Annotated in this window: 47 protein-coding genes and 1 tRNA gene (1 of these 48 only partly in view); 26 read left to right on the top strand and 22 right to left on the bottom strand. The window is 73.2% G+C overall.

Annotated features, from left to right (window positions below; genetic code table 11):
• The 3 genes in view from B1H55_RS05325 to B1H55_RS05315 are tightly spaced (each overlapping or abutting the next) and all read right to left on the bottom strand, a layout consistent with a single transcriptional unit that may run on beyond the window.
• Window positions 1-440 carry the start of a PP2C family protein-serine/threonine phosphatase gene (locus B1H55_RS05325; protein WP_077240787.1) on the bottom strand. 1,021 nt of this gene lie to the left of the window's left edge, so the window shows 440 of its 1,461 coding nt (coding positions 1-440); the start codon lies at window positions 438-440; its stop codon lies beyond the left edge, outside the window.
• A complete protein-coding gene (locus B1H55_RS05320; RefSeq protein WP_073452763.1) occupies window positions 437-934 on the bottom strand; it encodes an FHA domain-containing protein FhaB/FipA in 498 nt (165 codons plus the stop codon). Before B1H55_RS05320 ends, B1H55_RS05325 begins: the two co-directional genes overlap by 4 nt.
• Window positions 931-1,653 (bottom strand): FhaA domain-containing protein, encoded by a 723-nt coding sequence (locus B1H55_RS05315; RefSeq protein WP_073452765.1) that lies wholly within the window; start codon window positions 1,651-1,653, stop codon window positions 931-933. The genes B1H55_RS05320 and B1H55_RS05315 overlap by 4 nt, the downstream gene beginning before the upstream one ends.
• Before the next feature lie 231 nt (window positions 1,654-1,884).
• Here B1H55_RS05315 and B1H55_RS05310 point away from each other — a divergent pair.
• Window positions 1,885-1,971 (top strand) — tRNA-Leu (locus B1H55_RS05310).
• A gap of 201 nt (window positions 1,972-2,172) precedes the next feature.
• Here the strand turns inward: B1H55_RS05310 and B1H55_RS12800 are convergent.
• The 4 genes from B1H55_RS12800 to B1H55_RS05290 all read right to left on the bottom strand — a co-directional run bounded on the left by B1H55_RS12800 (window position 2,173) and on the right by B1H55_RS05290 (window position 6,485).
• Window positions 2,173-2,730, bottom strand: a complete 558-nt coding sequence (locus B1H55_RS12800) for a VanZ family protein (RefSeq protein ID WP_231952672.1) — start codon at window positions 2,728-2,730, stop codon at window positions 2,173-2,175.
• A 234-nt stretch (window positions 2,731-2,964) separates the two neighbouring features.
• Window positions 2,965-3,180, bottom strand: coding sequence for a YbdD/YjiX family protein (locus B1H55_RS05300; protein WP_073452767.1), 216 nt, complete (start codon window positions 3,178-3,180; stop codon window positions 2,965-2,967).
• Between the two features lie 36 nt (window positions 3,181-3,216).
• Window positions 3,217-5,610: a carbon starvation CstA family protein gene (locus tag B1H55_RS05295; protein WP_073452769.1), complete on the bottom strand. Its 2,394-nt coding sequence runs from the start codon at window positions 5,608-5,610 to the stop codon at window positions 3,217-3,219.
• 266 nt (window positions 5,611-5,876) lie between these two features.
• Window positions 5,877-6,485 (bottom strand): phosphoribosyltransferase, encoded by a 609-nt coding sequence (locus B1H55_RS05290; protein WP_073452771.1) that lies wholly within the window; start codon window positions 6,483-6,485, stop codon window positions 5,877-5,879.
• A gap of 202 nt (window positions 6,486-6,687) precedes the next feature.
• On the opposite strand from B1H55_RS05290, the gene B1H55_RS12250 reads away from it, so the two are divergent.
• On the top strand, window positions 6,688-7,365 hold the full coding sequence (locus B1H55_RS12250; protein ID WP_096519355.1) for a hypothetical protein: 678 nt from the start codon (window positions 6,688-6,690) through the stop codon (window positions 7,363-7,365).
• An 84-nt stretch (window positions 7,366-7,449) separates the two neighbouring features.
• On the opposite strand, the gene B1H55_RS05275 is transcribed toward B1H55_RS12250, so the two are convergent.
• On the bottom strand, window positions 7,450-8,151 hold the full coding sequence (locus B1H55_RS05275) for a response regulator (protein WP_073452775.1): 702 nt from the start codon (window positions 8,149-8,151) through the stop codon (window positions 7,450-7,452).
• Window positions 8,152-8,527: 376 nt separating this feature from the next.
• Here B1H55_RS05275 and B1H55_RS05270 point away from each other — a divergent pair, with 376 nt between their 5' ends.
• The 8 genes from B1H55_RS05270 to B1H55_RS05235 all read left to right on the top strand — a co-directional run bounded on the left by B1H55_RS05270 (window position 8,528) and on the right by B1H55_RS05235 (window position 18,358).
• Entirely contained in the window at window positions 8,528-9,874 is a 1,347-nt protein-coding gene (locus tag B1H55_RS05270) for a YcaO-like family protein (RefSeq protein ID WP_080461623.1), read from the top strand.
• A gap of 33 nt (window positions 9,875-9,907) precedes the next feature.
• A complete protein-coding gene (locus B1H55_RS05265) occupies window positions 9,908-10,540 on the top strand; it encodes a cyclodehydratase (RefSeq protein WP_073452778.1) in 633 nt (210 codons plus the stop codon).
• Window positions 10,541-12,433 carry a bacteriocin biosynthesis protein gene (locus B1H55_RS05260; protein WP_073452780.1) on the top strand — a complete coding sequence of 631 codons (1,893 nt, stop codon included), beginning with the start codon at window positions 10,541-10,543 and terminating at the stop codon, window positions 12,431-12,433. It begins immediately after the preceding gene.
• The gene (locus B1H55_RS05255) at window positions 12,423-13,139 is read left to right on the top strand and encodes a hypothetical protein (protein ID WP_073452781.1); all 717 of its coding nucleotides are present in this window, start codon (window positions 12,423-12,425) and stop codon (window positions 13,137-13,139) included. The genes B1H55_RS05260 and B1H55_RS05255 overlap by 11 nt, the downstream gene beginning before the upstream one ends.
• Window positions 13,140-13,284: 145 nt before the next feature.
• Window positions 13,285-13,482 carry a thiocillin family RiPP gene (locus B1H55_RS05250; protein WP_073452783.1) on the top strand — a complete coding sequence of 66 codons (198 nt, stop codon included), beginning with the start codon at window positions 13,285-13,287 and terminating at the stop codon, window positions 13,480-13,482.
• Window positions 13,483-13,581: 99 nt separating this feature from the next.
• On the top strand, window positions 13,582-14,772 hold the full coding sequence (locus B1H55_RS05245; protein WP_073452785.1) for a PqqD family protein: 1,191 nt from the start codon (window positions 13,582-13,584) through the stop codon (window positions 14,770-14,772).
• Window positions 14,769-17,462 carry a lantibiotic dehydratase gene (locus B1H55_RS05240; RefSeq protein ID WP_077240785.1) on the top strand — a complete coding sequence of 898 codons (2,694 nt, stop codon included), beginning with the start codon at window positions 14,769-14,771 and terminating at the stop codon, window positions 17,460-17,462. The genes B1H55_RS05245 and B1H55_RS05240 overlap by 4 nt, the downstream gene beginning before the upstream one ends.
• Window positions 17,459-18,358, top strand: coding sequence for a thiopeptide-type bacteriocin biosynthesis protein (locus tag B1H55_RS05235; RefSeq protein ID WP_077240973.1), 900 nt, complete (start codon window positions 17,459-17,461; stop codon window positions 18,356-18,358). Before B1H55_RS05240 ends, B1H55_RS05235 begins: the two co-directional genes overlap by 4 nt.
• 148 nt (window positions 18,359-18,506) lie before the next feature.
• On the opposite strand, the gene purB is transcribed toward B1H55_RS05235, so the two are convergent.
• Window positions 18,507-19,961 carry an adenylosuccinate lyase gene (gene purB, locus B1H55_RS05230; protein WP_080461622.1) on the bottom strand — a complete coding sequence of 485 codons (1,455 nt, stop codon included), beginning with the start codon at window positions 19,959-19,961 and terminating at the stop codon, window positions 18,507-18,509.
• 88 nt (window positions 19,962-20,049) lie between these two features.
• Window positions 20,050-20,457, bottom strand: coding sequence for a phage holin family protein (locus B1H55_RS05225; RefSeq protein WP_077240784.1), 408 nt, complete (start codon window positions 20,455-20,457; stop codon window positions 20,050-20,052).
• Between the two features lie 114 nt (window positions 20,458-20,571).
• Here B1H55_RS05225 and B1H55_RS05220 point away from each other — a divergent pair, with 114 nt between their 5' ends.
• From B1H55_RS05220 to hisC, 5 genes are all read left to right on the top strand, one after another.
• Window positions 20,572-21,255 (top strand): SAM-dependent methyltransferase, encoded by a 684-nt coding sequence (locus B1H55_RS05220; protein ID WP_080461621.1) that lies wholly within the window; start codon window positions 20,572-20,574, stop codon window positions 21,253-21,255.
• A complete protein-coding gene (locus B1H55_RS05215) occupies window positions 21,252-21,923 on the top strand; it encodes a hypothetical protein (protein ID WP_077240783.1) in 672 nt (223 codons plus the stop codon). The genes B1H55_RS05220 and B1H55_RS05215 overlap by 4 nt, the downstream gene beginning before the upstream one ends.
• 150 nt (window positions 21,924-22,073) lie before the next feature.
• A complete protein-coding gene (locus B1H55_RS05210; protein ID WP_077240782.1) occupies window positions 22,074-22,286 on the top strand; it encodes a hypothetical protein in 213 nt (70 codons plus the stop codon).
• On the top strand, window positions 22,283-24,271 hold the full coding sequence (locus B1H55_RS12510) for a hypothetical protein (RefSeq protein WP_080461620.1): 1,989 nt from the start codon (window positions 22,283-22,285) through the stop codon (window positions 24,269-24,271). The genes B1H55_RS05210 and B1H55_RS12510 overlap by 4 nt, the downstream gene beginning before the upstream one ends.
• Before the next feature lie 75 nt (window positions 24,272-24,346).
• Window positions 24,347-25,483: a histidinol-phosphate transaminase gene (gene hisC, locus B1H55_RS05200; RefSeq protein ID WP_077240780.1), complete on the top strand. Its 1,137-nt coding sequence runs from the start codon at window positions 24,347-24,349 to the stop codon at window positions 25,481-25,483.
• A gap of 153 nt (window positions 25,484-25,636) precedes the next feature.
• Here hisC and B1H55_RS05195 read toward each other — a convergent pair whose 3' ends face one another.
• Window positions 25,637-26,566, bottom strand: coding sequence for a YwiC-like family protein (locus B1H55_RS05195; protein WP_331713085.1), 930 nt, complete (start codon window positions 26,564-26,566; stop codon window positions 25,637-25,639).
• Window positions 26,567-26,711: 145 nt separating this feature from the next.
• Window positions 26,712-28,391 (bottom strand): phosphoglucomutase (alpha-D-glucose-1,6-bisphosphate-dependent), encoded by a 1,680-nt coding sequence (gene pgm / locus B1H55_RS05190; RefSeq protein ID WP_077240779.1) that lies wholly within the window; start codon window positions 28,389-28,391, stop codon window positions 26,712-26,714.
• A gap of 272 nt (window positions 28,392-28,663) precedes the next feature.
• Here pgm and B1H55_RS05185 point away from each other — a divergent pair, with 272 nt between their 5' ends.
• The 3 genes from B1H55_RS05185 (at window position 28,664) to B1H55_RS05175 (ending at window position 31,215) form a co-directional block, all read left to right on the top strand.
• Window positions 28,664-29,059, top strand: coding sequence for a RidA family protein (locus B1H55_RS05185; protein ID WP_077240778.1), 396 nt, complete (start codon window positions 28,664-28,666; stop codon window positions 29,057-29,059).
• A gap of 70 nt (window positions 29,060-29,129) precedes the next feature.
• Window positions 29,130-30,293, top strand: a complete 1,164-nt coding sequence (locus B1H55_RS05180) for a DUF5129 domain-containing protein (protein WP_077240777.1) — start codon at window positions 29,130-29,132, stop codon at window positions 30,291-30,293.
• 52 nt (window positions 30,294-30,345) lie between these two features.
• A complete protein-coding gene (locus tag B1H55_RS05175) occupies window positions 30,346-31,215 on the top strand; it encodes a DUF5926 family protein (protein WP_077240776.1) in 870 nt (289 codons plus the stop codon).
• Window positions 31,216-31,427: 212 nt separating this feature from the next.
• Here B1H55_RS05175 and B1H55_RS05170 read toward each other — a convergent pair whose 3' ends face one another.
• The 6 genes from B1H55_RS05170 to B1H55_RS05145 form a co-directional block, all read right to left on the bottom strand.
• Complete coding sequence (locus B1H55_RS05170) at window positions 31,428-32,600, bottom strand: ABC transporter ATP-binding protein (protein ID WP_073452807.1); 1,173 nt, start codon at window positions 32,598-32,600, stop codon at window positions 31,428-31,430.
• 65 nt (window positions 32,601-32,665) lie between these two features.
• Window positions 32,666-34,429, bottom strand: a complete 1,764-nt coding sequence (locus tag B1H55_RS05165; RefSeq protein WP_073452809.1) for an ABC transporter permease — start codon at window positions 34,427-34,429, stop codon at window positions 32,666-32,668.
• A 33-nt stretch (window positions 34,430-34,462) separates the two neighbouring features.
• Window positions 34,463-35,515 carry an ABC transporter substrate-binding protein gene (locus B1H55_RS05160; protein WP_077240775.1) on the bottom strand — a complete coding sequence of 351 codons (1,053 nt, stop codon included), beginning with the start codon at window positions 35,513-35,515 and terminating at the stop codon, window positions 34,463-34,465.
• Window positions 35,516-35,669: 154 nt separating this feature from the next.
• Window positions 35,670-36,380: a response regulator transcription factor gene (locus tag B1H55_RS05155; RefSeq protein ID WP_077240774.1), complete on the bottom strand. Its 711-nt coding sequence runs from the start codon at window positions 36,378-36,380 to the stop codon at window positions 35,670-35,672.
• Window positions 36,377-37,219 (bottom strand): sensor histidine kinase, encoded by an 843-nt coding sequence (locus tag B1H55_RS05150; RefSeq protein WP_073452813.1) that lies wholly within the window; start codon window positions 37,217-37,219, stop codon window positions 36,377-36,379. The genes B1H55_RS05155 and B1H55_RS05150 overlap by 4 nt, the downstream gene beginning before the upstream one ends.
• Window positions 37,220-37,370: 151 nt before the next feature.
• Window positions 37,371-38,261 (bottom strand): fructose bisphosphate aldolase, encoded by an 891-nt coding sequence (locus B1H55_RS05145; RefSeq protein ID WP_077240773.1) that lies wholly within the window; start codon window positions 38,259-38,261, stop codon window positions 37,371-37,373.
• A gap of 332 nt (window positions 38,262-38,593) precedes the next feature.
• Between B1H55_RS05145 and B1H55_RS05135 the strand changes: the two genes are divergently transcribed.
• From B1H55_RS05135 to B1H55_RS05120, 4 genes are all read left to right on the top strand, one after another.
• Window positions 38,594-39,229 carry a hypothetical protein gene (locus tag B1H55_RS05135; protein WP_143221400.1) on the top strand — a complete coding sequence of 212 codons (636 nt, stop codon included), beginning with the start codon at window positions 38,594-38,596 and terminating at the stop codon, window positions 39,227-39,229.
• A 343-nt stretch (window positions 39,230-39,572) separates the two neighbouring features.
• Window positions 39,573-42,077 carry a hypothetical protein gene (locus tag B1H55_RS12505; RefSeq protein ID WP_080461618.1) on the top strand — a complete coding sequence of 835 codons (2,505 nt, stop codon included), beginning with the start codon at window positions 39,573-39,575 and terminating at the stop codon, window positions 42,075-42,077.
• A 110-nt stretch (window positions 42,078-42,187) separates the two neighbouring features.
• Window positions 42,188-44,008, top strand: a complete 1,821-nt coding sequence (locus B1H55_RS05125; protein ID WP_080461617.1) for a hypothetical protein — start codon at window positions 42,188-42,190, stop codon at window positions 44,006-44,008.
• Window positions 44,009-44,268: 260 nt separating this feature from the next.
• On the top strand, window positions 44,269-45,177 hold the full coding sequence (locus B1H55_RS05120; RefSeq protein WP_073452823.1) for a glycosyltransferase: 909 nt from the start codon (window positions 44,269-44,271) through the stop codon (window positions 45,175-45,177).
• A 30-nt stretch (window positions 45,178-45,207) separates the two neighbouring features.
• Here B1H55_RS05120 and B1H55_RS05115 read toward each other — a convergent pair whose 3' ends face one another.
• Both B1H55_RS05115 and B1H55_RS05110 read right to left on the bottom strand, forming a co-directional pair.
• On the bottom strand, window positions 45,208-47,478 hold the full coding sequence (locus tag B1H55_RS05115) for a hypothetical protein (protein WP_143222410.1): 2,271 nt from the start codon (window positions 47,476-47,478) through the stop codon (window positions 45,208-45,210).
• Between the two features lie 105 nt (window positions 47,479-47,583).
• Window positions 47,584-50,112, bottom strand: a complete 2,529-nt coding sequence (locus B1H55_RS05110; protein ID WP_143221396.1) for a hypothetical protein — start codon at window positions 50,110-50,112, stop codon at window positions 47,584-47,586.
• Between the two features lie 310 nt (window positions 50,113-50,422).
• Between B1H55_RS05110 and pheA the strand changes: the two genes are divergently transcribed.
• Window positions 50,423-51,358, top strand: a complete 936-nt coding sequence (gene pheA / locus B1H55_RS05105; RefSeq protein WP_080461615.1) for a prephenate dehydratase — start codon at window positions 50,423-50,425, stop codon at window positions 51,356-51,358.
• A gap of 41 nt (window positions 51,359-51,399) precedes the next feature.
• Here the strand turns inward: pheA and B1H55_RS05100 are convergent, their stop codons facing one another.
• Together B1H55_RS05100 and B1H55_RS05095 are read right to left on the bottom strand one after the other, a co-directional pair.
• Window positions 51,400-52,380, bottom strand: coding sequence for a diacylglycerol/lipid kinase family protein (locus tag B1H55_RS05100; protein WP_077240764.1), 981 nt, complete (start codon window positions 52,378-52,380; stop codon window positions 51,400-51,402).
• Window positions 52,381-52,409: 29 nt separating this feature from the next.
• The gene (locus tag B1H55_RS05095) at window positions 52,410-53,357 is read right to left on the bottom strand and encodes a LysR substrate-binding domain-containing protein (protein WP_073452828.1); all 948 of its coding nucleotides are present in this window, start codon (window positions 53,355-53,357) and stop codon (window positions 52,410-52,412) included.
• Between the two features lie 328 nt (window positions 53,358-53,685).
• Here B1H55_RS05095 and serS point away from each other — a divergent pair, with 328 nt between their 5' ends.
• From serS to B1H55_RS05080, 3 genes are all read left to right on the top strand, one after another.
• Window positions 53,686-54,963 (top strand): serine--tRNA ligase, encoded by a 1,278-nt coding sequence (gene serS, locus B1H55_RS05090; protein ID WP_077240763.1) that lies wholly within the window; start codon window positions 53,686-53,688, stop codon window positions 54,961-54,963.
• Entirely contained in the window at window positions 54,960-56,081 is a 1,122-nt protein-coding gene (locus tag B1H55_RS05085) for an HAD family hydrolase (protein WP_077240762.1), read from the top strand. Before serS ends, B1H55_RS05085 begins: the two co-directional genes overlap by 4 nt.
• A gap of 26 nt (window positions 56,082-56,107) precedes the next feature.
• On the top strand, window positions 56,108-56,856 hold a 749-nt coding region (locus tag B1H55_RS05080; protein ID WP_240494180.1), incomplete at its 3' end, for an ABC transporter substrate-binding protein.

The raw sequence follows: 56,856 nt of genomic DNA, 5'->3' as shown, positions 1-56,856 counted from the left end.
GTGAGGCGGCCGGACTCCACGAGGTACTCCACGAAGGTGTGATCGGTGGTGACCTGCGTGAACTCGCCGTCGCGCAGGAGGTAGGCCCGCGAGTCGCCCACGTGGACCATGGCGAGCTTGTTCCCGGAGCGCATGAGGCCCACGCAGGTGGTGCCCAGCCCCGAGAGCTCGGGGTCGGAGGCGGAGCGATCGATGAGCTCGGCATGGGCGTCCTGCACCGCTGAGCGCAGGAGGCTCAGGAGCTCGCCGGCCTGGTGGGAGTCGGCGTCGAGGGGCGCGAGGTGCTCGATGGCGACCGCCGAGGCGATGTCGCCGCCCGCCGGGCCGCCCATGCCGTCGCACAGGACGCACAGATGGGGGCCCGCGTAGGCGGAGTCCTGGTTGGACTGCCTCACGAGCCCGATATCGCTCCGGGCGGCGTAGCGCAGGGAGATCGTCATGGGCGCAGCTCCAAGGTGGTCTGACCGATCTTCACGGGAACGCCGATCGGCAGCTCGACGGCCCCATGCACTGGGCGTCCGCCCAGCATGGTGCCGTTCGTGGAGCCCAGGTCCTCCAGCCACCAGGACCCGTCCTTGGGGAACACGCGGGCGTGGCGGGAGGAGGCGTAGGAGTCATCGAGCACGAGGGTCGATGAGGGCGATCGGCCGATGATGATCGACGAGGGGGACAGGGGGACGGTGGAGCCGGCGAGCGGCCCCTCGGTGATGATGAGGCGGCGGGCGTCGTTGCGCCTGGGCGGCGCGGGCGGGGCCTGCGGGGCGGCCTGGCCCTGCCCCCGCTGCGCGCGGGGAGCGGAGGGGAGCGCGCGCCCGGGGCGCCCGATCGGGATATCGGCCATGTCGCGACGAAGGACGCGGATGACGAGATAGACGAAGACCCACAGCAGGACGATGAACCCCAGCCGCAGAACGGTGAAGGCCAGCTGGCTCAAGTGGCCGCTCCTACGGGTGACGGCGCCTGGTTGGCGCTCTGCGACCCGTCCCAGAACATGATCCGGGTGCGGCCGATCGTCAGCGTGTTGCCGTCCAGGAGGGTGGCGGCGTCGACCCTGTGGCCCTCGACGAATGTGCCGTTGGTCGAGCCGAGATCGGTGGCGATGGCGTGCCCCTGGGTCAGGCGGATCTCCAGATGGCGGCGGGAGACGCCGGAGTCATCGACGATGATGTCCGCCTCGCTGCCGCGGCCGATGACCGTGACCTGGCCGGTGAGCAGGTAGCGCTGGCCGTCGATGTCGAGGATCGGCTGGGTCGGCGATGGGGTGGCGACCGGGGTGGAGGCGCCGCGGCGCGTCGAGGAGTCCACCTCGATGGCCGAGGCCGTGAGGGCGGAGTCGGAGGCGAAGACGACCTCGACGGGGCCGACGAAGGAATAGCCCTGCTCGGCGGCGTGGGAGGTGGCGACGTCGACGAGCTGGCGGGCCATCTCCTCCTCGCCCCAGGCGCGGATGCGCTCGATGGCGGTGGCCGGGAGTCGAACGCGGAAGTGGTTGGGCACCACGGAGCGGTCGCGCGCGAAGGAGGCCGCCCGCTTGTCCATCGTCTCGCGGATCTTGGAGGCGATCTCGATCGGCTCGACGTCGTCCCCCAGCCGTGACATGGCACGGTTGGTGACGCTCCCTACGCCCTTCTCGAGCTTGTCCAGGAAACCCATGGACTCAACCTCCCTGTGTGGGGACCGTGCCCGGCCGCAGGAGACCGGGTCCTCTCCGCGCCCATCGTAACCGCTGATCCGGTGCGAGCCGAGTGGGGCGCGTTGCAAGACGGTCGACATTCGCGGGGAGGCGCTCCCCGAGGAGTGGCCAGGTGATTGGCGTCACGGCCGGGGGGCGGTTCTCGATTGGACTCCGGGGGCGTCCAGCGGCTATCGTCGCTCTCGCTTCTCGCGCGAGTGGCGGAATTGGTAGACGCGCACGGTTCAGGTCCGTGTGATCTCACGATCATGGGGGTTCGAGTCCCCCCTCGCGCACCAGCCTCACGACGAGGGCCCGGTCCGGATGGACCGGGCCCTCGTCGTCTCTCCCCGGTCGACCGCCCTTTGACGGCGGCGCGATCCCCACGGTCCCCGCAGCCCGGCGGAGGGGTGGGGCGGCCGTGGGGGCGGGGGCTGTTGTGGGGGCGGCCGCCGTCGGGCGCCCCGGGGCGGGGATGGGCGTGCGCGGTTCAGGGCCGCTCAGGACCGGGAACGGCGCTCGATGAGACGGGAGACGATGAGGCCGATGGCCGCCCCGCACCAGGAGCCGACGGCGTTCTGCGCGGCATTGGCAGGGCTCGGCCTGCGATCGAGGGCGGGGATGAGCGCCTGGGCGAGCTCCGCGCCCGCGCCGATGAGGCACCCCAGCAGCGCCCACGCCCACCAGGGCACCCGCGGCCAGGCCAGGGTGAGGATCGCCGTCAGGGGCGCCAGCATGACCAGGTTGAGGACGATGTCCTTGCCCGCCTCCCCGAGGAAGAATGGGCCGAGCAGGCCCTTGGTGGTGGCGATATCGCCGCCCGAGGGCCAGAGCACCGCCATGAGCACGATGATCCCGTAGAGCACGGCCAGGGCTCTCGCCGCCCTCCGGCGGGGACCGGGGCGGTGGGCGTGCCCGGGCACGGCGAGTCGATCAGGTCCGAGGAGGGGGAGTCCGTCGCCGAGGGCCGCCTCGGCGACGGGGACCTCGGCGGAGTGCGAGTCGAGGGTGCTGGGCGCTCCGACACGGGAGGAGTGCGAGGTCATGGGTGCGGGCACGGCTCTCAGCGTAGGTGCGGACGAGGACGGGTATCGAGACCGCAGCGGCTCGAAATGGTCACGGGACCGGTCGATCAGCACCACGTAGTACCGCGAGACCGGTCGAAAACGCCACCGAAACCGGTCCACTATCCACAGCCCTCCCCACTCCTTGCGGGGGCGGAGAGGGCCTGTGGAGGGCCAACCGGTCTCGATGGCGTTTTCGACCGGTCTCGGCGCGGTGGGTTCCGGGGGTCAGCAGCAGCTCGTCTCGATGCTCTGCTCGGCGAGCTCGCGGCGGGCGCGCCAGTACTCGCGCTCGGTCATCGGCTCGTGGTCCGGATGCTCGCGCCGGTGGCGGGCGACGTAGCGCTCATACCCGGATTCCCCGGTGAAATCCCGCCACATGGCGCGCGCCTGGCGCAGGCCGTCGCGCAGGCCGTCCGGCAGTCCCGTCAGGGCGCGAGTCATCCGAACCATCTCCTTCTTCTCGTTGTCCGCCCGGCCTCAGTGCGCGCCGTGGGGCGCCTGGCCGGGGATGAGCGCCGGGTCGCCCACGGCCTCGTACTCCTTGACGAGCTTCTTCTGCAGCGGCGAGGCGAACATCGTGCTCGGCGCGTAGAAGTTGGACTCCTGATACGGGTCCTCGGAGTTCGAGGTGTCGCCCGTGCGGATCGACTTGACGACCCGCAGGAGCGCCATGACCATGACGAAGGCCACCATGACCACGAAGACGACGGACAGAGTGCCCTGGATCATCGTGTTGCGCACGACGGCCTGGGTGTCGGCGATCGCCGTGGCATCAGTGAGCGTGGGCAGGAGCTTCTTGGCGTCGCGCCACTGCTGGAAGTAGCCCACGCGCGGATCGGTGGAGAAGATCTTGTGCCACGACGCCGTGAAGGTGACCACCGTGTCGAACACCAGTGGGATCATCGGGATCCACACGTACTTCGTGTAGCCCTTGCGCACCACCATGACCGTGCACACCAGCAGCGCGACGGCCGCGATGAGCTGGTTGGCGATGCCGAAGAGCGGGTAGAGGGTCTGGATCCCTCCTCGTGGATCGGTCACCCCCATGAGCAGCAGCGATCCCCAGGCCGCCACGACGACGGCGGTGGTCGCCCAGGCGCCCACGTGCCAGGAGGGGTCGCGGAACTTGGGCCAGATGTTGCCCAGCGCGTCGGAGAGCTGGAAGCGCGCCACGCGGGTGACGGCGTCGACGGCCGAGAGGATGAACAGGGCCTCGAACATGATGGCGAAGTGGTACCAGAAGCCCATCATGGCCCGACCGCCGCCGATCTGGTGGAGGATGTGCGACATCCCGACACTCAGGGTCGGCGCCCCTCCGGTGCGTGAGACGATGCTGGGCTCTCCGACGTCGGAGGCGACCTGCTTGAGCGCATCGGCGCCCGTGTAGGTCGTGGGATTGCCGGCGGCGTCCCAGGAGTCCCAGGTGGGTTCCATCCGGTTGCCGTGGGCGTCGGTGACGTTCAGGTTCTCGACGGCGACGTCGGCGATCTCGGCGCGTGCGGCGGCCCTGTCGTCCCCGTTGGCGGCGTTGGCCGTGGCGACGACGTCGGGGCCGGCGAGCTTGTCCATCGTGGCCGGGGAGGTGTTCATCGAGAAGTAGATGCCGGGGCTGAGCGAGACGGCCGCCGCCAGGGCCATGATCGCCACGAAGGACTCCATGAGCATGCCGGCGTAGCCGATCATGCGGACCTGCGACTCCTTCTGGATCATCTTGGGGCTGGTGCCCGAGGAGACCATGGCGTGCATGCCGGACAGGGCACCGCAGGCGATGGTGATGAACAGGAATGGGAAGATGCCGCCGGCGAAGACCGGCCCCTCGGTGTTGAGGGCGAACTCGGAGACGGCGGCCATCTCGACGACGGGGCGCACGATGACGATCCCGATGGCCAGGATCGCGATGGTGCCGACCTTCATGAAGGTCGAGAGGTAGTCGCGCGGGGTGAGCAGCACCCACACCGGCAGGACGGCGGCGAGGAAGCCGTAGATGACCATGGCCCACACGAGCGTCGTGGGGGACAGGTGCAGGAACCTGCCGAGGGAGGACTCGGCCACCCATCGCCCGGCGATGATGACGCCGATGAGGATGGCGAAGCCGACGATGGAGACCTGCGTGATCCTGCCGGGCTGGACGTAGCGCAGCCAGAGGCCCATGCCGATGGCGATCGGGATGGTCATGCCGACGCTGAAGACGCCCCAGGGGGACTCGGCCAGGGCGTTGACGCAGACCATCGCGAGGACCGCGAGGACGATCATGAGCATGACGAAGACGACGATCGTGGCGACCGTGCCACCGATCTTGCCGATCTCATCGGTGGCCATCTGGCCCAGCGACCGTCCGCCGCGGCGCATGGAGAAGAACAGGACGAGCATGTCCTGCACGGCTCCGGCCACGACGACGCCCAGGATGATCCACAGTGTTCCGGGCAGGTACCCCATCTGGGCGGCCAGGACCGGTCCGACCAGGGGCCCGGCGCCGGCGATGGCGGCGAAGTGGTGGCCGTAGAGGACCACACGGTGGGTCGGGTCGAAGTCGCGGCCGTTGTTGATGCGCTCGGCCGGGGTCGCGTTGGTGTCATCGGGGCGCATGATCGTGCGCTGGATGAACAGGCCGTAGAAGCGGTAGCCGATGGCGTAGGTGCAGATGGCGGTCACCACGAACCAGATCGTGTTGACCCTCTCCCCGCGCGCCACCGCCAGCATCCACCAGCCCAGCACACCCAGGGCGGTGATGACCACCCAGGTCGCAATGCGCTTGGGGGTCCAGGTGGTGTCCATCCTGGTGCCGACGGGCACGCCGGCCTTGTTCCTGATGATGAGGCGCTCCTCCTGGGGGGTGTAGGAGGGCAGGTCCTTCTGGTCTTGGGAGTTCATAGATTCCCTTCTCGGCGCTGAGAGAGAGCGGTGTGCGTTGGGACATGAGGCGCGCCTGGGATGACGGCCTTGCAGAGCCTACTCATTGTCTCAGGGATTGGCCACGTTGAACACACCGGTGTCAGTAAAAAGTTGCGCGGGGGTGTCAAGTGCGGACAGAAGGCGTCGGGGCGAGCCGGGGACGGGTCCGCCCTGAACCGGTCTCGATCGCCACTTCGACCGGTTTCGGTGGCGTTTTCGACCGGTCTCGGCGAGGGGGGAGGGGGTCAGGCGGGGGAGGCCTGGGGGCCGAGGGACTCCTGGGTGATGACCGGCTGGACCGACCAGGGGAAGTTGATCCACTTGTCGGTCTCCTTCCAGCAGTAGTCCGGGGCGAAGACGCTGCGCGGCTTGCGGTAGATGACGGCGCTGCGCGCGTCGACCGGCACCGTCTCATCGCCCAGCTCCAGGCCCTGGCTGCGCAGGAGGTCCATGACCAGCTTGAGGGTCTTGCCCGAGTCCGCGACGTCGTCGACCACGAGGACCTTCTTGCCCGGCAGCTCGGAGGCGTCCATGAGCGGGGGCAGGATGACCGGCTCCTCCAGCGTCTCGCCGATCCCGGTGTAGAACTCGACGTTCATCGCGCCCATCGCCTTGATCCCGATGGCGTAGCCGATCGCGCCCGCCGGGATGAGGCCGCCGCGGGCGATGGCGATGATGAGGTCGGGCATCCAGCCCGAGGCGACGATCTGGGCGCTCAGCTCGCGCTCGGCGACGCCGAAGAGCTCCCAGGTGAGGTTCTCGCGGTCCGGGTGGGCGGTGGTCGAGGCGCCGTCGTCGAAGGCCGGGCCGGGGGCGTCGGGGGAGGTCGGGCTGGGGCTGTTCGCGTTGCTCACGTCGGCATCCTGGGATCGGGACAAAACGGTTGCGTGTGAATCGTAGTAGGAGGCGCGCGCCGAGGCGAGGCGGCGCCGGGATCGTGCCGGGATCGGCCACCCGCCGTCGCCCCGCCATCGCCCCCGCCTCCCCGGCCGACTCCGGCATCCCCGGCGCTGCCGATGCCGCCGGCGGCGCCTCTCCGCGTGCGATGCTGGTGCCATGAGCGAGTCACGCAGCGCCGCAACCGCACTGGCCAACGACCAGGAATCGGAGGTCGTCGGCACGTGGGCGCCCATGGACTGGGAACCGCTGGACCCCGGCTTCGGCGATGATCCCTTCGGATCGGTCCTGGGCGATCCGCTCATGGGCTCCCCTCTTCTCGACGACGGCGACGCCGCGGCCGCGCCCGGCCAGGGGGACCCGCTCCGCGCGGCCGATGGGGGGCCGGGCGAGTCGAACCCGGTCGCCCGGGCGCTCGCGGCCCAGCAGGCGCAGCAGGTGGAGGAGTTGCGGGCCGCCGCGCGCCGCTACCTGGACCAGGCGGCCTCCCCCCATTCCGTCGGGCGGCCCGCCGCCGCCCCGGCGGAGCGATCGGGCGCCGCTCGGCCCGGACGGGCCGCGGGGCGGCCCGCAGGCCCTCCGGTCCGCGGAGGACTCCCACCCGAGCCCGCCGCCCCCTACGGGATCCATGGCGCTCACGGCGCCGCACCGGCCATGCGCCCGCCCCGGGGAGCCGCGACGCCGGGACTGGCGCCCGGCGGCCGACCTCGGCCGCACCCGGCGCGAGTCGCGGGCCGTCCCGCGCCGAGGGGCGGGGACGCCCAGTCGAAGGGCTCGACGAGCGCCATCGGCTTCATCATCATGCTCGTCCTCATGATCCTGAGCATTCTGCGCTGAGCCGGCCCCCGCGCCGGGCCTGCCCGATGCGCGCCCGCCTCGCCGGGCGGGCAGCGCCGTCCTCCTCGCCGACCGCTCGACCGCTCAACCGGCGGCGGGCGCCTCCTGCGAGGCGTAGCCGTGGTGGAAGGCCCACACCACCATCTCCAGGCGCGAGCTCGTGCCGGTCTTGGTGAAGAGGACTGAGATATGGGACTTGACCGTCGCCTCCGCGATCGACAGCCGCTCGGCGATGGCGCGATTGGAGGCGCCCTCGCACAGCAGATGCAGGACGTCGGCCTCCCGCTCGGACATCTCGATGCTCCCATCGGCCCGGCGCACGGAGGCCAGCGCGTGGTCGATGAGCCTGGCCGTGGGAACCGGCGCCACGACCTTGGCGCCCGAGTGGACGGCCCGCACGGCGGCCAGGATCTCCTGGGGCGGCGCGCTCTTGAGCAGGAAGCCGCTCGCACCGGCGGCCAGGCCGCGCATGAGATCGGAGTCGGTGTCCAGGGATGTCAGGAGAATGACCCGGGTCTGGGACGAGGATCGCAGGACCTCCTCCGTCATGGCCACGCCATCCATCTCCTCGGAGTGAATGTGGATTTCGCTGATGATGACATCGACCTGGTGCGTCTGGAGGAATTGCAGTGCCTCATGCACGGACCCCGTCGAGAGCCGGATCTCGAACTCGGTGGAATCCGAGAAGTAGGACTGGAGGTGCGCCAGCGCCATGGCGTCGTCGTCGACGAGCGCGACGGAGATCGGATCAGACAGATTCTGGGCGGCGGGGCTCCGGCGGGGCATAAGTCGTCTCCATCATGTCAGGGGCAGCAGGATCAGGGATGGGCAGAGGATATCCCATAAAGGCGAGATTAAGGCTGTGAACTGCGGAAATGAGGATATCTGCGTGTCGTGATCATATGCGCGCGCATGGTCATCGGGGAAGATCTTGGCGGCGACGAATGGATGAGCGCGCTCCGCTTGAGGGTGATGACGGTCTAGACGAAGGGCTGATGCCGATCTCGCGCAGGGTCGGGCAGACTCGGGTCCGGTTCAGTGCCGCCGAGCCCTGATGGAGGCGCTGCTCCCGCAACTGCGACCTGAAACGAGGCATAACCAGCCCTGAATGGATGGTCGTGGATTGTGAAGAGTCCCTGAAAGGTGTCCGGAGGAGGATTCCGTGTACCGCTCCGCCCTGCGTGAGGATGTCGCGCCCTCATTGGCGCGCGCGGCAGCCCTGGAGTCGCCCTACGGACTCGTCTCGCGCGCCGCGGAGCTCCCCCCGGCCCCGGGCGAGCCCGCCTACTCGATCTGGACCGGGCTCCTGGGCGACCTCTCCCAGTCCCTGGCCTCCCAGCGCACCTGGGACCACCGGGCGGAGTCGGGCAACATCGACGGCGCCGGCGGCGCGATCGACCCCGAGCTCGCCCGCCATATCGCCTTCGTGGAGTCCCTCGAGCGCTATTCGAGCTGCTCATGGACCGACTCCGAGCTCATCTGGGACACCGCCGCGGGCCTCGGCGACGCCGCGATCGGCCCCGAGCGCTGGCCCGCCTGCTCCGCCGCCGAGCTCGCCGACCCGCGCTGCGGACTCATCCCCTCGGACCCCCGACTGCCCCTGCGCTGGGTGCGCGGCTGGTCCCTCACCCAGGGCAGGGAGGTCTACGTCCCCGCCCTCCTCGTCTACCTCAAATTCCCCATCAAGACCCCCGCCGAGCGCTTCACCAACCCCGTGTCCACCGGGACCGCCGCCCATTCCGACCTGCGCGAAGCCGTCCTCGGGGGCCTTCTGGAGGTCATCGAGCGCGACTCCATCGCCCTGACCTGGCTTCAGCGACTGCGGCTGCCGAGGGTCGTCGTCGACCCCGGCGCGCTGGACGAGGCGACCGCCGAGTACCACCGCGTGGGCACGTCCACCGGGCTGGAGGTGCGGCTGTTCGATGCCACCACCGACTACGGCGTGCCCACCCTCTACGCCGTCCAGCTATCCGAGACCGACCCCGAGCTCGCTCAGGTGGTGGCCGCCACCTGCGACCTCGATCCCCGGCGCGCCCTGGCCAAGATCTACCGCGAGCTCGCCTCCCTGCGCATCGCCCTGCGCTCCCACGCCCGAAGCCCCCGCTTCGAGGAGGTCAAGGGGGCCGACCTCACCGTCGTCGGAGGCGCCCTGGCCGACGCCGACCCCTCCATGCGCCACGTCTTCGACTTCCTCCTGGAGGGCTCGCGCCCCAGCCATGACCTGGAGGAGATCGGCGCCCTGCGGCACGGCTCCGACGACTTGGAGCAGGTGGTCGCCGGCCTGGAGCGCGCCGGGGCCGAGGCGATCGTCGTCGACCTGACCACCGACGAGGCCCGTCAGGTCGGCATGCGCGTCATCAAGGCCCTCATCCCCGAGGCCATGCCCCTGTCCTTCAGCCACCGCGCCCGCTATCTGGCCACCCCGCGCCTCTACGAGGCGCCCATCGCCATGGGCCTGAGCGCCCATGACGAGTCCGGCATCAACCCCGTCCAGCAGCCCTTCGCCTGAGGGTCGCACCCGTATCAAGGAAGGAGGCGGCGCATGAGCGCGCCGACCATCACGGCCCTCCTCGCCCAGGGCGCCTACGGCCACGCCGTCGCCCATCGGCTCGCCGGCCCGCAGGACGTGGTCCTCAACGTGCGCGACGACGTGTTCGGCGCCGCCCTGCCCTACGCCGACCGCCTCGTCCTCATCTGCGACGCCGACCGCGACGACCTGCGCGCCGCCCTCGACGCCGAGTCCTTCACCCGGGGCATCCCCTCGATCGGGCTGGAGCTCGGGCCCACCCAGCTGCGCTGCGGCCCGCTGGTCATCCCCGGCGCCACCCCCTGCCACGACTGCTCCGCCCGGCGCCGCCGCCAGCACGGCCACCGTCCCCTCCCCGAGGGCCTGGCCCCCCTGGAGCAGGGCTACGCCGAGCACCACGTGGTCATCGGCGCGGGCCTGATCACCATGGCCCTCGGCCTGCTCGACGAGGGCGATGAGGGAGCCGGCGGCCGCGTGTGGACGGTCGAGCTCGTCACCGGCGTCACCTCCAGCGCCAGCGTCACCGCCGTCGACCGATGCCCCACCTGCTCCGGGCGCTACGAGGGCTCGCGCGACGGCGTGCCCGAGCTCGCCGCCCTCCTGCCCGGCCGCTCCCGCGGCCCCATCCCCTCCAGGGCGGTGATCTGAATGGCTGCCGCCGCGAGCACTGCCATGCGGGCCTCCGACGTCGGGATGGCCGCCCAGCGCGATCTCCAGTTCAGGATCCCGCGCAAGCCCGTGCTGCGGCGCGGCCTGCGGCTGCGCTGGGAGGACGAGGCCTGGGTCATCGACGGCGCCCGCAAGAGCCAGGTGCTCGGCGGCGCCTTCGCCCGCGAGCACCTGGGAGCCTACATCGAGGCCTGCGACGGCACCCGCGCCCTCGGCGAGATCGGCGAGATCACCGGCATCGGCCCCGAGGCCGCCTTCGCCGCCGCCTCCCTGCTGTGGACAGGCGGGATCATCGAGGAGGGGGACACCGAGCCGCTGACGTCCTGGACCGCCCGGGCGCCGGGCGCGACCGATGAGGGCGGAAGCGGCCCGGCCCCCGCCCTCGTGTGCCTCCTGTCCCGCTTGGGCGACTCCACCGGCGTCAACGACTCCTGGCAGGACGCCGCCCGGCGCCTGGTCGCCGCCCGTGTGAGGATCGTCGGGGCGGGCGGGGGCACGGCCTGCGCCGACGCCCTGGCGGGCGCCCTCGCCCCCACCCTCAGCGCGGCGACGGGCCCGGGGCCCCGGGCGGGGGACACGCTCGTCGTCGCCGTCGAGACCCGGGGGGCGCGCGAGGCCGTGGCGCGCGCCGCGGAGCAGTGCTGGGACGCGGGCATCCCGCTGCTGCGCGTGCGCGCCGAGAACGGCGCTGTGACGGTGGGTCCCTACATCGATCCCGCGTTCTCCCCGTGCCTGGAGTGCGCCACCGCCGGTGAGGAGGGGATCGGGCCGGTGCCGGGGCCGGCCCGAATGGACCTCGCCATCGGCCTGGCCGCAAGGGCCGTCGCCGCCGTCATCGCCCGCGCCACCGTCACCCACCTTCCCGGCGACTCCCAGCGCACCGACCTCGTCACCCTGGCCAGCACCCACATCCCCGTGGTCACCCGTCCCGGCTGCCCGGTGTGCTCGGTGAGCGGGGGCGGCGCGGAGGGGCGGGGCGCCGCGCCCGTGGCGGCGTCGGCGCCCGTCGGAGCCCGGTATGAGCAGTCCGTGGCCATCCCGCCCGCCGCCTTCGTGGACGCCAAGGGACACCAGCAGCACTACAAGCCCTCCAACCTGCGCCTCCAGCGCGCCTTCCGCGACTGGCCGGTCTGCCCGCGCTCGCCGCTGCCCGCCGCTGACCTCTCCGGCCTCCAGCGCCCCTGGCCCAGCGGCGCCGACGGGCGCACCGGGCCGGGACGGGACGGGGAAGAGGGCCCGTCCGCCCGCAGTGCGGGCACAACGCGGCTCGCCACGATCCTCGCCCTGGCCGCAGGGGTCCGCGAGCCCCTCTCCCGCGACGCGGCCGCGGATGGCGGTCGGGCCACCACCGGCGGCGGGGATGGCGGCGCCGACGGTGGCGCGGACCTCGGCGCCAAGCTGCGCCGCTGGACGGCCGCGGGCGGCAACATCGGCTCCGTCACCGCCTACGTGCTCATTCCCGAGGCCGCCGGCGACCGCGCCGGGGAGGTCGACGGGACGGGGCTCGCCCCCGGGACCTACGTGTACGTCGAGAGGGACCACGAGCTCGCGCTCATCGGCCCCGCCGCGCCTGCCGGCGACCCCACCCGGATCGTCCTGACCGGCAACATCGACAAGGTCTCCCAGAAGTACTACGCCTTCGCCCTGCGCCTGGCCGTCCAGGACTGCGGCTGCGCCTTCGAGGTCATCCGCCTGGTGGCCCGAGCCCTCGGGCTGCCGATCCGCGCGCGCTCCCGTTGGGACGAGCGGGCGATCGCGGCCCTCATCGGCACCGACCCCGCCCGGGAGCCGGTGTGCGCCGTCGTCGACCTCCCCGATGGGGTCGGCGGGACCGGGGAGGCGACTGGAACAGGAGGAAGCGATGCGCTCTGACATCGAGACCCTGCGCGAGATCGTGGCGGCCCTGCCCGATCCCGCCACGCCGCCGACCGGTGACGGGCTCGCCGCCCGCCGCCCGCGCCGCCCTCTGGCGGCCATGAGCGGCGCCCCTATCGAGGAGATGGCCCCCTACCCCCGTGACCTGCGCGCCAGCCTCGAGCGGCGATCGTCGGCCACCGACTACGGCCCCGGGCCCATTGACGCGGCCGTCCTGTTCGCCGACGTCGCCGCCGCCCTCGACGAGGACGCGCGCACCTGGGGGGACGAGGCCTCCGTCGGGTCCCTCGAGGCCTTCATCCTCCTGCTGCGCCCCAGCGGCGCCGAGCCCGGCCTCTACCGGATCAGCGCCCCGGGGGCCGCCGGCGCCGGGCGGGTCGTCGAGCGCCTGGGGGACCTGCCCGACGAGGAGGAGATCGAGGGCATGGCCGTGCAGAAGGAGTTCGCCCGCGCCGGGGCGATCATCTCCGCGGCCGCCAACCTCGACGAGGCCGACTCCTGGGGAGGGGCCCATGGGTACCGCTTCGTCATGGGGCGGGCCGCCGCCCTCATCTACTCCCTGCACCTGCGCTCCATCGCCCGAGGGCTGGTCGGGACCGTCTTCGCCGGCTTCTCGACCTCCGCGGTGCGCCACCTGCTCGACTCCGACGGCGTGAGCCGCCACCAGATGTTCGCCGTCACGGTGGCCTCACCGCCCGGATAGAGCGCCGCGGCGCCCGTTGCGCCGCGCCCCGAGCGCCCCATCACGGGGCGAGGGGGCCGGTCATGCCGGACCAGCCCCCTCATCAGGCCCTCGCGGGCCTGCTCCTGCACCAGCCAGTTACTCAAGTGAAGGAGGTGAATAGCATATGACCACGATCGACCTGACGCTCGCTGACAGCGACTTCGGTGTTGAGGAGCTCCCCGAGGGCAACGCCCTGGGTTGCTTCTTCTGCGCCGCCAGCGCCTCATGCCCGGCCTGCGCCGCCTGCGCCTCAACCGCGGGCTGCGCCGCCAGCGCCTCGACGGAGGCCTGCGCCGCCTGCGCCTCGACCACGTCCTGCTGAGGACGCGCGGTGGCGGCCGGAGGATCCCCTTCCCCCGGCCGCCACCGTCCCCCGGATCCCCGAACCCATCGCATCACCTGAGGGAGGCAGGAGCGCACGATGACGGCCACCACCGACATCCCGCGGCTGCGACAGGGCGTGTCCCTGATCGTCGGGATGGACAACCAGCCCATGCTCTTCGACTCCGACTCGGGCAAGTACCACCGGCTCGGCGCCGCCGCCGCCTTCATCGTCGGCCAGTTCGACGGGCGCAGGAGCCTGCCCGCCATCATCGAGCAGCTCCCGCAGAAGATCGACGCCGCCGGCGCCCAGCGCATCAACGGCCTCGTCGACTCCCTGCGCGGCAAGCAACTGCTGAGCATGGCCTCCACGGCCGCCCCCAGCGCCCCCCTCGTCGCTCCGCGCCCCCATCCCGAGCGGCGACCCCGATTCGCGCGCGGCCGGCATGTCGCCCCCGTTCACCAGGGGCGGCACGTCAGGGTCCACCCCTCGCGCTGGAGCGGCGGCTGGCTCCTGCCCCGCTTCATGCTCTGCCGCAGCTACCACCGGGTGGTCGCCCCCATCGTCCGACTGCTGCGCCGCCTGCCGGCGCGGAGCCTCGCCGTCGTCTTCATCCTCGCCGCCGTCGCCGGGTACGCCGCCGGAGTGCTCGCACTGCTCAACCTCGCCGGCGGCGCGCGGCCGACGCTCTCAGTGATCATCATCGCCATCGCCATCCAGCTCATGAGCATCGTCGGGCACGAGTCCTGGCACGCGATCGTCGCCGGCTGGCTCGGCCCGCCCGTGCGGGGCCTCGGCGTGGCGCTCATGTTCTGGGTGATACCCATCGCCTACGTCGACCGCACCGACTCCTACCGGGTGCGCTCGCGGCTGGGGCTGGCCATGCTCGCCCTCGCCGGCATGTGCTCCGACGGCGTCGTCTGCGGCATCGAGGCGGCCGTCGCGGCCTCGAGCGGGGGCGTCGTCCGGCAGGTCGCGCTCACCCTGTGCGCCTTCCAGCTGACCATGCTCGTGACCAACTCCAATCCGCTCACCCAGTCCGACGGCGTGGCCGCCATCGAGGCCCTCACCGGCTCGGTCAACCTCCGGGGCCGCTCCATGCTCGTGCTGCGCTGCGCCCTGAGGCGCGTCCCACTGCCCCCGGCCCTGGCCGTCATGCGCAGATCCGCCCGCTGGGGCTACTTCCTCTACGGCCTGCTCGCCGCGCTGCTCGGCATCACCGTCATGGTGATGAGCCTGACGTCGCTGGGCCTCATCCTGTTCAACCTGGTGAGAGGGCTTCTCGCATGATCGCCGTCCCGGCTCCCCCGTCCCCCGGCCTCCCGCTGCCGACCCTTGTGCGCGTCGGCGGCCTGCCCGAGCGCGCCATCCCCCGTCCCAGCCCCGGCCTGACGACGGCCCTGGAGGAGTACCTGCGCCGCCACGACGCCCTGGAGCCGGTGGGGCAGGCCCTGCTGGATCCGCTCTACGAGCTCATCCCCACCCTGGAGCGCCCCGAGCGGCGCGCCGTCCTGGCCGCCAAGCGCCGCGTCTTCCAGGGTCGGCCGAGCGCGCTGAGCGACCGGGCGCGCGCCGCGATGCCCAGGGCCCTGGCCGACGGCGTCGATCGCTGGGACGCGATGCTCGCCCGACGCGACGCGGCGCGCGCCCACCTGGAGGAGGCGGTGGCCGGTGACCTCGAGGCCAGCAGGGCCGTGCTGGCGGCGGGTCTGGACGAGCCCGGCTACCTCGAGGCCCTCGCCGTGGCCGCCCCCGAGCTCGTGTCCATCCTGGCGCTGCGGGGAGTGCGCCTGGGCGATGCCCGTGTGGCCCGCAGCCTCTACACCCTCGCCACGCGCGCGGCGCTCAAGACCAGCCCCTTCTCCGGGCTGACCACGGTCTCCCCCGGCGCCGGGACGGCGGGGGACGGCGCCGCCGAGGAGGGCGCGAGGGGAGGGCCGGGCGGCGGGAGGAACGGCGGGAGGGGGCGGTCCCACCGGATGGTCGCCGTCCATCTCGCCCACGGGATCCTCATGGCCCTGGCCCGCGAGCTCGACCCGGCCAGCGGCATCCAGCTGGAGGCGCTGCCGGTGCGCGAGGCCGTGCCGCCCATCGGCGCGGGCGGTGAAGGCTCTGAGGAGGCGGCCGCCCAGTCCGCCCCGCCCCTTCCGATCCCCCTGACCGCCCTGCCCGAGTACGACTACGCCAATGGCATGGTGTTCCGCCGAGAGCAGGTCGCCCCCGCCACCTGGGTCGCGGGGGGCCTGGGCGCTCCCGCCGGCCTCAATGCCGGCCCCGCGGGGCGAGCACCCCGTCCCGTCCCACCCGGACCCGTCACCATCCGCGAGGCCGCCGCGCGGCTGGACGCCCATGACCCGGGGCTGCGCCTGACCCGGCTTCTCGAGTCCGGGGCGGTGCGCGTCCACGTCCCCTGGCAGCGCGGGGACAACCCCTTCCCGGCGCTGGCAGCGGCGCTGTCCCCCTCCCAGCGCGAGGCCTGGGGGGAGGACCTGGCGTGGCTGGCCGGATTGGACGGCGCCGTCGGGGCCGCCGCGGGACCCGAGCGCGCCAGGCTCCTGGGCAGGGCCGGGGCCATCGCCCGGCGCGTCTTCGGCGACGGCGAGCTCGGCGAGCGCCCCGGCGGCCTCCTCTACGAGGACTGCGAATCCCCTCTCGCCTGGCCCGATCCGTCACGGTACGAGTCCTTCGGGGCGGACTGCGCCCGCCTGGCCCGGATGGCCGACCCCTGGGTCACGCGCTCCCACCTCTACGACCTCCTCGTGGAGCGATTCGTCTCCGCCTACGGCCGCGGCGGGATCTGCGAGGACCCCCTCGCCTTCCTCCTCACCCTCGCCCACGCCCCCGACGGCGACGCCGAGATGCTGGCCGCCGCCGCCCGGGACTTCACCAGTGGCCCCAGCCCGCAGCGCGCCGCCCTGCCCGGCGGCGCCTCCGCCTCCCCCCGCCACCTCGGGGCCTTCCTCCAGCCCGTTGCCACGGGCGCCGCCCCCTGGGAGAGCGGGGGCGGCCTGACCGTGGTCAACGCCTTCACCAACGGCAACGGCTCGCTCCAGGCCCGCTTCCACCGCCTCCTCGGCGAGGACTACCGCGAGCGCCTCGCCCGGTCCCTGCGCACCGCCTGGGGCACCGATCGGCTCCTGGAGATCCAGGCCGCCACCGAGTGCAACACCGGGCAGGCCGTCTCGTGCGGGACCCTGCCCGCACTGCGCCTGCCGGGCGACCCCGACTCGCCGGGCGCCGTCGACCTGGATGAGCTGCGGCTCGCCCACGACCCCGCCACGGCCACGCTCTTCCTCGCCGATGGCGACGGGCCCGTGGGCATCTCCTACCTGGGCCTGGCCCCGCAGCACCGACTCGGCGGCTACCTCGCCTGGCTGGCGCTCCTGGCCGACCCGTGGTCCCGTCTGCCCCCGATGGCCGATCACTGGATCAGCCGACGCCGGGGAACCTCGGGACCGCCCGCCGACGAGCTCACCCACGAGCCGCGCGCCGTCGAGGGGCGACTCGTGACGCGCCGCGAGTCCTGGACCTTCCCCGCCCACGAGCTCACCGACCTCCTCGAGCGGGATATGACCGCCACCCTGGTGGGCGTGGCCAGGCTGCGCGAGGCATGGGGGCTGCCCGCCGAGGTCTACGCCCACCAGCTCATGCCCAACCAGGGCGCCACCTTCGATGAGCACAAGCCCCGCTACGTGGACCTGCGCTCGCCGGTCTCGCTCATGGCGCTGCGCGGGTGGATCAGCCCCGAGGCCGAGCACCTCTCCCTCGTGGAGGCCCTGCCGGCGCGCGACGAGCTCGCGGGCGCCACGGGCGGCGGGGAGGCGACGACCCTCGAGTACCTGGTCGCCATCCAGTGGCCCAAGGGCGGCGGCATGGCGGCAGGGGCCTCGGCGCCGATCGGGGCCTCGGCGGTCGGCGCGGCCACCGGGCCCGCGGCGGCTCGGGCCGTCCACCCCTCCGGGGGGAGGAGCGCGCGATGAGCGAGGACGATCGGGACTGGCTCTACGCCCGCCTCTACTGCCCCGGCGGCGACGACACCGACGCGCTCCTGCCCGCCGTCGCCGCGTGGCTGGAGGGCGCGCGGGAGCGCTGGAGGATCGACTCGGCGCACTTCCTGCGCTTCGTCGACCTGCGCGGACACCACCTGCGGCTGCGCGTCAAGGCCGCACCCGACGTCCTCGACCGGCTCGCGGCCGGGCTCGAGCCGCTCGACCGCGCCTGCCGCACCTCGACCGGGCGGGTCCTGCCGCGCCTCGTCCCCGACCCGCTCACCAGCGCGCAGACCGGTCGAGCCGGAGTGGCACTGGCCGTCTACGGCCCCGAGTACGGCAAGTACGGGGGGCCGAGCGGCGTGGAGGCCGCCGAGGCGCATTTCGACGCCGCCAGCCGGTGGTGCCTGGAGCAGCGGGTCTGGGAGGCGCCCCGGCCCGAGGCGCGCGCGGCGCTCGCGGCCCACTACCTCGCCCGGGCGGTGACGGCGATCGCTCGCGCCGACCGCGCGGCCGGGCCAGGAGGGGTGGGACTGGGGGCGGGGTCGCCCTGGGGCGGCGCCTCGGCGTCGGGCCTGCTCGCCGCCCACCTGCGCGCCTGGGGCCCCCGGCTGCCCGCCGAGCTGCGCGGGGGAGCCGGATTGGAGCACATGGTGCGCGGCGTCCTCGGTGCCGCCGGCCCGGGCGGGCCACTGCGGCCCGAGGCGGTGGCCTCCCTCGATGCTCTCGCCGATGACGCGGCGCGCGCCGTGGCCCGCATGGGCGGGGGGGAGGAATGGCGCCGTGCGATCGACCTGCTCCACATCGACGCGAACCGCCTCGGCCTCAACCCCGCCGAGGAGGCCGTTGCGGGTCTGGCCTCCCGCTACCTCCTGCCCGGGGGATGAGCCCGGGCGCCGTCGTCCGGGTGCCGTCGTCCGGGTGCCGTCGGCCGGGTGCCGTCGTCGACTTCGTACTTCCGGTGACGAGTTCGGTGGGTGAGGGTACGAACTCGTCCCTGAAAGGACGAACTCGACGCCGCAGGAGGGGCGGGCCTCAGGAGGGCTCGTCGTCGAGGTGCGCGACGAGGGAGGCCGCCAGTCCCGTGTAGGTGCCCGGGGTGAGGGCCATCAGACGCGCCTCCACCTCGGCGGGCATGCCCAGGCCGGCGATGAAGTCCCGCATCCCCTCGGTGCTCACCGCGCGTCCCCGGGTGAGCTCCTTGAGGCGCTCGTAGGGGTCGGCCATGCCCGTGGCCCCGGCCACCGACGCCGCCCGCATCGCCTGCTGCACCGGCTCGCCCAGCACCTCCCACGTGGCGTCCAGGTCCTCGGCGAGCCGCGCCTCATCGACGTCGAGACCGGCCAGGCCCCGGCGGATGTTGTCGATGGCCAGCAGGGAGTGGCCCAGGCCGACGCCGATATTGCGCTGCGTCGTCGAATCGGTGAGATCGCGCTGGAGGCGGGAGGTCACCAGCGTGGCGGCGAGCGTGTCCAGCAGCGCCCCCGAGATTTCCAGGTTCGCCTCGGCGTTCTCGAAGCGGATCGGGTTGACCTTGTGCGGCATCGTCGACGAGCCGGTGGAGCCCTGCGCGCTCAGGCGCTGGCGGAAGTAGCCCAGGGAGATGTAGGTCCAGGCGTCCGTGGCCAGGTTGTGGGCGATCCGCCCGAAGCGCGCCACGTCGGCGTAGAGCTCGGCCTGCCAGTCGTGGGACTCGATCTGCGTGGTCAGCGGATTCCAGATCAGGCCCAGGTGCTCCACGAAGCCGCGCGCCACGGCCTCCCAGTCGGCCCCCGGCACGGCGACGACGTGCGCCCCGTAGGTGCCGGTGGCCCCGTTGATCTTGCCCAGGTACTCGGCCGACTCCACGCGCCGGACCTGGCGGCGCAGGCGGTGGGCGAGCACGGCGAGCTCCTTGCCGAGCGTCGTGGGCGTGGCGGGCTGGCCGTGCGTGCGCGCCAGCATCGCGGCATCAGCGTGCTCGCGCGCCATGACGGCCAGGTCGGTCACGAGCCCGCGGGCCGCCGGGAGCCACACCTCCTGGATAGCCGAGCGGATGGTGAGGGCGTAGGCGAGGTTGTTGATGTCCTCGGAGGTGCAGAAGATGTGGACGATCTCGCCCACGCCCGGCAGGACGGAGGCCCTGCCGTCGGCCCCCGTGACCCCGGGGGTCTCGGCGGCCGCGGCGAGGCGGCGCTTGAGCAGGTACTCCACGGCCTTGACGTCGTGGCGGGTCTCGGCCTCGATGGCGGCGAGCTCGGCGATCTCGTCCGGCCCGAAGGCCTCCACGAGCCCGCGCAGGTAGGCGGTCTCGGTCTCGCTCAGGACGGGCGCCCCGGGGAGCACGCGCTCGGCGGTGAGGTGGATGAGCCACTCGATCTCGACGTGCAGGCGCGCCCGGTTGAGCGCGGCCTCGGAGAGGTGATCGGTCAGCGGGGCGACGACGGCGCGGTAGCGGCCGTCGAGCGGGCCCAGGGCGATGGGGGGAGTCACGGTGGCGAGGTCGACCATGCGCTCATTGTGGCAGGCGCTGGGCGCCCCGGGCGCCCCGGGCGTCGGGCGCCCGACGGGATGGCGGTCAGGACAGCCGGCCGCGCCCTCAGTCCCGCTCCCGGTGGCCGATGGCGACGACGAGCGCCGAGACGACCGAGGTGATGAGCGCGGCCGGGATCGCCCCGGACCAGCCGTCCACCGTCAGCCCCACGGCCAGGCGGTCGGTGGCGCCGCTGAGGAACTCCTCCGTGATCCAGCCGGTCAGTCGCAGCATCGCGCCGTTGACCACGAGGGCGAACAGCCCGAAGGTGAGGAGGTACAGGGGGAAGGCCAGAATCTTCGCGACGGGCTTGACCACCGAGTTCACGGCTGTGAGCACCGCGCCGATGATGAGGAGGTTGACGATCGACAGCAGTGTCGTCGCGTTGGCGGGCAGGGACAGCGAGGCGGGCAGGAGGCGCGAGGCGAGCCACAGCCCGGCGGCGTTCCCGGCGATCCTGATGGCGAGTTCCATGCCCCTATCCTGCCAGCCTCCGCACGGGCCGCGCTGTGACAGGGCTGTGAAGGGGGCGTGGAGGCGCCCAGGAGGAGGGCTGGACTTTGGTCCCACTCTCGTTACGCTCTGTCCATGACGTATGACGACTCGCGCTCCACCGCCTCGCGGCCCGCCGCCCACAGCCCCATCACCGCCCGCCAGGAGGAGTGGGAGGCCCGGTACTCCGGCGTCGACCGGCTCTGGTCCGGGCACGCCAACGACTGGCTCCCCGAGCTCGCCGCCGACTGGCCCGCCGGCACCGCCCTCGACATCGGCTGCGGGGAGGGGGCCGATGTCCTCTGGCTCGCCGAGCACGGCTGGCGGGCCACCGGCCTCGACCTCGCCCCCACCGCCGTCGAGCGCCTCAACGCCGAGGCCGGCCGACGCGGCGTGGCCGAGCGCGTCCGGGCCCGCGTCCACGACGTCACCGCCGATACCCTCCCCGAGGGCCCCTTCGACCTCGTCACCTCCTTCTACATGCACGGCGGGCCCGAGCCCGGCGCCATCAACCTGCCGGCCCTCCTGCGCGACGCCGCCGCGCGAGTCGCCCCCGGCGGGCGCCTCGTGGCCGCCGTCCACTGCGTCAACCCGCCGTGGCACCGCCACCACGCCCACACCTACACCCCCGACGACCTCATCGAGGGCCTCGGCGACGCCGTCGACGGTTGGACGATCGAGGCCTCCGAGGAGCGCTGGCGCGAGGCCGCGGGACCCGACGGCGAGGCCGGTCGCCGCTCCGACGCCCTCATCTGCCTGCGCCGCCCGGAGACGGCATGAGCGGGCCGCCGGGCGGCGAGAGGGCCGAGCCTCCCGAGCCTCCCGCCTGGATCGCCGAGCTCGTGCCCGTGGCCGATCGTGCCCGAGCGCCCCTGACCACCGCTCTTCCCTGGATCGGTGCGGGAGCCCTCCTCTTGGCCGCCGCCGGCGCCTGGGCGGGCCGGCTCGCTCCGCGCGACCTGCCCGTGGCGCCCTGGCCCGCCGCCCTGCTCCTCCTCGCCGCCGGCGCCGTCCTCGCCCTCGATCGCGACCTGCCCGCGGACCGCCGTCTGCCCGCGGGCGTGGTCACCGCCACCCGGGTGTTCCTCGTCGACCTCACCGTGAGCGCCCTGTCCCTCGGGCTGTGGATCGGGCTGCGCCTCTCCGGCGCCCCGCACACCCTCCTGACCGCCGCTGCCTGCGCGGGTGCGGCCATGGTCATCGGCAATCTCGGGGCCTGGTTGCGCGCGGGCCTCGGCGCCGGGGCGCGCCGGGCGGCGACGGCGCTGTCCATGGCGGTCGCCGGCGGCGTCGTCGTGGCGGGATTTGCGGCGGGCATGGCCGAGGGCTCGCGACCGCCGGGCGTCTCCTGGTGGTGGGTGGTCGTGCTGGCCGTCGTCGCCGACGTCGAGGCGATGCTCGCCGTTCGCCGCGAGCGCCGGGCCCGGCGTCGGAGAACCGCCGCCTGAGGCTCCCCCGCCCCTCGCGTGGGACGACCGCGGCGCGCCGGTCCCGTTCCACTCCATTCCCGTGAACCACAGACGCTCTCACGCATGGCCCGGGACGGCCTCTGGGGACGCCCCGCCCGGGGCGTTCCGGGGCCGACCTACCGTCGAGCCATGGCACAGCTCGACATCGCGTCGGCCGATACCGAGGTCGACGCCGCATCCGTCCCCTCCACCGTCCCCGCCAGCTGGACCGGGCTGGCCGCCAACCAGTGCCAGAGCGCCCTGGACTCGGCCGTCCTGCTCATCCCGGCCCTCAACACGCTCCTCGACACCGCGGCCGACGCCGCCAAGGACTTCGACGCGATGCGAGGAGGCGCGTCATGACGCCCGTGGCCGCCAGTCCGCTGAGCGCGGACCCCGTCCTGCCGCCCAGCCCCCCGCCGACGCCGATGGGCTGGGCCCACCACGCCGAGCCCTCGGCGAATCCCCGTCCCTCGCCCTCACCCACCGAGGCGCCGAGCCCCGTGCCGACCGCCCAGCCGGGGCCCGCCCCCACCCCGACGGCGCCGCCCTCAGCGCCGCCAGTCACCTCCGGCCACACCTGGGGCATGACCCGGGGCCGCCCGCTCGTCCTCGTGGCCGGGGGCTCTTCCATCTCGGTGAGCACGGCGGACCTGGATGCCCTCGCGGCCTCCCTCACCACCGCCGCCGGCCACCTCGACACCGCGGCGACGCATGTGCGCAGCGCCAAGACCGACGCCGAGAACGCGACCGTCCCGGCGGACATCATCGCCCAGGACCCCAGCTACAACACGGTCACCGGCGCCCAGACCGGCGGCTCGCTCCTGCCCGACGCCGATTCATCATTCGTCGCGAATCTCGTCGAGCTGCCCGTGGCCGCCTTCGAGCGCAAGCGCAGAGCCCTCATCTCCGCTTGCGACGCCCTGCTCACCGGCACGGGCTCGCTCAGTGCCGCGTCGAGCACCCTCACTTCGCTGGCAGCGGATGTGTCAGCCTGCTCCCTCATGTACACCGACGCCGAGAACGGCGCCACGGTTCGCACCGACGCCGACGTCGGCGCCCGCGGCTACGGCCCGTCCCAGGAGGCGCTCGCGGCCGGCGCGGCCGTCGGGAGCGGGCTGCTGCTCACAGCCGGCGCCTGGCTGCCCGCCGCCGTCCTCGTCGACATCCTCACCACCCACGGCCTCATGCCCGATGACGCCCAGGTGGTCCTGGAGGACCTGCAGCTCCTGCTCAAGAGCGATGTCACCTCGGAGTGGGCCATGAGCAACCTCATCGGGCTGGCCTGCCTCGGCGCCTGGGCGAGGAAGGGGGCCACCGGCAGGGAGGGAGCCACCATCCAGGAGTTCCTGAGGGCATCCGCGGGGCGGCTCGACGCCAGGGCGACGGCGGAACTCCCCCCTGAGGTGCAGGTGGGCAGCCGGAAGGTGCCCACATCCTCCCTCACCCCCATGCAGCGCGTCGCCTACGCCCTGGCGCTCGAATCGGAGAGGGCCGGGGCCACCCGCCACGGCGAGCCGACCGGCCTGCTCATCGCTCCGCACAACAGGAAGGGCGCCGCGGGCACCACGGTCCGCATCCCGCCCGGCCCCCAGGATCCCTTCGGCCTGGGCACCGACATCGCCGCCCAGGACCTGACGGGCAGCCGGATCGACTCGCCCCCATCCACCGCCTCCGAGCTCCTCGACCACGCCCAGACCGTCAAGGGACAGGCCCAGGCCGACGGCGCCGGCGCCATCTCGATCCTGCGCACGGACCACGCCGACGGCACGCGCAGTTGGGTGGTCGTCGTCCCCGGAACCACGGAGTGGACCAGCGGGGACTCCAACCCCCAGGACCTCCAGACCAACCTCCAGGCCGTCTCCGGGCGCCCCACGGACATGGAGGCCGCCGTCGTCACGGCGATGAGGCAGTCAGGGATCCAGCCGGGCGAGGAGGTCGGGATCTACGGGCACTCCCAGGGCGCGATGACGGCGGTCAACATCGCCTCCGACCCCGCCATCACGGAGAACTACACGATCACGAGCATCCTGACCGCGGGCGGCCCCACCTCCGGGGTGGTCCTGCCGGACGGCACCCGCGCCCTCCACCTGGAGTCCACCAGCGACGTCGTGCCCGGGCTCGACGCCTCCACCAACCCGGCCACCCCCAACCGGGCCACCGCCTATGTCGACACCCGAGGGGAAGGCACTCACAGCGAGTCCGTCTACGCCGACGCCGTGCGCGGCGCCGAGAGCAGCGAGCAGGCCTTCGCCGACTACTCGCGCGACCTCTCCGGGCTCACCGGGGCGGGGGAGCAGGGGGCCACCACCACCGAGGTGGTCTTCGACGTCACCCGCGAGTCCTGACGGAGGCCGGGAGAGCCGGGGACTGAGGCGCAGACGGCGAGGCGCCGATCCCTCCACGAGTGGAAGGATACGGGCATGAGCAGCACGAGCACTCCCGCCATGGGCGCCGCAGCGCCTGCGCCCGCCGCCCCGGCCGTCCCGCTGCGCCGCGACATCGCAGCCCTGCCCGCCTACGTGCCCGGCGCCCGCCCCCAGGGCGAGGGCATCGCCAAGCTCTCCTCCAACGAGCTGCCCTACCCGGTCCAGGACTCCGTGCTCGCCGCCCTCACCGACGCCGCCGCGGGCGTCAACCGCTACCCGGAGATGACCGGGCAGTCGCTGGCCGAGGCCCTGGCCGCCCGGCACGCCGAGCACGGGATCGACCCCTCGCAGATCGTGCTCGGCAACGGCTCCGTCGCCCTCATCCAGCACCTGCTCGACACGGTCTGCGAACCGGGTGACGAGGTCGTGGTCCCCTGGCGGTCCTTCGAGGCCTACCCGATCTGCATCGCGGTGGCCGGGGCGCGGGTCGTGCGCGTCCCCGTCACCGCCGAGGGCCGCCACGATGTGCCCGCCATGCTCGCCGCCTGCGGGCCGGCCACCCGGGTCATCATGGCCTGCACCCCGAACAACCCGACCGGCCCCGCTCTGACCGCCGCAGAGCTGGAGGCGCTGGTGGATGGCGCCCCCGACGGCGCGCTCGTGCTCGTCGATGAGGCCTACCTCGACTTCGTCACCGATCCGGCGGTCGGCAACGCCCTCGACCTGCTCGCCGACCACCCCGGCCTCGTGGTCTCCCGGACCTTCTCCAAGGCTCACGCCCTGGCCGGCATGAGGGTGGGCTACCTCGTGGCCGAGCCGGCGCTCGCCTCGGCGATCCGCTCCGTGGCCACGCCCTTCGGGGTGAGCCTGCCCGCGCAGGCCGCCGCCGCTGCCGCCATCGTCCCACCGGCTCTGGCCGAGACGGCCGGGCGGGCGCGCGCCGTCGCCGTCGAGCGGGACCGGGTCCTCGCCGCGCTGCGCGATCAGGGCTGGACGGTTCCGGACGCCCAGGGCAACTTCTATTGGCTCGGGGCGGGGGAGGATACCGCCCGCCTGGCTGCGCACTTCGAGGCGGTCGGCATCCTCGTGCGGCCCTTCGTCGGGGAGGGTGTGCGCATCTCGGTGGGCACTCCCGAGGAGAACGAGCGCGTTCTCGCCGCGGCGGCCTCCTGGCCGGGCAAGCGCGCCTGACCGGCCTGCCCCGTCTGCGCCCTCATCCCGCTCCTGCGCCCTCGCCCTGCAAATACCGTCTCACCCCCGCGTTGCGCCCTCAAACTGCGAGGATGAGGGCGCAACGCCGGGCCGAGACGGTTTCTGAGGGCTGAGGGCTGAGGGCGTTTCCGCTCAGGCGATCGTGACGAGGAACAGGACGCAGAAGACCATCTCCACGATGCCCATCGTCCCCGGCCGCAGGGGCCGGTGCTTGAGGCGCACCTGGCGCCACTGGAGCGTCGGCATGACCCAGGCGCGGATCGCCAGCACGACCCACAGGATCGCGTGCGCCCAGGGGACATAGCCCCCGGCCGCCGCCCAGACCACGATCGCGGCGACGACGGCGTGGGCCGCCGTGCACCCCACGAGCAGACGGGTGTTGAAGCGCTCGCGGATCATCGACTTGATGTACGGGACCGTCCCCGCGAAATAGGCGGTGATGAGCGCGACGGCCGCCCAGGACCACGCCCAGCCCGTGAGCTCGCCATTGGGGCTCGCCCCAACGAGCGCCGTCGCCCCGGCACCGGTGCCGAGGAAGCCACCCCGCCCCTGGACCGCCAGGTGGTAGGTGATGCCGGCCATGAGGCTGGCGGCCGTCGTCGTCGACAGCCCGGAGGCCAGCGAGCGCTCCCGGCCCCGCCACACCTCGTGAGCGGCGATGCCCAGCAGTGGCAGCATCGGGACGGCCCACTGCAGCAGGTAGGGGGCCAGGAGGATCGTCAGCAGCCCGAGCCCCGCGGTGAGCGCCGTGTAGGTGACCAGCGGGGGGATGAGGAGGGCGCGCTTGCGGGCCGAGCGCGTGCGCAGCCACTGCGACCAGGCCCAGTAGGTGAGGTAGCCGTTCCACCAGGCCGGCAGCAGCAGGAGGTTGAGCCAGCTCCAGCCGCCGACCACCCAGCCGACCATCGCCGGGACGATGAGCATCGCCCACGCCCCGTGCTGGTTCGGCACCCAGGCTCGGCGGCCCGGCTGGCGGCGGATCTGCTCCTGCGTCGGGCGGGGCTTCCGACCGGGCCGACGGGGAGTCCGCCTCGACGGCGCGGAGGGACGGGTCTGCGTCATGCGGGCCAGCCTACGGGCGCCGCCCACCAGCGTGTCAGCACTGTCATCTCCCGGGCGCCGCGCCGTCGGGGTTGCGCGATCGGGTGAGGATCGGGGTGGTGGTGCGGCCCCGCGGACCGGCACCACCACCCCTGAGGAGAGTCCGTCAACTCCCGAGGGCGGCGGCGACGACCTTCTTGGCCTCGTCCTGGACGAGGGCCAGGTGCTCGGCGCCCTTGAAGGACTCGGCGTAGATCTTGTAGACGTCCTCCGTGCCGGACGGGCGGGCCGCGAACCAGGCGCTCTCGGTGGTCACCTTGAGGCCGCCGATCGGTTGGCCGTTGCCGGGGGCCTTGACGAGGCGCGCGGTGATGGGCTCACCGGCGAGCTCGGTGGCCGTGACGTCCTCGGGGGCCAGCGCGGCGAGCTTGGCCTTCTCCTCCTTGGTGGCGGCGGCGTCGATGCGCGCGTAGGCGGAGGCGCCGAAGCGCTCGACCTGCTCGTCGTGGAGCTGGGAGGGGGACTTGCCGGTGACGGCGATGATCTCGCTGGCCAGGAGGGCCAGGATGATGCCGTCCTTGTCCGTGGACCACACGGTGCCGTCCTTGCGCAGGAAGGAGGCGCCGGCGCTCTCCTCACCGCCGAAGCCCACCGAGCCGTCGAGCAGGCCGGGCACGAAGTGCTTGAAGCCGACGGGCACCTCGATGAGCTCGCGGCCCATCGCGGACACGACCCGGTCGATGAGGGAGGAGGAGACGAGGGTCTTGCCGACCTTCGCGTCGGCCCGCCAGCCGGGGCGGTGGGTGAAGAGGTACTCGATGGCGACGGCCAGGTAGTGGTTGGGGTTCATGAGCCCGTCGGGGGTCACGATGCCGTGGCGGTCGGAGTCGGCGTCGTTCCCGGTGGCGACGTCGTAGGGGGTGTTGCCCTCGGCGTCGGGGGTCATGGCGGTGCGCAGGGAGGCCATGGCGTTGGGGGAGGAGCAGTCCATGCGGATCTTGCCGTCCCAGTCCAGCGTCATGAAGGACCAGGCGGGGTCCACCTTCGGGTTGACGACCGTCAGATCGAGGCCGTAGCGCTCGCCGATGGCGCCCCAGTAGTCCACGGAGGCCCCGCCCAGCGGGTCGGCGCCGATGCGCACGCCGGCGGCGCGGATGGCCTCCATGTCGATGACGCTCTCGAGATCGGAGACGTAGGTCTCGAGGTAGTCGTGCTTGATGACGTGGGGCCCCTCGAGGGCCTCGGCGATGGGCACGCGCGGAACGTCGCGCCAGCCGGAGGCGAGCAGCTCGTTGGCCCGGGCGGCGATCCAGCTGGTGGCGTCGGAGTCGGCGGGGCCGCCGTGCGGCGGGTTGTACTTGAAGCCGCCGTCGCGCGGGGGGTTGTGGGAGGGGGTGACGACGATGCCGTCGGCCAGGCCGGGGCCGCTGGTGCGCGGGCCCGCCTCGGTGCCCACGCCGTTGGCCAGGAGGATGGAGTGCGAGACGGCGGGCGTGGGCGTATAGGAGCCGCGGGCGTCGACGGCGGTGGTGACGCCGGCGCCGGCGAGCACCTCGATGGCGGTGCGCCAGGCGGGCTCGGACAGGGCGTGCGTGTCGCGGCCGATGTAGAGGACGCCGTCGGTGCCCTGGGAGCGGCGGTACTCGACGATCGCCGCGGTGGTGGCGACGATGTGGGCCTCGTTGAAGGCGGTGTCGAGGGAGGATCCGCGGTGCCCGGAGGTGCCGAAGACGACCTTCTGGGCGGGGTTGGCGGGGTCGGGGACGAGGTCGTAGTAGGCGGACGTGACCTCATCGACGTCGATGAGGTCCTCGGGCTGGGCAACTGTTCCTGCGCGTGGATGCATAAGGGCAGTGTGTCATGCGCCACCGCTGAGGCCGAGCATATCCGCCAAATGGACGGGGATTCCACGCCCAGCGAGACGGAAAAGGGCTGCGGGGGTCGGATCCTCCCATGGCGGGAGCGGTGCGTTCCGCCGGCGTTGCGCATCCGCCAGTGCCCAGGGACAACGTTCGCCCTGACCGCGCTTGGGCCTCGGGCGCTGCGGCGCTCATCGCGGCCGGCTCATCTATGGTGGCTGTTGTCCAGGCGACCCGTACCGAGAATCCGAGGAGACCCATGCCCACCCGCATCGCCACCGCCCAGGCCCCGGCCGCCGTCGGCCCTTACTCCCAGGGAGTGAGCGCCGCCGACGCGCCCGGCTCCCTCGTCTTCGTCTCCGGTCAGGTGCCGCTCGACCCCGCCACCGGCGCGCTCGTCGACGGCGGCATCGCGGCCCAGGCCGAGCAGGCCCTGAAGAACGTGGGCGCGATCCTCGCCGAGGCGGGGCTGGCCTACGAGAACGTCGTCAAGACCACGGTCCTGCTCGCCGACATCGCCGACTTCGCCGCCGTCAACGAGGTCTACGCCCGCTACTTCACCGGCGAGGCCCTGCCCGCCCGGGCGGCGTTCGGCGTCGCCGCTCTGCCCCTGGGCGCCGGCGTGGAGATCGAGGCCATCGCCGTTCGCCCCTGAGCGGGTTGAGTCGTGGCCGCCCCTTGGAGCCCCTGAAACGTTGGGATTCCGGGCTTGGTAGGCTGCGGCCGTGAGTTCCCCGACCTCGCTCCCGCATCCCTCCGCGCGCCGCGCCGTCCGCGCGCTCATCCCCATGGGCGTCATCACGGCGATCTTCTTCGCCATCCCCGCCGTCCTGATCGTCATGCTGGACCTCGACCTGGAGGGCTGGTTCATCGTCGTCGTGCTGGTGGCCTGCGGCGCCCTGATCCTTGAGGACGAGATCCTCTCCCCGCCGCGGCGCGGTCGCCGGATGCTCCACCAGGCCCAGGACTCCTACTCGCGGGCCGAGGCCGGCGCCGATGCCGCGCGCGCTGACGCCGCCCGCATCCCCACCGACGACGCCCATGGAGCCCAGGTCCTCAAGCGCCTGCGCTGGTACGAGGGGAGACAGCACGAGATCGGCGAGGTCCTCGCCGGCGTCGGGCGGATGCGCTGGATCGACTGGCACGACCCCGCCCTGCGCGAGGTCGCCACCGAGCTGAGCGACGACGTCTCCGACCTGAGCGCCATCAACGACGCCGTCCACAACGCCGCCACCCTCCTCACCCTGACCCCGGGCTGGGAGGACGCCTGGGAGAACGAGTGCGGCCCCTTGCGCGAGGACCTGGGAACCCTCCGTGAGCTCTGCCGGGAGACGGGCGGCGACGGCCCAACCACCCCCACCACCGACTCCGAGCTCGGCTGGGCCCGTGTCTGCGGCGCCCGGCTCACCGCCCTGCGCGCCCGGATCGCCTCCGGGGCCCTGACCCCGGGCGCCGCCCTCGACGAGCTCGACGCGATGGCGGCGGAGATCCGCGCCCGCGCAGACGCCCTCGCCCGCCGTGCCCTCGCCGCCGAGGCCCCGCCCGGAGGGGACGCGGGCCTCGCGCACTACCGCGAGTACATCAGCAGCTGGAAGCTGCCCGATGATGATGACCGCTACGCGTACTCCGGCACCTGGCAGGACGAGGGCACCGATGCCGGCGGGGTCGGTCCGGGCGGCGTGGGCGGCTCCAGCGGCGGGCGGGCCGGTGAGCCGGCGGAGGTCGCCTACAACCCCGCCGCCACCATCCGCCTCCACGACTACTCCCCGGGCATTCGGGCGGCGGGCATCCGGTGGCGGGGCCCGGCGACGGCGTCGCAGTACTCCAGCCCGATCGAGCGGATCCTCGATGCCTACGACGGCTCGCGGGACTCGGGGAAGAAGAAGTAGCGGCCACCGGGCCTGCGGGGCAAGGGCACGGGCTCCCGGTAGTCTTGCCCGCATGTCGAAGAAGAAGCGCCAGCGCCGTCAGCCCGACGCCAAGGCCCCCAAGAAGCAGCAGGTCCCCTTCGTCGCCCGCCCCTTCGAGGGCCTGGCGGACGAGGAGGAGCTCGTCGCGATGATGCAGCTCATCCCGGCCGCCACCCTCACCGCCCGCCTCACCGAGGAGCACGGCGGCACCGAGGTCACCTTCGCGAGTCTCCTGCCCGAGCTCGCCCAGGGCCTCAAGCGCGCCGACGGCGCGGTCCTCATCGCCCTGCAGACCTCCCTCCACTCCGGGGATGCCTCCCGCGATGTCGCCGCCGCCCTCCAGACCACCCTCGGCCTCGAGCCGGGCACCGGCCTGACCGCGAACGCCCTGCCCGAGCCCGGCCCGCGCCTGCAGGACATGCTCGACCCGTCCTTCGAATCCGAGTTCACCGTCCACGAGTCCTTCGGCTTCTGGCTCACCGACGAGCAGCGCGAGGACCCGGACACGATGCGCGTCATCGCCGAGGCCAAGGACGACATCGCCCCCACCGAGCCCGTGCCCGGGGTGCCGCACGCCTACTGGTGCCGCATGAACGGCAAGGAGTTCGTGCGCTGGGTGCGCGGCGAGGACGAGGACGTGTTCTTCAACGCCTTCGCCCGCGTTCACGCCGCCCGCCAGTCCGATCTCGCCGAAGGGGTGCGCTTCATCGGCGCCTTCCGCGCCTGCGGCCTGGCGATCCCCGTGTGGGAGCTCCTGCCCGGCACGACGGCGGCCGACCTCACCGAGCCCATGCAGGCCATGGCCAAGCGCCTCGACGCCGCGCTCTCGGACGACTCGCCGCTCGACGCCAGCGCCCGCCGTGCCAAGGCCGGCATCATCTCCCGCCAGGTCAACCTCTGAGCCGCGTTGACCGGTGCCTCCAGCACCGAGGGGCGCCGTCCGCCCCGACCGGTGCGCTCAGCGCCGAGAGGTGCGGGGACAACGCGCCTCTCGGCGCTGACGGCACTCGTCGGGGCGGAATGCACCGGTCGGCGCGCGGCGCGCAGAGCATGAGCCCGGTGTGAACTCGTCGGGCGCCCCGCGATCGCACTGCGAACCGCCCTCCTCGATCCTCATTCACCGCCGTCGGCGGTCTCCTCGGGGAGCACCCAGGCGCGGGAGGCCTCGATACCGACCATGACGTCGTCGCCCTCGGCGTGAACGGATGCGGGTTCAGGATCGGATTCCACGCACAGGATCGTGCCGGCCTCCGTCTCAACCTCGTACTCGACGTGATCGCCGTAGAACACGGAGGACAGCACTCGGCCGTGCGCGCCGACGAGCTCGCTGCCGCCCGCGCCGCCAGCGGCTCCGCCCGGGCTCAGGCGCACCGACTCGGGCCGCACGATCACCGTGGCGCCGCTGCCGGAGGACACGCCCTCATGGCAGGCCGCCTGGATGGTCGTACCGAGCACCCGCACCGAGCAGCGCCCTGCGCCGACATCCCGGGCGGTGGCCGACAGGAAGTTGGCCCGGCCGATGAAGTCGGCGACGAACGCGCTGGCCGGTCTCCGGTAGATCTCCTCGGGCGTGGCCACCTGCTCGATCCGGCCGGCGTTCATCACCACGATCCGATCCGACATCGTCATGGCCTCGGCCTGGTCGTGCGTGACGTAGATCGAGGTGATGCCCATGCGCTGCTGGAGGCGACGGATCTCCAGGCGCATCCGCACGCGCAGCTTCGCGTCCAGGTTGGACAGCGGCTCGTCGAAGAGCAGCACCTTGGGGCGCATGACCATGGCGCGGGCCAGGGCCACGCGCTGCTGCTGCCCGCCGGAGAGCTCATTCGGCGCGCGATCCGCCAGGGAGTTCAGGTTCATGGAGGTCAGCGCCACCTCCACCTGCTCGCGGATCTCCTCGGGCCCGGTACGGCGCAGCTTGAGCCCGTAGGCGATGTTCTCGCGCACGCTCAGGTGGGGGAACAGGGCGTAGGACTGGAAGACCATGGACATGGGCCGCTTGTTGGGCGGCAGGGACACCATGTTCTGGCCATCGAGGACCACCTGGCCGGAGGTGGCGTCCTCGAATCCGGCGATCATGCGCAGCGTCGTCGTCTTGCCGCAGCCCGAGGGCCCCAGCAGGGTGACGAACTCGCCGGGGGCGATGTCGAGGCTGACGCCGTGGACGGCGTAGACATCCTTGCCCCGGTTGGAGAAGACCTTGACGACGTCGCGCAGTTCGAGGCGGCCAGTGGCGCTCGGGCCGCCCTCGGGGCCGGGCGCGGTGGGTGTGGACGGTGTGGGCATGGGGAGCCTCCTTGGCTCTGTGCTCGTAGGGGATGCGGGGGCGGTGCCGGGCGAGTGGGCCGGCTCTAACCGGCGTCGCTGCGGGCGTGGCCGGCGCGGCCCCGCATGAGGAGGTTGAGGCCGCCGATGACGGTCATGACGATGACGATGAGGATCGTGCAGAAGGCGAAGGCGTTGCCGAAGCGCCCGGCGTCGACCTCCGCGAGGATCTGGGAGGTCATGATCTTCGTGTGCGGCGTCGTGATGAAGATGATCGGGGACAGCGTCGTCATCGAGCGCGCGAAGGCGTAGACGAGGCCCGTGAGGAACGCCGGCCGGATGAGCGGCAGGGTGACGCGCCGGAAGGTCTGCGCCCCCGAGGCTCCCAGCGATGTCGAGGCCTCGTCGATCGCCTTGTCGATCTGGTGGAGGGAGGCGATGCCGGAGCGCTGGCCCGCGGGCATGGAGCGCGCCGTGTACACCATGACGATCGCCAGGGCGCCGCCCATGACGGCCCCGCCCCCGGCCAGCGGTGGGATGATGTTGGCGCCGAACATCGCCACCGGCTTGTTGAAGGTGACGAGGTAGCCGATGCCGATGACCGTGCCCGGAACGGCCAGTCCCAGCATCCCGAGGAAGTCGACGATCCCCGCGCCGCGCCGCATGCGCACGACGACCAACCACGCCACCAGCATCCCCAGCAGGCCCGCCACCGGGGTGGCCAGGAGCGCGAGGATCGTGGTGTCGACGATGGCGTCATTGCCGATGCCCGAGAGCACGTAGTCGAAGTGCCGCATGGTGAAGGCGTTGTTGACCCCCAGGATCTCCACGAAGCCGCCGACGACGACCGCGGCGTAGACGGCCACCACGAGCGCCAGGATCACCCCGCTCACCGCCAGCAGCGGTACGCGGGCCGACCCGCGCAGGAGCTTGAAGGAGCCGGCCGGCTTACCGGTCACCGTGACCGTGGAGGCGCGCCCGGACCAGTACCGCTGCACGAGGAAGACGAGCAGCGAGGGCACGAGCAGCACGAGGGAGTAGGCGGCGCCCGCGGCGGTGTTGTACTCGCCGGTGATGGCGATGTAGGCCCGCGAGGCCAGCACCGTGAAATCCCCGCCGATGACCAGGGGATTGGCCAGGTCCGCGATCGCCTCGGTGAACAGCAGGAGGAAGGATGCGCCCAGGCCCGGCACGAGCATCGGCAGGGTGACCGTGCGGAACACCGTCCAGCGCGAGGCGCCGAGGGATGCCGCCGCCTCCTCCATGGCCGGGTCGAGGCTGCGCAGCATCCCCACCAGGTTCATGTAGGCCACCGGGAAGAAGGACAGCACGAGCACGAGCGTCAGGCCGTTCAAGCCGTAGATGTTCCAGTGCTGGCCGAGCACTTGAGTGGAGATGATGCCGTTGCGCCCGAACAGGGTGATGGCCGCTGTCGCCACCGCGAAGGGCGGGGAGACCACGGGCAGCAGGCAGATGAGGTGGAAGAGCCGTTTGCCGCGGAAGCGCACCCGCACCTGCACATAGGCCAGGAGGAAGCCCACGAGCGTCCCGACGGCGCCCACGACGACCCCCAGCACGAGCGTATTGAGCACCGTGGTGCGGTTCGCCGCCGAGCTGACGATGTTGCGCAGAACGGCCATGCCCTTGCCGGACACGGCCTCGCCGAGGACGCGGGTCAGCGGCAGGAGGACCAGGGCGATGAGGGCGACCAGGACGACGACGAGGATCGAGATCGTCACCGGGTCCTGCTTGACGCGGGTGCGGGCCCGCCGCCCCGCCGGCGCCCGGCCGCGGGTGGCAGGGCCGGCGGGAGCGGTGCCCCCGGAGGAGGGCAGGGGGATGGCAGTCATAGTGATGTCCTTACGCAGACGCCGACCGCGCCGTCACTCCTTGGGGGCGGCGGCGATCTCCTCGTCGAAGCGGGCGGTGAGCCCCGACTTCGCCTTGGCGGCCGCCGTGAAGTCGTAGTCGACGAGGGTGAGGGTGGACAGATCCACGCTCTTGTCGCTCGGGGTGGCCTCCGGGTTGGTCAGCGCCTGGTAGGAGCCCACGGTCTGCCCGACGTTCTGCGCCTTGGCGGAGATGGCCCAGTCGATGTACTTCTGCGCCGAGGTCTTGTGCTTCGAGCCCGCCACGAGGGCGACGCCGCCGACCTCATAGCCCGTGCCCTCCTTGGGGAAGGAGACGACGAGGTCGCTCATGCCCTCCTCCTGGTACTTCACGCAGTCGTGGGAGAAGACCAGTCCGACGGCGACCTCCCCGCGCCCGGCGATCTGCCCGGGGGCGGTGCCCGACTTGGAGTACTGGAGGACGTTGTTGTGCATCTTCTTCATGTAGTCCAGGCCGGCGTCCTCGCCGCCCAGGCGGGTGACCTGCGTCCACAGGGTGGTGAACGCGGTGCCGGAGGTCGAGGGGTGGGCGGTGGAGATCTGGCCCTTGAGGGCGGGGTCGAGGAGGTCGTCCCAGGAGTCGGGGACCTCCGCCCCGAGCTTGTCGAGCTGGGTCTTGTTGGAGCAGAAGCCGAGCGCGCCGATGTACACGCCGGTCCAGTTGCCGTCGGCGTCCTTGTACTGGGCGGGGATCTTCTCGGCCTCGGGCGACTTGTAGGCCTCGATGAGCCCCTGGTTGACGGCCTCCCCGTAGCCGTCGACGGGGCCGCCGTGCCACACGTCGAACTCGGGGCTGTCCTTGGCCGAGGCCAGGCGGGCCACCGTCTCGCCGGAGGACAGGCGCACGTAGGTGGCCTGGATGCCGGTGTCGGCGGTGAAGGCACTGGTCCAGGCCTGGCACAGGTCCTCCATGGCGCCGCAGGCGATGGTGATGGGGCCATCGCCGTCGCCGCCGGAGGATGAGTCGGTGGTGCCCGCGCATCCGGCAAGGCTGAGGCTCGCGGTCAGGAGAGCGGCGGCGGTGGCGCGGCGGAGAGGGGAGCGCATGGGGTTGCCTTTCAGTCGTCAGCGGCGCCTCATTGCGCCGATCGAATCCATCATGATCCGTGAGCGTCGTCACGATCCATGCCTCGACGATCACGGACGGTGACAGTGCTGTCATGAATGCTGTCATGCATTCCGTCCCGCACGCGGTCGGGCTTCACGCTCCGTCGAGCCGGGGCATGAGGTAGCCGCGCCCGCGCGCGGAGACGACGATCTCCGGGCTGATGCCCCGGGCCTGGAGGTGACGGCGCAGGCGGTAGACGGTGGTGCGCACCATCTCCCTGCCCCCGGCGTCGTCGCTCGTGCCCCAGACCTCCCCGAGCAACTCCTGCCAGGTGAGGACCGCGTCGTGGCGGCGGGCCAGCGCCGCCAGCAGCCTGGCCTCGGTATCCGGTAGTGGGATGGAGCGTCCCGCCCAGGAGACGCGGCCGGTGAGCGTGGAGACCCGCAGGGGCCCGTTCTCGATCGCCTCCGGGCCCGCCCCGGCGCGCCGGGTGACCGCGCGGGCCCGGAGGGCGAGCTCCCGGGGCGAGAAGGGCTTGGCCACATAGTCATCGGCCCCGGCCTCGAGCCCGGCGATCCGGTCGGGCTCATCGCCCAGCGCCGTCAGGAGGATGATGGGCGCTCCGATCCCCGCCGCCCGGATGCGACGGCACAGGTCCACGCCGCTGGTGCCGGGGAGCATGACGTCGAGGATGACGAGATCGATGGCATGAGCGGACAGGATCGCCCAGGCCCCTTCGGCGCTGGAGGCGCTCAGGCAGGTGAAGCCCTGGGTTTCGAGCGCGAAGGTGATGATGTAGACCATCTGCGGCTCGTCGTCGACGACGAGCGCGGTGAGCGACGGCGGGGCCGGCGTCCCGGTCATGCTGGTCGGCCCTCCTTCGGCGGTGCGCTGCGGCGCAGGGGGAGCGAGAGGTAGACGGTGGTGCCCCTGGCCATGATCGTGTCGATGAGCACGCCTCCATCATGCGCCTCCATGATGCGCTGCGTGACGAGCATGCCCAGGCCCGCCCCTCGGCTCGCCGGGGCCGCCAGGGGGTTGGTCGTGGCGTAGGGCTCGAAGGCGCGACTGCGCTCGTGGGGGGTCATGCCCGGGCCATCATCCATGACGGTGATGAGCGCGTTCTCGGCCTCGGCGCTCACTCGCACCGTCACGGTGCCGTCCTCGGGGGAGTGGCGCAGCGCGTTGGTGACGGTGTTGGCGATGGCCTGGCGAAGGAGGCGGTGGTCGGCATGCGTGCGGATCGGGCGGCCGCGCTCCTCCAGTCGGATCGGGTTGCTCGCCGTGCGGCGCATCTCCTGGATGAGGTCGCGCACGAGGCCGCGCAGCTCGACGTCCGCCAGGCGCAGGGAGAACAGTTCATGACCCAGGCGGGCCTCGGTGAGGAAATCCTCGGCCATCTGCTGGGCCTGGCGGGCGTTGTCCTGGATCGTGTGGACGAAGCGCCGCTGCACCTCGTTGAGCTCCCCCGGGGTCTCCTCGGCGAGGAGCTCGGCCGAGGCGCCGATGAGGGCCAGCGGCGTGCGGATCTCGTGCGCCAGGACGTCCCGCGGGGTCGCCCGGTCCTGAGCGGCGGCGCGCAGGCGCTCGTTGTCCAGGCGGGTCAGGCGCAGGAGGCGGCGCTGGCGCGCCGCGATGCCGCAGGCCGCGGCGAGCGTGAGGCACAGGGCGACCAGAAGCGCGGGAGTCCAGGCGCTGGGCATGGGGCCATTGTGCCGCCTCGCCCGGGAGCACCCGCGCCGACGGGTGCGCCCCGCACTGAGAGGAGCCGCCCGCACTGAGAGGAGCCGAATGCACCGACAGGAGCGGGTAGGTCGCACCTGTCGGCGCATTCGGCACCTGTGGGGATGGAGTTCAGGCGATGGAGGCCCGGTAGACGCCGTCGATCGTGGCGGCGAGAGTCGCGTCGAACTCGTCCTGGGACTGGCCGTCGCTCAGGCCCTCCAGCAGGGCGCGGGAGAAGGAGGCGATGAGGCCGGGGTTGCGCGAGAGGCGCTCATTGGCCTCCTCGCGCGGGTATCCGCCGGACAGCGCCACGACCCGCGCCACGCGCGGGTGCGACATGAGTGGGCTGTAGAAGCCGTCCTCTGAGGGGATGGTGAGCTTGAGCATGACGACGGCGTCCTCGGGCAGGGCGTCCAGGCCCGCCATCAGGGCATCGCGCAGCAGCGCCTCGGCCTCGGCCTTGTCCGGGGCGTCGATGGAGACCTCGGGCTCGATGATCGGCACGAGCCCCTTGTCCAGGACTCGCCGGGCCACCTCGAACTGCTGATCCACCACGGCCGTGATCCCGGCGGGGTTGGCGCCGTGGATGACCGAGCGCTCCTTGGTGCCGAAGATGCCCGCGGCGAGAGCGCGGTCGAGCAGGGAGTCGAGCTCGGGGATGGGCTTCATCACCTGGGCGTCGTCGGCGCGCTCGGCCAGGCCCTTGTCGATCTTGAGGAAGGGGACGATGCCCTTGACGTCCCACAGGTACTCGGCGGTGGGGCGGCCCTCGATCTGGCCGTCCATGGTGCGCTCGAAGAGGATGGCGCCGATGATCCGCTCGGAGGTGAAGGAGGGGGAGGTGATGACTCGGGTCCGCATGGCGTGGACGAGGTCGAACATCTCCGCGTCGCCGCTGTAGCGGTCGGCGCCGATGCCGTAGGCGGCCAGGGCCTTGGGAGTGGAACCGCCGGACTGGTCGAGGGCGGCGATGAAGCCGGGCGCGGTGCGGATGCGGGCGAGCTGGTCGGGGTTGGTCATGATGCCTCCTCGCAGGGGATCGGATCTGGTACGTGACATCCTAGCCGAGAACGGTTATCATTATGGTGTCGGCTCCAGTGGTGCGGAGCTCAGGGTGGCCGCCGCCGGAGGGTTCTTGCAGCCCTCGGCGGCGGCCACCCCTCCATCTCCCACCCCACCCCCCTCCCCTCCCCAGCGCGCCGAGACCGGTCGAAAACGCCATCGAAACCGGTCGATACGGGCATCGAGACCGGCTCGGAGCCGCTCGTCGCGCTCCGTCGCGCCGCTGGCCTACGCTGATGCCGGCGGCGCCCGGCCGCCCCGAGCGCCCCGGCCCTGAAGGAGCGATGCCCGTGCCCGCCGCCGACCACTCCTTCTTCTCCCCGCAACCGATCTCCCCCGCCGTCGCCCGGATCGTCGCCGACGGGCTCGACGAGGACCGGATACGCTCGGCCCGGGAGCAGTGCGATCAGGCCGCCGAGCTGGTCGACCACGCCGCCCTGGGGCGCGCGGACCTGGCCGCCGTCGTCGACGCCGTCTGGCTGGGGGAGTGGGCGGCCACCATCCCCACCTTCACCGATACCCCCGCCCCCGCCGTCGCCGCCCGCCGTGCTTGGAGGGCGGGTCTCGACGGCGCCGGCGACCTCCTCCTCCACTCCGGCTGGCTCGTCCACCTCGAGACCGACGACGAGCTCGTCGTCCGGCTGCGCGCCCGGCACCCCGCTCCGACCGGGCAGGCCTGGCGGCGGCGCGCTGCGGTGTACACGCTGGTCACCGCCCTGCGCTCCGGGCTGGGGGAGTGGGGGGACGCCGGCATGGCGCTCGACGCCGCCAGGCAGAGCTGGGGCCGCCGGTCGGGCACCGCTCAGGCGATGGCGGCCATGATCGTGGAGGATGTGCCCGCCGCCCAGCAGATCCTCATCGGGGCCGGGCGTCGTGCGGACCGCGCTGCGGAATGGGAGCACGTCATGAACGGCGGCCTCTTCTGACCCCTCCGGCCGTCGCCCACCGCTCGGTGGGCACCGCCGGGACCGCCGTCCCGGCATCCCGCCGTCCCAGCGCCACGAGTCCCGTCCTGGCCCGGGGGTGTCGGGCGGAACTGCCCCCGACGGCGTCGCGCGAGCGTGTGGGATGCGAAATCCAGCACATATCCGGCCAAACGCCGTGATGGTACCGTTACCTTCAGCACCGCTTCACGAGTAGTGCGGCCTCGTCCGAGGATTGAGGACAGCGGCGTCCCCTGCCGTCGCCGTCGCTCTCAGAGACGGCGCGTCGCGCTCCCGGGCGCCGCCCCGTCTCCTCCCTGACGCATCCCCGAAGAAGGACACCGCCATGCAGAAGATGACCCCCGACCTCCTGGGCATGGCCTTCACCCACCCGGTCATCCAGGCGGAGGTCGACTCCGCCGGCGTCATCACCATCAACGGCCAGGAGGTGACGCCCGTCGACGGGCAGGCGCCCGCGGTGACCTGCATCAGCGCGGCCGTGTGGTTGGTGGGCACGCAGTACGGCGACGGGGTTCTCGCCCCCATGCATGTGCGGGTCGGTCAGGACTCCCGGTGGTACGTCCTCAAGGGGGACATCACCGGGGCGATCCTGCGCGGTCCCAACGACACCAACTTCAGCCCCATCGACCCCTTGGACGCGATGGCCTTCGCCTCCGACGACCAGTGGGAGGCCCTTGGCGCGGACGCCCACAGGACGTGGACCAGCGCGGGAGCCCCCGCCCCGGTGGACATCGACCCCGACGAGGCCCTCGCAGTCAGCGGGCCCCCCTCGATCCCCGGCGCCATGGGCCCCGGTGCGGTCGGCGCCACCGAGCCGGCGGGCGGCGGGGCCGCGCCCGCCGCGGATCCCGGGCCGGTCTACTGGCTCCCCCCGGAGCAGCAGGCCCCGCCCTCCCCCCAGGTGGCCTCGGCTCCTCAGGCGACGTCGGCCCCGCAGATCCCGGACACCCGTGGCTACCCGACGGCGTCCTCCGCGTCCTCCGCATACGGGTCCTACGGGGTGATGCCGGCACCCCGACCGGCAGCGCCCCTCGCGCCTCCCGTGCCCCCCGCCTCTCCCGCCATCCCCGCGGCGTCCTCAGCCGCGCCCGCCCCCGCCCTCCGCTCCCCAGGCGCGCCCTCCCCCGTGGATCCCGCGTCGGCCGAGCGGGCGGAGCTGGCCGAGCAGGCGGAGGCGGAGCCGGTGGGACTCGCGCCCGATCCGGTGGGGTCAGTACCCGCTCCGGTGGAGCCGGTGCTCGAGGCCGCCGAGGCGCCCGAGGCGGTCATCGCCCCCGATCCTCTCGACGGCCCGCCATCGGTCCGGCCCATCCCGGACACCCGGCCGATCTCCGTCCCTCGGCGGTGGTCCCCCGAGCCGGCCGCCGAGACGCCCGCGCCGGCCGAGGGGCAGTGGACGGCGTCGCCCGAGCCGACCGCCCAGCGATCGCCCTCCCCCGAGCCGGCTCCCCCGCACGGCTCCGCGCTCCACCAGGACGATTCCGTCAACCCCGCCCGCCCCGACTCGCAGGTCCAGGAACCCGCGCAGGCCGCGCCCGCGGCGGAGCCGTTCGCCCCCGCGCCCGCCGCCTCGCCGCGCGACTGGAACCAGCCGATGAGCGGCGCGGGACCGTCGGCGCCGTCGTACCAGTACACCTCCCAGGCCCTGCCGTCGAGCGGGGACGGAGCCGACGACGAGGCGCCGGGACGAACCGACGGGCACCGGGTCCGCCGGCGCGCCATCCTTCTGGGTGGTGGGGTCATCGGCACGGCGGGCGCCGTCGCCCTCCTCGTCAAGGTGATGGCGCCGTCGGAGTCCACAGCCGGGTCCGCGTCGACGACGCCGCGACCGAGCGGGACGATCGCCCTGCCCTCGCACTCCGCGCCGTCGCCGCTCAGCAGCAAGGCTGTCTGGGAGGCCGAGATCAAGCCGCAGACGAGCCCTCTGGCGCTGAGTGATGGTGTGGCCATCCTCACGCCGGGCTCGACGCTCGACGTCCTCGACGTCAATGGCGCGCCGGTGAGCAGCCAGAGCGCTCCGGCCGACGCCCAGGCGCTCGTGCTGGGCTCCATGGGAGGGAGCGCGGCGATCTGGGCCGTCGCCCCGACCGGGATGTCCTGGTACCCGCTGACCGGCACCTCCCTGGGAGCGCCCACGAGCGTCACCCCGCCGCAGGGGGCCACGGTGAGCTGGGTGGGGGGCAATCCGCTCTTCACCCTGCCGAACTCCTCGGCCGCCGGCGTCGACAGCCAGGGCGTCTACACGGTGACCGTGCCCAGTGGGCATACCGCTACCGCGGCCACGGACAGCCATGTCCTCGTGGTGGACGGCAACGCCCACTACTCGCGGATCTCCCGCGCGGGCGCCGTGGGCGAGGGGACGCTGGTCGGCGACGGCGGGACGGGCGCGGCCCCGGCCTACATCTGCACGGTGACCGCCTCGCTCGTGGCGGTGGGCTGGAATGACGCGACCGGCGGCACCCTGGGCCTGTTCAGCGCCGACGACGGCACCCGCCTCGCCTCGATGTCCGGGCTGGACGTGACGACCCTGCCCGCCAGCGTCATCGGCTTCCCGGAGAGGTCGATCCACGCGGTCGGACAGGTGATCATGACCACTGGCGATCAGCCCTCGATGACTCAGGCCGCTCTCGCCCCGGCGACCTGCGACGGCGCCTACTACTACGGCCAGACCGCATCCGAGCAGTGGCTCTACGCGCAGATGTCCGATCCGACGACGACCCAGCCGATCGACGCCGCCTCCCCGGCCATCCCGTGGGGAGGCGCCGGGGACTACTCGTTCGTCGTCGACTCCGATGCCGCGACGTGGAAGGTGTACGCCCTCCTGCACTGAACCGCGTGAACCGCGTGAACTGCACGAACTGCACAGACCTGCGCTACCGCCGACGCGCGGACCCTGCTAGCCTCGTTATCAGCCCGTGACACTCCACCCTGGGAGATCCTGTGAAGCACCCCATCGCCGGGAACGGCGCCCTCGCCCTTGCCATCGCCGCCTCCATCGCGGTTATCAGCCCGTCGGCAACTGCCGATGAGAGCCCGGAGCCGGGCGTTGACGCCCCCGCCGACCCCGGTGCCCAGAACCACGGCGATCGGGCCGCCGACCGGGCGGGCGCGCAGGACGAGGCCCGGCAGGACGACCGGGGCGAGCGAGGCGCGGACCCCGCCCAGCCCCAGGACGAGGGGCGGGCGGGCAAGCAGCAGGCCGAGCCCCAGGACGACGAGCAGGACCGGGGCGAAGGCGCCGGCGGTCAGAAGGGCGCCCCCCAGGACCGGAACGCCGAGCGTCGGGACGCGGCCGATCCGCGGGAGCGCGAGGATGGCCAGGACGCCGACCCGCAGGCCGATGACGAGGACGCTCCCGAGGGCCGGAACACCCCCCGGCACGATGACAACGCCCTGCGCCCGAGGACGCCCGGGAACCCGGACGTCCCGCAGAACCCCGAGGACCGCGACGACCAGGACGACCCGCAGGGGGACGCGGACCGCGACCAGGACGCTCCCGAGGGCCGGAACACCCCCCGGCACGATGACAACGTCCTGCGCCCGAGGACGCCCGGGAACCCGGACGTCCCGCAGAACCCCGAGGACCGCGACGACCAGGACGACCGGCGGGGCGACGAGCCCCAGGACGGGGAGGCACCGAACCCCGCTCCGCGGGCCAATCCGGGTGAGGACAGGGCCCCTGAGGCCGACCCGAACACCGATACCAAGCAGATCGTCGACGGCCGGGCGGAGTTCACCATTCCGGCGGGAGCGGGAGGTGATCTGGCCCCCCAGCACGAAGAGGGCGTCGGCACCTGGTCCACCGATGAGAACGGGAAGGTCGTCTTCACCCCGGGCCCCGACTTCGAGGGCGAGGCCTCCGCGACCTACATCGGCGCCGATGGCATCCTCCGCACTCTCACGGCGACCTCCCACGCGCCGGCCCCGGACGCGCCCGGGGAGCCCGGGGAGCCGGATACGCCCAGGCCTCAGCCCGAGCCGAAGCCCAACCCGGGGCCGGACGCCCCTGATCCCGCCCCCTCCCCGGGCCCCGGCCCGGAGAACCCGGGGCCGCCGCCCCGACCCCGCCCTGAGAACCCCGCCCCCCTGCCGGAGAACCCCGGCGATGATCTGGGCGGCGGCGACGGCGGTGGCCAGGGCCTCCCGGACGACGACGCTCCCGGGATCCCCGCACCGGGGCTTCCGGGGGACCCTGCCCCACAGGCTCCGGCCCCGCAGGCCCCCGCCCCACGGGCTCCGGAGGCACCTTCCGCTCCTGAGATCGCGGGGCCCGCCGCTCCGGCCCCGCAGGCGCCCGCCCCCCAGGCCGACCCCGGTGCCGCAGCGCGGGGCGCTCTCTCCCTGCCCGGCGCCACGAACCCCGGCAGCGTCGTCGCCCCCGCCTCGCCCAACCCGGTCCCGGCCGGTCGTGACGGCTCGGCCAACGCCGTCGGCCAGGTCCAGCGCGACGCGACCAACCCCTCCGCAGGTAGCACACCCAGCCCGCTGGCCTCCAATGCGGCCCCGAACCCCGTCCCGCAGGGCAGCACCGGCCCGAGTCCGACACGGACCCCGCGCTCGACCTCGACGACCAACCCCAGCGGCGCGCCGTCGTCCGAGTCCGGTTCCCAGCAGGCGGCCCCGGCCACCCAGGCGGCGGCTCCGAGCGAGCAGGGCACTGATGGATTGGACATGCTCCCCTGGATCCTCACCCCGGCCGCCCTGGTCGGCGTCGGAGGAGCGGCCTGGTGGTTCATGGCGGGCAGGCGCTCCGCCGCCTGAGCGTCCGCGCCCGGTGAGCGAGAAGCCCGGCGAAGGGCGCGAGGGGCGCTGCGGGGAGTCTGCGGTGGTACGGATGGGGCCCGTCGCCGTTGACGGGTCCCTGGGTCCAGGGTCGCACGCTCCGGAGAGGGTTTCCACCGGCCGCGAAAGCCACCTGGGCAAACGCATGGAATCCGCAAGCTTTCAGCAACGGAGGCGCTGGTCGTTGCCGAGCCGAGACGCGAGGCGGACTCGTCCGATCCCACACAGGGGCCCCGTTCATGATTAGGCTTGCCCCCGTGAGTTCGTCCTCCGCACCACGAGCCGATCAACGCGTCGCCGTGGTCATCCCCGCCAAGGACGAGGCCGACCGCATCGCGGCCACGGTCCGCGCCTGCCGCGCCATCCCGCGAGTCGACCTCGTCGTCGTCGTCGATGACGGATCCACCGACTCCACCCAGAGCGCTGCGCGCTGCGCCGGTGCCGTCACCGTCCGCCACTCGGTGAGCCGGGGCAAGGCCTCCGCGATGGAGACCGGCGCGGGCGTCGTCGCCATGCGCGACTACGAGGACGGCCCCACCCGCCTCCTGCTCTTCATCGACGGCGACCTCGGCGACTCCGCCGCCGCCTGCGCCGACCTGGTCCCGCCGGTGCTCGACGGCGCTGCGGACATGTCCATCGCCGTTCTGCCCAAGCAGGCGGGCGCCGGCGGGCGGGGCCGCGTTGTGCGCGCGGCCCGCCGCGCCATCGCCGCCACCACCGGCTGGGCGCCGATCGCCCCCCTGTCCGGCCAGCGCTGCCTGACCCGGGCCGCCTACGACGCCGCCCAGCCCTTCGCCGAGGGCTGGGGCGTGGAGGTCGGCATGACCATCGACGTGCTCGTCGCGGGCCTGGCCGTCATCGAGGTCCCCTGCGATATCCAGCACCGGGCCTCCGGCAACGACATGGCCGGCAGACTCCACCGCGCCGCCCAGTACCGCGCCGTCATGCACGCCATCGCCCGGCGCAAGCTCCGTGGCCGCCGCGTCCCGGTTCACCGGCGCGACGAGGACGCGATCCGCGCGCAGGCGCCCTTCGTGGCGTTCCGGGCGGTGCGTCCGGCCGGAGACGAATCCCCGATGGCCGGCGGCGACGAGCAGGGCGCCGATCGTCAGGCGCCGGCCGAGGCCGATCCCGTTGCCCAGGACTGAGCCGTCGAGCGCATAAGCGCTCCGCGGGTCTCAGGCCCGCTGCTCGGGCCCCGGGCGCGTCGGCATCAGCTCCAGCGCGATGAGGGGCGCTGCCACGGCGGCTGAGATCACGGCCATGGACGGCCCCGAGTCATTGAGCAGCGTCTCGACGACGACGAGCACTCCCAACCCCGCCAGTGCGGGCCTCACCCGGTGCGGAGCGGTGGCGGATCCCGCGGCGAGCCACTGGTAGGCGGACCGCCCCTCGCGCCACGCCCGGCGCTCCCGGGCCCCCCACCATGCCGCGCCGACGACGGCGATCAGTCCCACCGCCAGTGCTGCGAGGGCGAGCGCACTGCTGAGGAAGGGCGCGACAAGGGCCCCGGCCTTGCGCCCCAGCGTGCTCCAGGCCGAGCCGTCGGTCAGGTCCGCCGCGAAGCGCCCCAGGTGGGTTCGGCGATCGGCCGGGCGGGTGAGATCGAGCCCCGCCAGGATCGCCCCGACCGCCAGCATTCCCGCGCCCGCCCCCAGGGCGGGCCGCAGTCGGCCCCGACCGTTCGGCCGCGGGGCGACGAGGGCGACGGCCAGCACCACGAGCACGGGCGCGAGTGTGAGCGCGCCTCCCAGATCCGCGCCGAGCCAGGGCGCGCCGTCGAGCACCAGCGCTCCGCCGCCCGCGAGCGCCACCATGCCCACCGTCCAGCCGCGGCCCTCGGGCATGATGGGGCGCAGCGCGGCGAGCGCGATCACGAGCGCGGCGGAGGCGATCGCGAACCCCGTGTTGGACATGCCGTAGAAGCGGCCCGCGACCACGGTGTCCATGCCTAGGGCGCCGTTGAGTGCCAGCGGCGCCCCGAGGGCGGCGTCGAGCAGCCAGGCCGACGCCGTGAGCGCCGCGACGAGCCCCGCGGGGCGCACGGGGCGCACGGGGCGCGCGGCGTCCACGGCCCGAGCGGCGAGCGCGACGAACCCGGCGAGAGCGCCGCCGATGACCAGGATCGAGGCGACGGCAGCGGCCACGGCGGCCGATGAGGGCTCGCCCGCCGACGCCCCGGCGCGCCACCAGGGAATGGCCCCGGACAGGAGCGCGGCGAGCGGCAGGCACGATGCCGCCAGCGCCGTTGCTCGCAGGGCCGCCGGCGCGCGCGGCGGGCGCGGGCGCCGCAGGGCGAGGGCGGCCGTGAGCGCGAGCGCCCCGGAAGCGACGATGATGAGCAGCGCGGATGGGATCGTGGACAGATGGGAGGCGCGGGCGCGCAGGGCGTCGTCGGCGAGCCGGCTCACCGCGCGAGCCCCTGCGGAGTCGGTGACGCCCGCGGATGGGGGAGGGGAGTCGGGCAGGGCGAGAGCGCTGCCCGTCATCCGCGCGGAGGCGCTGCCCGGGCGGGGGCTCCCGGTGAGCGCGGCGAGAATCGTGGGAGCGAGGTCGGTGAGCTGGATGAGCCCTGCCTGGTGGGTGGACTCGCCGACGAGCAGCCCGCCGTCGCGGCCCCGCGGGGAGGCGGTGCCCGCGGGCAGGATGCCGATCTGTGGGCCGGGGCTCTCGGCGTCGGCGACGGAGACGATGACGACCCTCGCCCGCGGCGTCGCGGCCAGGACAGCCTCGCGGGAGCGCGCCAGGGACGTCACCCGCTGCTCGGCGGTGGCGGCCCCGATGGCGGTGTCGACGAGGACCAGCCCGCTGGGGCCGGAGGCCAGGAGGGCCTCGAGGCTGTCGCCGGGCGTGGCGGCCCCGCCCTCGGCGGCCAGCGCGAGGGAGGCGGTGTCCCCGATGGCGGTGGCGGGCACGCCGGCCTCCGCCAGGGCGGTGGCCAGCGCCCCGGGGCGGGCCCCGTAGCCGGAGTCTCTGGAGGCGGCCAGGGCGGATGCCGCGTCCGGGGCGCCCAGGCAGGCGGGGGCGCCCGGGGCGGATGCGGCGCCGGGGGGCAGGGCGCGGGCGCGGGACCCGGCGCCGAGGGTCAGCCAGCCGTCGGCCGGGCAGGTGGCCGGGTTCGCCGAGCGCACAACGACATTGACGGGCTCGCCGCCGCCCGCGGCGTCGAGGAGGGAGCCGGCATCGCCGGCGGCGGGGGAGGAGGAGCCCGCGATCTCGCGGAGGCCTCCCCAGCTCAGATCGCGGGTCCCCAGTACGACGATGGGGGCGGGCGCAGCGGTCCCCTCGGCCTGCCGGGCGTCGGGGGGCGCCGTCGTCGGGGCCTGGGCGAAGGCGGTGGCAGCCATGCCGACCATCGTCAGGATCATCCCGAGGACGGTGAGCAGGATGATGCCGTGGACCACTGCGCGCGCGAAGCGCTGCTGGGGGTTCCGCCGTCGCCTGCTCACCCGAGAAGCCTACGGCCCCCGCGCGAGACCGGTCGAAGTGGCGATCGAGACCGATTCGGAGAACCGGTCTCGATCGCCACTTCGACCGGTCTCGGTGGGAAGAGGTCAGAGACCGTAGGCGTGAACCGCTCGGGTGACGGTCACCTCCGGGTCGCCGCTCCCCGACAGCTCGACCGTCCCGGAGAAGGTGTATTTCACCGTCCGGTCCTTCGGGTTCTTGTCCCACGCGGAGGGGTCCTTCCGGTAGGTGAAGACGATCGTCCCGCTCTTGAAGATGGAGGCGTCGTTCATGGTCACCGTGCTCGCCGGAGTCGTCACCGAGAGCGACGCCAGGTCCGTGGCCTGCAGCTCGTCGGGGCAGAGGCTGTCGATATTGGTCGGCGGCGTCACGCAGCTCGTGGCCTTCTCGTTGATCTTGGTCAGGACGTACTGCTTGAGCTCCTCGGTCGCCTCGCCCTCGACGGCGAGAAGAGTTCCCGCCGAGGCGCCGCTGTCGCCGGGCAGGACCGTGACCGAGGATTCGTCAGTGGTGACATAGGTGGAGGTCGCCGACGTGCTGGCGACGGGGTAGATGCCGGGGTACATGTACTGGGTGGCGGTTCCGCCGGTGCGCTCCGAGGACGTCAGCCCCTTCGAGCCCTTGTTCGGGTTCTCCAGAGCGACCTCGGTGCCGCCCACGCTGAGGCCTCCCAATGACTCGGAGGACAGCTGGACGGGCATGGCCAGCGAGGTCTCCACCTTCCAGTTGTTGAGCAGGCCGAAGGACTTGTCCTCGGAGGACACGGTGAAGATCTGGGTGAACTGCTCGCCATTGAGGGACAGCGTGGCCTCGACCCGCTTCTCGTCGTCCCCCTTCCCCTTCTCCTCGACGTCGACCACCGTGATCCGCGACGTCGCCGCGGACATGGCCGAGTCCGTCAGGAGCGCGCGCTGATCGTTCGACACGCCTGGGTCCACCATGGCCGTGGCCTCGGAGGCATTCCCGGCGGCCACGAGATCGAGGTACTTCTCGACCGCTTTCTCGGGGGAGCGCCGGGAGTTGAGCACCTCGACCGCGACGAAGACGCCCATGAGGAGCGCGAGGCAGCCGACGACGGCGCCCGTGATGAGCTTGAGGCGACGGCGCGACCGGGGGCTCATGGGGGTCGGGAGGGCCGGCGCGGGTGCAGCGGCCCCCGTCGCGAGGGGCGCGCCGACCGGGAAGGTTCCCGTGCCGGGAGTGAGCGCGGAGGTCCCCGGCGGCGGAGGCGTTGCTGGGGCGGCGGGATAGACGGCGGGCGCCGTCGGGAGCGCTCCGGTCGCTGGCAGGCCCGCGACCCAGCGGTCGACGGTGGCACCACCGCCGATGAGGCGCAGCAGTGAGCCCGCATTGGCGTGGAGCAGGCCTGGGATGTACTCGGCGAGCACGGAGATCACCAGCAGGATGAGCGCGAGTGCGAGCGAGGACCACCACGACGAGCCGAGGGAGAAGCCCGCGCTGCCGGACGCCAACTGCGCGATGGAGACGCCGATATGAACCCTCAGAGGGACCAGCAGGTGGAGCGCCACGACAGCGAGGACGAGACCCACGACCGGCAACTGCCAGACGCGCTCGAAGGAAGGCGCGGCCAGGCGCCGGCGGCGCGCGCCGATGCGCGCCGCGGCCACCACCAGGAGCACGAGGACCGCCAGGAACAGCAGGGCCGACCAGCCGCCCAGCGCATCCCAGGCCAGGCTCGTCGTCCTCCCGGCGTCGGCCGGGATGTCGTCGAAGATGCCGAAGATGTCGCGCCGACTCGCGGAGAACGATGCTCCGCCGAGCGTGCCCAGGCTGAGCGCGTAGACGAGCAGGTTGCCCAGGTAGACGGGGATGACGAGGATCGCGGGGGCGGCGTCGTTGAGCACGGCGCCCACGATGGCGCCCAGCACGGTGACGGGACCGAGGACCACGCCGACCGCCCAGGCGAGCCCTCCGAGCTCGCGTACCACCTGCTGGACGGCCCCGGGGGCGCGCGCCAGCAGGGCGCTCCCGGCGCGCGCGGCCGTCAGCGCGCCGAAGACGAGGACCCAGACGATGAGGAGGATCCACACCGGTGAGGCGTGGATCTCGCCCTTCTCGAGGTCGCGGTTGATGCCCTCGCCGGACAGGGAGACGATGCCGGTCAGGAGACAGGCGACGACGGCGACGGCCAGCGCCTCCAGGGCCGCGCGCAGGGCGACGGCGCCGAACGGCGCCCAGGACTCGTCCTGGTGCGCGCGGCGGCGCGCGAGGAGGTGCACGAGAGCGGCCGCGGCGGCCAGCGTGCCCAGGGGGAGCATGGACGCCCCGATGGATACCGATCCGTCCGAGCCCCCGTCGATGCCGCCCGTCAGGTGCCCGCCCAGGCTGTAGCCCATGGCGACCACGAGCAGGGAGGCCCCGGACGGCGCCTTGTCCACGGAGGACGTGATGGCCACGAGGATGAGGATCGCGGAGATGAGCGCCGTGCCGAGCACTGCGGCGAGGGTCAGCAGGAAGGAGATCTGCGCGGGCGCGCGGCCCAGTGGCGACACCGCTTGGGACACGATGCCCGGCGGCGCCTGGAAGGCCGATGGCTGAGCGGGGTAGGGCTGGGGCGAGCCCTGCGCTTCCTGATGGGGCGGGGGCGGGGCCATGGGCATCGGGCCCTGCGTCTCAGTTGCCTCGTCGGAAGAGTGGGACTGATCGTCTGGAAGGGTGGAATCGTCTCTCATCATGCACCTTCGGAATTGAGAGTGAGGCAGGTCGCATATTGTCATGGTTCATCCCCCGCCGTGCGGCGAGTCCGCATATTGGGGCGCTCCACTCCCCCCCCCGTCCCCCTTCGCCGAGACCGGTCGATAACGTCATCGAGACCGGCTCGGAGAGCCGGTCTCGATGACGTTATCGACCGGTCTCGGCGGACGGCGGCGACGCGCTGAGACGGGCGCGGATACCCTCGGGACCATGAGCGCTCCTGTCTGGTCCTTCCTCGGTCCCGCCGGCACCTTCAGCGAGATGGCCCTGCGCGCCGTCGCGCCCGCGGGCGTCGACGCCCAGCCCTGCCCCGATGTGCCCACCGCCCTGGACCGGGTGCGCGAGCGCGAGGCCGCCTCCGCCGTTGTCCCCATCGAGAACTCGGTCGAGGGCGGAGTCAACGCCACGATCGACAACCTCATCGCCTCCTCCCCGCTGGTCATCACCGCCGAGGTGGCCATCAACATCACCTTCGTGCTCGCCGGTCGCGCCGGCACCCGCCTGGAGGACGTGCGGGCCATCTCCACCCACCCCCACGCCTGGGCGCAGTGCCGCGGCTGGGCTCACGCCACCCTCCCCGACGCCGTCTACGTGGCCGGCACCTCCACCTCCGCCCCCGCCAAGGCGCTCGCCGAGGGCGCCGAGGTCGGCTTCCAGGCGGTCCTGTGCAACCCGCTGGCCGCCCAGCAGTACGGCCTGAGCGTGATCGCCGGCGGCGTGGCGGACAACCCCGACGCCGTCACCCGCTTCGTCGTGATCTCCCGCCCCGGGCGGGTCTCCGAGCCGACCGGCGCTGACAAGACGACCCTCATGGTCCAGCTCCCGCACGACCGCGCCGGCGCCCTGCTCGACATGCTCGAGCAGTTCAGCGCCCGCGGGGTCAACCTCTCGCGCATCGAGTCCCGCCCCGTGGGCGACTCCCTGGGCCGCTACCGCTTCAGCATCGACATCGAGGGGCATATTCGTGAGGAGCGCGTGCAGGCCGCCTTCATCGGCCTGCACCGGACCTGCCCGATGGTCCGCTTCCTCGGCTCCTACCCCCGGCTCGACGGCCGCCCGGTGGTGGTCAGCGCCGGCACGAGCGACAAGGACTTCATGGTGGCCCGCGCCTGGGTGGCCGACGTCCTCGCCGGCCGCACGCTGTAGGCCGCCTCAGCCCGTCCCGGCTCTTCCCGGTGCATCCCGGCTCATCTCGGCCGCGGCACGCGGACGACGACGGCGCTGGGCTCCACGCGCGCGCGCACCCGCCTGGCGGGGGCGAGCAGCTCGCCGTCGATCTCCAGCGGCGCGGGCCCATCCAGCCCCACCACCACTTCGCGCCCGCGGCTCAGGCGCACCTCGGCCAGGGCCCGCCCGGGCGCCGAGTAGCGGGCGGGAGCGGGCGGCAGGACCTGGCGGGCGAGCGAGGCCCATCCGGCCAGGCCGCGCCTCGCGTCGATCACGGCCACATCGAGCGCGCCATCGTCCATGCGGGCCCCCGGCAGCAGTCGGATCCCGGCGGGAAGCCGGCCCGAGTTCGCGATGAGCAGGCAGCGGGCGCGGGTCCTCTCCCGGGAGCCCTCCCGGGCCCCGCCGTCGACGCTGATGCTCATCGGCAGGCGGGGCGCCCCCAGGCTCCGCGCGGCCGCGATCGCGTAAGCGCCCCAGCCGGCGCGGCGCTTGAGCCCGGCGCGGGTGGCGGCCACGAGCCGGGCGTCGAATCCGATGCCGGTCACCACCAGGCAGGGCTCCGGGGGCGCTCCGGCGGCCTCGAGCGCGTCCGTGCTCACCCGCAGCAGGTCGATCGGCGCGGCCCAGTGCCCCTCAGCGCCGGCGGCCAGGCGCAGTGCCGACCACCGGCGCAGCGGGATGCCGAGGCCGCGGGCCGCGAGGTTCGCCGTGCCGAGCGGGACGATGCCCAGCTCCACCCCGCCGCGGGCGCCGTCGGCCGCGGCCAGGCCGTCGGCGACGGCCCGAACGGTCCCATCCCCGCCGACGGCGATGACCAGCCCTGCGCCGGCCTCCACGGCCCTTGCGGCCTGGCGGGCCCCGTGCTGCTCGGGGGTCGTGGTCGCCCAGGCGACGCGCCCCCAGCCGGCGCCGCGCAGCTCAGCGTCGAGGGCGGCGCGCAGGCGCGGCGTCGCCCCCCGCTTGGAGGGGTTGACGACGACGCAGGCCAGCCCGCTCATGCGGTCGCGATCGGATCGGCGCGGCCGTCTCAGGCGCTCTCGGCGGGCGCCGTGGGCTCCAGAATCGGCAACCCGGTCGACCGCATGAGATCGGTGCCGATCTCGGCGAGCTGGGCGAAATCCTCGGTGCGCGAGGAGGAGGCGCGGTGGACCAGGGCGATGTGGCGCACCGGTGTGGGGGCGGCGAAGCGGGCCACCCCGTGGGCGTCCGTGCCGCCGAGCAGGCTCAGCGCGCCCTCGGGGATGACGGTGATGCCCACACCGTGCGCCACCATCCGCATGACCGTGGACAGGGTGGTCGCCACCGCGACCGGGGGGCGGTTGCCGTAGCGCTGGCACAGGGCGAGGGTCTGGTCCCGCAGGCAGTTGCCCTCGTCGAGGAGGAGGAGGTTCTCCTCGTCGAGCTCCTCGGGGGAGACATCCTCGCGGCCCGCCCAGGGGTGATCGGCGGAGGTGAGGATGACGAGTGGCTCGTCGAACATCGGCACCGCGGTGATGCGGGGGATGTCGGAGTCGACGGCGATGATGGCGGCGTCGAGACGGCCCTGGCCCAGCATGTCCAGGATGTCCCCGGTGACCATCTCGCGCATCTCGGGCTGGAGCTGCGGGTGGTTCTCGCGCAGGCCGTCGAGCAGGACCGGCGCGATGTAAGGGGCGAGGGTCGGGATGACCCCCAGCCGCAGCGCCCCGGTCAGGGCCGCGCCCTGGTTCGTGACGGCGTCGGAGAAGGCCTCCGCCGCGAGGACCGCCTCGCGGGCGTAGGACAGCAGGGTCTCGCCGAGGGGCGTGACGAGCACGCGCCGCGTGGTGCGCTCGACGAGCTCCCCGCCCACCCGCTTCTCCAGGGCGGTGATCGCCTGCGAGAGGCTGGGCTGGGAGACGCCGAGGGTGGCAGCGGCCTCACCGAAGTGCTGGTGGTCGCACAGTGCGACGAAGGCGCGCAACTGCGAGAAGGATGGCAGCGAGGAGGAGGGCATAGCGATTCCTGGGGTGAGGATGGGGCATGTATCGGGTTTGGGAGTGTCGAGGGATCCGGGGCACGCTCGTCCGCGCAGGGACGGGCCGCGTGGGGGTCGGGCGGCCCAGGGAAGCCGCGTCGGACAGGTGAGCTCGCAGGTGGAGCCGCTATTGACCTCACTATAGGCGCTTTTCCAATGAATGCAGAAGTTTTCTAAGGCGCCTCGGAGTGTCCATGCGCCCAGGCGGGCAGCGCTCACCCCGGGCGTGAGCGGCACCGCTGCGGCGCCTCGCCCCGCGCAGGATCGACGGCGCGCCCCGACCCGGGCGCTGGCTACACTCGGTCTCATGATCGATCTGCGCGAGCTCCGCGAGAACCCAGAGCCGTACCGCGCCAGCCAGCGCGCCCGCGGTGCCGATACCGACCTCGTCGACCGCATCATCGCCGCTGATGAGTCCCGCCGCTCGCTCCTGGGCGCCTTCGAGGCCCTGCGCGCCGAGCAGAAGAGCATGTCGAAGGCGATCGGCAAGGCCTCCCCGGGGGCCGAGCGCGACGCCGCCCTGGCCAGTGCCAAGGAGCTCGCCGAGCGCGTCAAGGCCGCCGAGGCCGCCGCGAACGCCGCCGCCGCCGAGCTCGACGATCTCGCCCGCCAGTTCCCCAACCTCATCGCCGGCGCGCCCACCGGTGGCGAGGACGACTACATCGTCCTGCGCCACGAGGGCGGCGAGCCGCGCGACTTCGGCGCCGAGGGCTTCACCCCCGCCGACCACCTCGCCCTCGGCGAGGCCCTGGACATCATCGACACGCGCCGCGGCGCGAAGGTCTCCGGCGCCCGCTTCTACTACCTCAAGGGCGCGGGCATGCGCCTGGAGCTCGCGCTCATGACCGCCGCCCTCGACCTGGCCGGCCGCCACGGCTTCACCCCCATGACGACGCCGACCCTCGTGTCCCCCGCCGTCATGGGCGGCACCGGGTTCCTCGGCGCCCACAGCGACGAGATCTACTACCTCCCGGCGGACGACCTCTACCTCACCGGCACCTCCGAGGTGGCCCTGGCCGGCTACCACACCGACGAGATCCTCGACCTGGCCGCCGGCCCCAAGCGCTACCTCGGCTGGTCCACCTGCTACCGGCGCGAGGCCGGCGCCGCCGGCAAGGACACCCGCGGCATCATCCGCGTCCACCAGTTCAACAAGGCCGAGATGTTCTCCTACTGCCGCCCGGAGGACGCCGAGGCCGAGCACGCCCGTCTCCTGGCCATGGAGGAGGAGATGCTGGCGCTCGTCGGCCTGCCCTACCGGGTCATCGACACCGCCGCCGGGGACCTGGGCAGCTCGGCCGCCCGCAAGTTCGACTGCGAGGCCTGGCTGCCCACCCAGGAGCGCTGGATGGAGGTCACCTCCACCTCCAACTGCACCACCTTCCAGGCCCGGCGCCTGGGCATCCGCGAGCGCCGCGAGGGCGGCACCGCGCCGGTGGCCACGCTCAACGGCACCCTGGCCACCACCCGCTGGATGGTGGCGATCCTGGAGAACCAGCAGCGCGCCGACGGCGCCGTCGTCGTCCCCGAGGGCCTGCGCCCCTACATGGGTGGCCTCGAGGTCATCGAGCCCGTCGAGCGATGAGCCTGGACCGGTCGCGGCGCCCCGAGGCGGGGGCGGCGGGCATGCCCGGCCCGGGCGAGCCGTGGGATGCCGTCGAGGAGGTGCGCCCCTCGGGCGCGCCGCTGACGGATCTCGACCCCGACTCCGCGCCGGGGCTCAGCCTCGGAGGGGCCACGCACTACCCGGGGCCCGCGGGGGCCCGTCCCCTGGACGATGACGCCTACGCCCTGCTCGTCGCCAACCGGGTCGAGGCCATCGCCCCGATCCTCGACGCCACGGGCCCGGTCGGCGCGTCCACCCCGCCGGCCTTCCGCCCCGCCCTGGGGCCCGGCCTCATCGTCGCCCTCGACGTCGACGGCACCATCCTCGACCGCGATGGGCGCGTCTCCGACCGCGTCCACGCCGCCCTGAGCCGCCTGGGCGCCACCGGCGCCCGGATCGTCGTCTCCACGGGGCGCAGCGTGTTCGCCTCCCTGCCGGTCGCCCATCACATCGGGGTCCGCCACGGCTGGATGGTCTGCGCCAATGGCGCCCTGACCCTGCGCCTGGACCCCGGCCTGGAGGGTGGCCACGAGGTTGTGGACTCGGTGACCTTCGACCCCACTCACGTCATCTCCACGCTGCGCGAGGCCATCCCGGAGGGCATCTTCGCCGTCGAGGTCCCCGACGAGGGCTTCCTCGTCACCCGGCTCTTCCCCGACGGCGAGCTTATCGAGGACCAGCGCGTGGTCAGCCATGAGGAGATCGTCTCGCGGCCCGTCAACCGCGTGGTGCTGCGCGCACCGGCCATGAGTCTGGAGGACTTCACCGACCTCGTCCGCGCCACCGGCTCCTCAACCGTCGAGGAGTACTCGATCGGCTGGACCTCCTGGCTCGACGTCGCCCCCGAGGGCGTCTCGAAGGCGACGGCGCTCGCGGGCCTGGCCGCCCGCCTGGGCACCGACGCCTCCCAGGTGGTGGCCGTGGGGGACGGGACCAATGACATCGAGATGCTCCGCTGGGCGGGCCTCGGCGTGGCCATGGGCTCAGCGCCCGAGTCCGTCAAGGCGAGTGCCGACATCATCACCGAGTCCGTCTGGCACGATGGGTGCGCAGCGGTCCTCGATGCCCTCGTCGACCTCCTGACCGCCCGATCCTAGTGGGCCGCTGAGAGAGAAGAACCCTGATGAGCCCCATCGTCCGCCGTCCCGAACCCGCCCGGAGCGCCGGGGGTGCCCGCATCGCCGCCGGCGCCCCGGGCGTCGCCGATGCCATCGGCTCCGGCGGTGGCCCGGTCCCGCCCCGTCCCTCACGCCGGGCCATGGGGGCGACGGCGCTCGTCCTGGCGGGCGCCGCCCTGGTCGGCTGCGCGCCCAGGGGCATCGGCGGGGCGCAGGCCAGCGGCACTCCCGGCTGCGACGTGGACCCGGCGCTGCGGGGCACCTCGGTCACGCTCACCTCGCCGCTGACGGGCGTCGAGGCCGAGCGCCTGGAGGCCTCCCTGGAGGCCTTCACGGTCTGCACCGGCATCAACGTCGTCCACACCGGCTCCGACACGCTCGAGGAGGACCTGCGCGCCGGGCGCCATGGGGACCTGGCGATCATCCCCCAGGCGGGGATCATCGCCGAGCTCGTGGCGGACGGCCAGTTGGTGGCCCTGTCCAACCAGGTCGGGGCGAATGTGGAGCTCGGCTGGGAGCGCACCTGGGGCGAGGCCGGGACCTACGACGGCACGCTCTACGCCGCGCCCCTCATGGCGGCCGTGAAGTCCTTCATCTGGTACTCCCCGTCGGCCTTCTCCGAGGCGGGGTACAAGGTGCCCACCACCTGGGCCGAGCTGGAGTCCCTCACGAAGGCGATGGCGTCGGCCGGCGCCGCGGGGGCCACGGCCGGCCCGACGGCCGCCGCGAGCGCCACCGCGGGCGCGCCGGCCGC

This window comes from Actinomyces denticolens (assembly GCF_002072185.1).
Lineage (GTDB): Bacteria > Actinomycetota > Actinomycetes > Actinomycetales > Actinomycetaceae > Actinomyces > Actinomyces denticolens.
Note: the sequence above shows the minus strand (reverse complement) of the source record. Positions and strands in the feature narration are given on the sequence as shown.

What these genes read in the sequence shown, in the direction of transcription:
- B1H55_RS05315 (WP_073452765.1), bottom strand. Translation starts at nt 1,653, where the DNA reads ATGGGTTTCCTGGACAAGCTCGAGAAGGGCGTAGGGAGCGTCACCAAC.
- B1H55_RS05300 (WP_073452767.1), bottom strand. Translation starts at nt 3,180, where the DNA reads ATGACTCGCGCCCTGACGGGACTGCCGGACGGCCTGCGCGACGGCCTG.
- B1H55_RS05295 (WP_073452769.1), bottom strand. Translation starts at nt 5,610, where the DNA reads ATGAACTCCCAAGACCAGAAGGACCTGCCCTCCTACACCCCCCAGGAG.
- B1H55_RS12250 (WP_096519355.1), top strand. Translation starts at nt 6,688, where the DNA reads ATGAGCGAGTCACGCAGCGCCGCAACCGCACTGGCCAACGACCAGGAA.
- B1H55_RS05275 (WP_073452775.1), bottom strand. Translation starts at nt 8,151, where the DNA reads ATGCCCCGCCGGAGCCCCGCCGCCCAGAATCTGTCTGATCCGATCTCC.
- B1H55_RS05265 (WP_073452778.1), top strand. Translation starts at nt 9,908, where the DNA reads ATGAGCGCGCCGACCATCACGGCCCTCCTCGCCCAGGGCGCCTACGGC.
- B1H55_RS05260 (WP_073452780.1), top strand. Translation starts at nt 10,541, where the DNA reads ATGGCTGCCGCCGCGAGCACTGCCATGCGGGCCTCCGACGTCGGGATG.
- B1H55_RS05255 (WP_073452781.1), top strand. Translation starts at nt 12,423, where the DNA reads ATGCGCTCTGACATCGAGACCCTGCGCGAGATCGTGGCGGCCCTGCCC.
- B1H55_RS05250 (WP_073452783.1), top strand. Translation starts at nt 13,285, where the DNA reads ATGACCACGATCGACCTGACGCTCGCTGACAGCGACTTCGGTGTTGAG.
- B1H55_RS05245 (WP_073452785.1), top strand. Translation starts at nt 13,582, where the DNA reads ATGACGGCCACCACCGACATCCCGCGGCTGCGACAGGGCGTGTCCCTG.
- B1H55_RS05240 (WP_077240785.1), top strand. Translation starts at nt 14,769, where the DNA reads ATGATCGCCGTCCCGGCTCCCCCGTCCCCCGGCCTCCCGCTGCCGACC.
- B1H55_RS05235 (WP_077240973.1), top strand. Translation starts at nt 17,459, where the DNA reads ATGAGCGAGGACGATCGGGACTGGCTCTACGCCCGCCTCTACTGCCCC.
- purB (WP_080461622.1), bottom strand. Translation starts at nt 19,961, where the DNA reads ATGGTCGACCTCGCCACCGTGACTCCCCCCATCGCCCTGGGCCCGCTC.
- B1H55_RS05225 (WP_077240784.1), bottom strand. Translation starts at nt 20,457, where the DNA reads ATGGAACTCGCCATCAGGATCGCCGGGAACGCCGCCGGGCTGTGGCTC.
- B1H55_RS05220 (WP_080461621.1), top strand. Translation starts at nt 20,572, where the DNA reads ATGACGTATGACGACTCGCGCTCCACCGCCTCGCGGCCCGCCGCCCAC.
- B1H55_RS05215 (WP_077240783.1), top strand. Translation starts at nt 21,252, where the DNA reads ATGAGCGGGCCGCCGGGCGGCGAGAGGGCCGAGCCTCCCGAGCCTCCC.
- B1H55_RS05210 (WP_077240782.1), top strand. Translation starts at nt 22,074, where the DNA reads ATGGCACAGCTCGACATCGCGTCGGCCGATACCGAGGTCGACGCCGCA.
- B1H55_RS12510 (WP_080461620.1), top strand. Translation starts at nt 22,283, where the DNA reads ATGACGCCCGTGGCCGCCAGTCCGCTGAGCGCGGACCCCGTCCTGCCG.
- hisC (WP_077240780.1), top strand. Translation starts at nt 24,347, where the DNA reads ATGAGCAGCACGAGCACTCCCGCCATGGGCGCCGCAGCGCCTGCGCCC.
- B1H55_RS05195 (WP_331713085.1), bottom strand. Translation starts at nt 26,566, where the DNA reads ATGACGCAGACCCGTCCCTCCGCGCCGTCGAGGCGGACTCCCCGTCGG.
- pgm (WP_077240779.1), bottom strand. Translation starts at nt 28,391, where the DNA reads ATGCATCCACGCGCAGGAACAGTTGCCCAGCCCGAGGACCTCATCGAC.
- B1H55_RS05185 (WP_077240778.1), top strand. Translation starts at nt 28,664, where the DNA reads ATGCCCACCCGCATCGCCACCGCCCAGGCCCCGGCCGCCGTCGGCCCT.
- B1H55_RS05175 (WP_077240776.1), top strand. Translation starts at nt 30,346, where the DNA reads ATGTCGAAGAAGAAGCGCCAGCGCCGTCAGCCCGACGCCAAGGCCCCC.
- B1H55_RS05170 (WP_073452807.1), bottom strand. Translation starts at nt 32,600, where the DNA reads ATGCCCACACCGTCCACACCCACCGCGCCCGGCCCCGAGGGCGGCCCG.
- B1H55_RS05165 (WP_073452809.1), bottom strand. Translation starts at nt 34,429, where the DNA reads ATGACTGCCATCCCCCTGCCCTCCTCCGGGGGCACCGCTCCCGCCGGC.
- B1H55_RS05160 (WP_077240775.1), bottom strand. Translation starts at nt 35,515, where the DNA reads ATGCGCTCCCCTCTCCGCCGCGCCACCGCCGCCGCTCTCCTGACCGCG.
- B1H55_RS05155 (WP_077240774.1), bottom strand. Translation starts at nt 36,380, where the DNA reads ATGACCGGGACGCCGGCCCCGCCGTCGCTCACCGCGCTCGTCGTCGAC.
- B1H55_RS05150 (WP_073452813.1), bottom strand. Translation starts at nt 37,219, where the DNA reads ATGCCCAGCGCCTGGACTCCCGCGCTTCTGGTCGCCCTGTGCCTCACG.
- B1H55_RS05145 (WP_077240773.1), bottom strand. Translation starts at nt 38,261, where the DNA reads ATGACCAACCCCGACCAGCTCGCCCGCATCCGCACCGCGCCCGGCTTC.
- B1H55_RS12505 (WP_080461618.1), top strand. Translation starts at nt 39,573, where the DNA reads ATGCAGAAGATGACCCCCGACCTCCTGGGCATGGCCTTCACCCACCCG.
- B1H55_RS05120 (WP_073452823.1), top strand. Translation starts at nt 44,269, where the DNA reads ATGATTAGGCTTGCCCCCGTGAGTTCGTCCTCCGCACCACGAGCCGAT.
- B1H55_RS05110 (WP_143221396.1), bottom strand. Translation starts at nt 50,112, where the DNA reads ATGGCCCCGCCCCCGCCCCATCAGGAAGCGCAGGGCTCGCCCCAGCCC.
- pheA (WP_080461615.1), top strand. Translation starts at nt 50,423, where the DNA reads ATGAGCGCTCCTGTCTGGTCCTTCCTCGGTCCCGCCGGCACCTTCAGC.
- B1H55_RS05100 (WP_077240764.1), bottom strand. Translation starts at nt 52,380, where the DNA reads ATGAGCGGGCTGGCCTGCGTCGTCGTCAACCCCTCCAAGCGGGGGGCG.
- B1H55_RS05095 (WP_073452828.1), bottom strand. Translation starts at nt 53,357, where the DNA reads ATGCCCTCCTCCTCGCTGCCATCCTTCTCGCAGTTGCGCGCCTTCGTC.
- serS (WP_077240763.1), top strand. Translation starts at nt 53,686, where the DNA reads ATGATCGATCTGCGCGAGCTCCGCGAGAACCCAGAGCCGTACCGCGCC.
- B1H55_RS05085 (WP_077240762.1), top strand. Translation starts at nt 54,960, where the DNA reads ATGAGCCTGGACCGGTCGCGGCGCCCCGAGGCGGGGGCGGCGGGCATG.